We start from the raw sequence: 57671 nt of genomic DNA, 5'->3' as shown, positions 1-57671 counted from the left end.
GAATTAAAAACAAATTTATCAAAAGAAGGGCTCAATAGAAAAGCCGCATTCTGGAAAAGCAATACCAACAGGACACAAATACTGAGAATATTGAGAATTATCGGCAATAGTTTAGTTGTTATCTTCATGTCTATTTTAATCTGCTAAATTTGGTGACAACCATTTTCTCGCTTCCTGGATGCTACAACCTCTTCTTTCTGCATAATCCTTTAGCTGATCTTCTGTAATTTTTCCTAACCCGAAATACTTAGCATGCGGGCTCCCAAAATAATATCCGGAAACGGATGCCGTTGGGAACATTGCTAAGCTTTCCGTAAGGTAAACGCCTATATTTTCTTCTACTTTTAAAAGATCCCAGATTGTTTTCTTTTCTAAGTGGTCCGGGCATGCCGGATAACCTGGTGCAGGGCGAATTCCTTTATATTGTTCGGCAATTAACTCTTCATTGCTTAAACTTTCCTGATTAGCATAGCCCCAATATTCTGTTCTTACCTTTTTGTGTAAAAATTCAGCATAAGCTTCGGCGAAACGGTCTGCCAGGGCTTTTACCATGATGGAGTTATAATCATCATGTGCTTTTTCATATTCGGCGGATAATTCATCCGTTCCGAAACCGGTAGTTACACAAAATGCACCTACATAATCGGTTTTGCCGGAGCTTTGTGGTGCTATGAAATCGCTTAATGCCAGATAGTCTTTTCCTTTTGATCTTTGAGCCTGCTGTCTTAAGGTTAAAAATTTGGCTTGTTCATTATTATTTTCATCAAAAATTAGGATATCATCCGTTTCATTGGCATTGGCTTTAAAAATTCCGAAGATGGCTTTTGCCGTTAAGAGTTTTTCATCTAAAATTCTCTTTAAAATAACCTGAGCATCTTTGAAAAGTTCTTTTGCCTGTACTCCTACTACCTCATCTTCTAAAATATTTGGATATTTCCCGTGGAGATCCCAACTTCTGAAAAACGGTGACCAGTCGATGAAAGGAAGAAGTTCATTCAGATCCTGATTTTCAACTATTGTTATTCCCAAATTATTTGGTGTGAAAATATCTTCGTTTTCCCAATCAATTTTAAAATGGTTTTCTCTTGCTTCCTGAATGGAAACATAGTCTTTATCCACCTGTCTGTTCAGGAATTTCTCCCTGAAGTCCGAATAATCACTCTTCAAGTCGGAAACATATTCTTTATTTCTGTCTCCCAACAATGAGCTTACCACGTTTACAGCTCTGGAAGCATCATTCACGTGAACGACTGCATTTTTATATTTTAAATCAATTTTCACGGCGGTATGTGCTTTTGAAGTTGTTGCACCACCGATTAATAAAGGAAAATTTAAATTTTGTCTTTCTAATTCTGATGCGATGTACACCATTTCATCTAGACTTGGTGTAATCAATCCGCTTAATCCGATCACGTCTACTTTTTCTGCAATGGCTGTCTGAATAATCTTTTCCGCAGGTACCATTACTCCAAGGTCAACAATTTCATAGTTGTTGCAACCCAAAACAACGCTCACAATATTTTTACCGATATCATGAACGTCTCCTTTTACAGTAGCCATTAAGATTTTTCCATTGGCAGGTCTTGTTCCGTCTTTTTCAGCTTCAATGTAAGGCTGTAAATAAGCCACTGCTTTTTTCATTACTCTTGCAGACTTCACTACCTGTGGTAAAAACATTTTTCCACTTCCAAATAAATCTCCTACCACTCCCATTCCAGTCATCAGATTAATTTCTATGACATGAAGTGGTCTTTCTGCCAATTGTCTGGCTTCTTCTACATCTTCTTCGATAAAGCGGTCAATACCTTTTACCAGAGCATAGGTAATTCTTTCCTGTAATGGATTGTTTCTCCATTCGAGGTCTTCAGCCTTTTCTTTTTTGACTGATTTATGTTTTTCAGAATAATCGAGAAGCCTTTCCGTAGCATCTTCCCTTTTATCAAGAATTACATCTTCTACAAGCTCTAAAAGCTCTTTATTAATTTCATCATAAACCTCCAGCATCGCAGGGTTTACAATACCGATATTCATCCCTGCCTGAATGGCATGATAAAGAAATACCGAGTGCATGGCTTCTCTTACCGTATCGTTTCCACGAAATGAGAAAGAAACATTACTTACTCCCCCACTCACAGAGACATAAGGAAGATTCTGTCTTACCCATCGGGTTGCTTCGATAAATTCGATGGCATTTCTTCTATGCTCATCCATACCTGTTGCAACCGGGAAGATATTTAAGTCAAAAATGATATCTTCTGCCGGAAAACCGATTTCGTTGACCAAAATATCATAGGAACGTTTTGAAATTTCTATTCTTCGTTCAAGATTGTCAGCTTGCCCCACCTCATCAAATGCCATTACAATAACTGCAGCTCCATATCTTTTGATTGCTTTTGCATGCTTGATAAATTCTTCTTCTCCTTCTTTTAAACTGATGGAGTTTACCACGCATTTCCCCTGGGCCACCTGAAGACCAGCCTCCAAAATTTCCCATTTGGAAGAGTCTACCATGATAGGAATCCTTGCGATATCCGGTTCTGAGGCAATTAAGTTCAGGAATTTAATCATGGATGCTTTTCCATCAATCAATCCATCATCAAAATTGACATCAAGAATCTGTGCCCCTCCTTCTACCTGATGGCGGGCAATGTCTAATGCTTCAGAGAATTTCTCCTCTTTAATTAGTCTTAAAAACTTTTTGGAACCGGCAACGTTAGTTCTTTCACCAACATTGATGAAATTACTCTCCGGCGTTATGATAAGAGGCTCAAGGCCTGATAATCTTAAATACTTCATCTATTTTATTCTTCTAAAATATAATAGGCATTGTTTGCGTTCTGCCTCAATAAATCCCTGTGCTTACCTAAAGCGGTTAACAACGGAAATCGTTTGTATGCCAAGTGGTGTTCTTTAGCAAATTCTTCTATTTCTTCTGTGATCTCATTGTAATACATATAACTGTAATTGGGAAAAAGATGATGAGCCACATGAAAATTAAAGTTCCCTAATACATTTCTTACCAACCAGTTATTTTCTTTTAAATCATTCGTTACTTCCAATTGATGACGCAGCCAGCTAAATGGAAGCCCATTATCTTTATCCAATTTTGGAAAAGCATTGTCAGGAAGCGGATGCAGAGGCAATAAAACAAACAGTGCAAAAATGCTTGCTGCAATCACCTGTAAAAACCAAGCTCCTAAAACCAAACCAATTGATACTTTAAAGAACAATACAGGAACCACAATCTGATAAAAAAAGTAAAACAGTTTATAACTCACCATTTTTACTTTCTCCATAACAGGTATTCTTCCCTGGGTTTTTAAAATCACTCTTTCCTTGTCAAAGAAGTCTCTAAAGTCTCTTATGAACATCCAGTTGAATAAATACAACGGATATACTAAAAAGAAAAACCTATGCTGATACTTCTGAACTCCTTTTGCCTTTATCCATGGTACTATTAAAAGTAAACCACTCTGCTCAATATCTGTATCCCATCCATCTACATTAGGATAAGCATGGTGGCTTGCGATATGTCTTTTTTTCCAGATATAGGAATTGGCTCCTATAAAATCAAAAATGTGCAATACCAACCCATTCAGCCTTTTGCTTTTATAGATATTGTTATGGGCTGCTTCATGAATTAAGTTTAAATAAATCAAAACCAATGAAATTCCCATTAACACAAAACTCAATATATAAACCCATTGCTTCTCTGCATTAAGAATCGCTACGAAATATAAACCGACATAGATAAGGGGTAAAATCACTGCTTTTATCTGAATATAGATATCCCTGTTTTCAGGAATTGCTTCTACTCGCTGGTTCACCTTCTTTCTCAGTTCATTAAAGAGTTTTATATCATCTGAATCTTTTAAATAAATCGGCTTTTCCATTATAATAGACTTTATGATTTATTTAAAGTTAATATTTATAATTTAGCCCACATTATTGATTTTAATTAAAAAAATCTATCAAATCACACAAATTCTTTCAATTTTCTTGGCGGATAATTTTTCACCAGATCAGCAATCGCTTTGATATGTTCCGGCGTGGTACCACAACAGCCTCCGATAATATTGATTAATCCTTTTTCCACATATTCCTTGATCTGTCTGGCCATGTCTTCCGGAGTTTCATCATATTTTCCGAAAGCATTGGGTAAACCGGCATTTGGATACGCTGAAATATAAAATTCTGAATTATGGGCCAATGTTTCCAGATAAGGTGTCAGCTGATCTGCTCCCAGTGCACAGTTGAATCCAACGCTTAACAAATTCAAGTGGGAAACCGAGATCAGGAAAGCATCTGCTGTCTGACCGCTCAACGTTCTCCCTGAAGCATCGGTAATGGTTCCTGAAACCATGATCGGAATTTTTATTCCTCTTTCTTCCTGTAATTCATCTATTGCAAACAAAGCTGCTTTAGCATTCAATGTATCGAAGATGGTTTCTACTAACAGAATATCTGAACCTCCATCTAATAATGCTTCACATTGTTGTCTGTAGGCAACTCTCAGTTCTTCGAATGTTATGGCTCTATATCCAGGATCATTTACATCCGGGCTTAAGCTTGCCGTTCTGTTTGTAGGCCCGATAGATCCTGCTACGAATCTCGGCTTATCAGGATTTTTGGCTGTATATTCATCACAGGCTTTTCTGGCAATCTTTGCAGACTCGTAGTTCAGTTCATATACCAGATCTTCCATGTGATAATCGGCCATGGCAATTGTAGTTCCGGAGAATGTATTGGTTTCAATGATATCTGCATCTGCTTCCAGATATTTTTTGTGAACTTCTTCAATGGCGTGAGGCTGTGTAAGGGAAAGTAAGTCATTATTTCCCTTTACCGGATGTTCCCAGTCTTTGAAACGCTCACCACGGTAATCTTCTTCCTCAAACTTATATCTCTGAAGCATTGTTCCCATTGCCCCATCGAGAATTAAAATTCTTTCGGATAAAGCTTTATATAATTGTTCTGAATTTTTCATTTTCTGTCTTTTTGTAATAATTTATAAATCCGCTCGTCAATTTTTTAGACAAGTGAATTTTTTTACTGATCATTTCAAAATTCACCTTAGATACATATTTCTGATCTAAAGCGATACAAAATTTAGTTTCCAATTCACAGAGAGACTCTTGAGCAGTATGCAGAAATTGTAATGCATCGTCCTTAGAAGTTCTTCTTTCGTATCCTTCAGCTATATTTAATGGAACTGAAGTCGCAATTCTTCTTACCTGATTGGCTAAACCTGATAATTCTTTCTTAGGAAAGCTTGTGGTCAAAATATAAGCCAGGCTCACCAGCTTTTTCCCTTCCATCCAAGCTTCTAGTTCTGTACAGTCTCTACTCATCATCTATGTATCAATTGTCAACTATAATCTTTCAACTAGTCTAAAGCCTGTTTTAAATCTGCAATGATATCCTCTACATTTTCTAATCCTACAGAGCAACGAACCAATCCTGCTGTAATTCCTACCTCGTTTCTTTCTTCATCTGACAATTTGGAGTGCGTGGTGGATGCGGGATGTGTAACGATCGTTCTTGTATCACCAAGGTTAGCAGAAAGGGAACACATTTTTATCTTATCCAGGAAATTTCTTCCGCCTTCTATTCCGCCTTTAATTTCAAAGGCAACAATATTTCCTCCAAGCTTCATTTGTTTCTTGGCTACTTCATAGCTTGGGTGAGATTTCAGGAATGGATATTTCACCAATTCTACGTTAGGATGGCTTTCTAAAAACTCAGCAACTTTCAAGGCATTTTCACAGTGTTTTTCTACACGGATAGCCAATGTTTCTAAGCTTTTTGATAATACCCATGCATTAAAAGGAGACAACGCAGGTCCTGTATTTCTTGCGAAAAGATAGATCTCTCTGATCAGGTCCTCTTTACCTACTGCTATTCCTCCCAACACTCTTCCCTGTCCGTCAATCAACTTCGTTGCAGAATGCACAACAACATCTGCACCATATTTAATTGGCTGCTGAAGATAAGGTGTTGCAAAACAGTTATCTACAATAAATATCAGGTTATGTTTTTTTGCAATCTGCCCGAAAAACTCTAAATCAAGAATTTCTATAGCCGGATTGGTAGGCGTTTCAAGATATAAGATCTTTGTATTAGGCTTAATATATTTTTCAACATTCTCTGCATCTCCAGCTTTGAAATAGGTAGTTTCAATATTCCATTTCGGGAAATACTTGGTAAACAAAGTATGTGTAGATCCAAAAACTGACTGGCAGCTTACGATATGATCTCCTGCATTCAATAAAGCTGCAAACGTTGAATAGATGGCTGCCATACCTGTAGCAAATGCATATCCTGCTTCTGCACCCTCCATTTTTGCAATTTTATCTGTAAACTCAGTTACATTAGGATTGGAAAAGCGGCTGTATAAGTTCTTAGGTTTTTCTTCAGCAAAGCTGGCTCTCATATCCTCGGCATCCTGAAAAATAAAACTGGATGTAAGATATAATGGTGTAGAGTGCTCATCAAACTGAGATCTTTCAGTCTGGGTTCTTATTGCTGATGTTTCAAAATTTTCCATATAGTTTTAATTAATGTAACAATGTAGCAGTCTAATAATGTAACAATCAGATTCTTCTGAACTGCGTTCGCAGATTTATCATCTGTGCTCAGAATGACAATAACCATTATTGGTAAACTGATACATTGTTATATTGGTACATTATTATTTCGTTTCACTTACTCTTAAAATATCTCCGAATACTCCTCTTGCAGTTACCTGTGCTCCGGCTCCGGCTCCCATAATTACAATTGGGTTTTCCCCATAGCTTTCTGTATAAATCTCAAAGATGGAATCTGAACCTTTCAACTGTCCTAAAGCTGAAGTGGCAGGTACAGAAATCAGTTTTACATCCAGCTCACCTTTGTCTTTCTGTAAGTCACCGTGTAAATCACCAACATATCTCAATACATGATCAGGCTCCTGATTTTCTTTAATTTTTTGATATTCTTCATCCAGTTCTTCAAGCCTGGAAAGGAATTCTGGTTTTGAAACTGAAAGTAAGCTTTCCGGAACCAGATTTTGAATATTGATATCGTCGAATTCGTTGATTAGATCCAGCTCTCTTGCTAAAATCAATAGTTTTCTAGCCACATCATTTCCTGACAAGTCTTCTCTTGGATCCGGTTCTGTATACCCTTTTTCCAGAGCTTCATTGATGATCGTTGAGAATTTATCATTTCTCAAAGAAAAATTATTGAAAACATAACTCAATGTTCCGGAGAATACACCTTTAATTCTTGTGATATTTTCTCCTGAAAGGTGTAATAATTTGATGGTATCAATTAACGGAAGCCCCGCTCCTACATTGGTTTCATACAGATAACGTCTGTTATTTTTGCTTAACGTATATCTTAGTTTTCTATATTCCTCGATAGGAAGTGTGTTGAAGATTTTGTTGGAAGAGACTAAATCAAACCCGTTTTCTGCCAAAGCATGATAGTTCTTAACAAAGTCCTTACTTGCTGTGTTATCCACAACAATCAGGTTTTCCAATTGATTTTCATTAGAGAAATTAATCAACTCCTGAACGCTTGATGGGTGTTCTGCAGTTAAAACCTCTTCTGCCCAGTTAGCATCAAAACCCTTCTTGTTGAAGGCAATTTTCTTAGAGTTAGCTACTGCAACAACCTTTAAATCTATTTTTTTACGTCTTTTAATTTCTTCTGAAGATTCCAGAACCTGTTCTATCAAAGTTTTTCCCACGTTACCATGACCAATGATTGCAAGATGAACGGGCTTTGGTTTTTTGAAGATTTCAGATTCTATGATGTTTTTTGTTTTTTCGTCCTGTGAAGAAGTCACCACAATATTCACTCTGTTTTCTCCTGCTACTTGGTTTAAAAGCAATGGGAAAACGTTGTTTCTGGCCAGTTCAGCAAAAACTTTATTGAAGTCTTCTGCTACAAACCCAATGACAGAAACATTATTAATACTATAGATTTGTGATACTTTTCCTGATTTTCTTTCTGCTTCAAATTCATCTATAAGACAAGCGACTGCTTTTTCTGCGTCATTTTCCTGAACCAAAATAGAAATTCCGTTTTCTATGGCTTGCTGAGAGATTACTCCTACACTGATACGCGCTAAAGTAAGCGCTTTAAAAATTCGTCCGTCAATACCGATTTCTCCCAGGAAATCTTCTCCTTCAAATTTGACGATTGATCTGTTCTTTAAAAATTTTATTTCGTTAGCATTTTTCATTACTCTATAAAATGTTTTTTATGATATTATTTAATTGTTGATATTCCATTAGGAAGGCATCGTGCCCCTGCATAGATTGGATCTCGTGATAAGAAATATTCTCTTTTTTCTTTTTTAAGTTCTCAAAACACATTCGGATTTCAGAAGCAGGAAAGAATAAGTCTGTATCTACGGAGATCATGTGCATTCGTGCTTCTATTTTCTCCAGCGCGGCTTCATCAGCATTAATATTCATCAGCAGATGGTTCATTAGCCTGTATGCTTGTAAACTAAACCTTTCGTTTAATGCATTGCCATGATAAACCAACCAGTCTTCTGATTCTAAGCGTTGCTTTTCCTGATTGTACTTATTTTGAAATCTATCGTTAAGAGATTCTGGAGTTCTATAACACAACATGGCATGAATTCTTGCTTTTTGTAATGGTTCTTCTTTATCATTCAATAAAAATTTCTGAACCAGACATTGCGCATGAAGCCAATCGTGAGTTCTGTAATCGCATGCTATAGGAATAAAGATTTCCGCAAGCTTAGGCTGCTTTGCAAGCATTTCCCATGCAATTCCTCCACCAAGAGAGCCACCAATAATGGCATATAGTTTTTTGATATGTAAAGCTTCCAGCCCTTTCAGAAATATATTGGCTATATCTGATGGGGTGAAGTTTTCATAATCTTCAATTAAAAAATGATCATATCCGTTTCCGGGGATGTTGAAACACAGAACAGTATATTTATTTGTATCAACGATCTGATTTTCTCCTACCAGCTGCTTCCACCATCCTTTCTCTCCGGATACGTTTGAATTTCCGGTTAAGGCATGATTAATTAGAATAACAGGTGCTGTAAACAGGTCTTTCCCGAAAAGCTCATAGCTTAACGAGATATTGTATTCCTTTTGGGAATAGGTTTGATACGAAAGATTAATATAGTTTAGTTCTGTTTTCAATTCTATTATATTATTATTTTAATACAATTGAAAATGCCACAAGAAATGGCTGAAAAGAACTTCAGTAAGTTATCTGTCCAAAATAATTTTGGTAGAACGTAGCACCTTCTTTGCTTGCGCAAAGGGTTGCTAAGGTTTCATAGGGTCTAATCCCTCAACCTTTCTTGATAACATTTTCAATATTTGAATGAACGAATGATGCAAAGGTAGTTCTTTTCTTTTAAAATCAAAAAAAAATTAATTTAATATTTAAAAAAGCCCTTAAACACAAGTCTTTCAAGACCATATTAATAATTATTCAGATGGAGGGAATTGGAATTATTTTGCAAAAAAACTAACTTCGTATGGAAAATGATGATATATGATCGCCGAAAAAGAAAGATTACAAGATACCAAATGGAAAAACTGGGGACCTTATGTAAGCAACCGGCAATGGGGAAATGTACGTGAAGACTACAGCACCAATGGAAATGCATGGAACTATACCAATCATGATAATGCTGAAAGTTATACATACCGTTGGGGAGAAGAAGGTATTGCCGGAATTTCCGATGTAAAGCAATTATTCTGCTTTGCTTTTTCATTCTGGAATAAAAGAGATAAAATTGTAAAGGAGCGTTTCTTTGGATTGAGTAATCCACAGGGAAATCACGGCGAAGATATCAAGGAAATCTTCTATTATTTGGATAATACGCCTACTCATAGCTATATGAAGATGGTTTACAAATATCCTATTAATGAATTTCCGTACGATGATCTAGTTGCCGAAAATGGACGACGCAGTAAACAGGAACCGGAATATGAGATCTTCGATACGGGAATCTTTGACCATGATGAGTATTTTGACATCTTCATTGAATACTGCAAGGCTGATCACAATGATATTCTGGCCAGAGTTACTATTTGCAACCGAAGCCAAAACGACGCTCCCATTGTAGTGGCGCCTACTGCCTGGTTCAGAAATAACTGGAAATGGGGCTATAACACTTATAAAGCACAGATGAATGCTTCCCATGATGGAAGTATTGATATTGGACACGATAGCATTTCCATTAAAAAGTTGTATTCAAGAAATTCAAATGCTCAAAGTATATTTTGTGATAATGAAACCAATACTCCAAAGTTATATGGAACGCCCCAAGCAGAAAACTCCTACTTTAAAGATGGGATCAATGATTTTATTATTCATCAAAGTAATACAGTAAATCCTGAAAAAAGAGGCACCAAGGCGTCTTTTCTGATTGATGAATTTATCGGAGGCGGGCAATCCAAGGTTTTTGAATTCAGATTATGTCCTAATGAAAGTGATGAACCTTTTGAAAATTTTGATGAAATATTCAGAACCAGAATAGCTGAAACTGAAGAGTTTTATAGCGAAGTTCAAAACGATACAACCAATGAAGATGAAAAGAATGTTCAAAGGCAGGCTTTTGCCGGACTTCTTTGGAATAAGCAGTTTTATCACTACAATATCGGGAAGTGGCTGAAAGGTGATCCTAATTTTGAGGCTCCCAGAAACTTTAATGAATATGTAAGAAATACGGAATGGAATCATCTTCACAATAAAGATATTATTTCCATGCCTGATAAGTGGGAATATCCTTGGTACGCAACCTGGGATCTGGCATTCCATTGTGTTCCTTTATCCATCATTGATGCAGAATTTGCCAAAGGACAGCTTTTACTTCTTACCAAGGAATGGTATATGCATCCTAACGGACAACTTCCTGCCTATGAATGGAATATGAGTGATGTGAATCCTCCTGTACATGCATGGTCCTGCTTCAGGGTTTTTAAGATTGATGAGAAAAATAACGGCAAACCCGATTTGTTGTTTTTGGAGAAAGTATTCCAAAAACTTCTTCTGAACTTTACATGGTGGGTGAACAGAAAGGATAAAAACGGAAATAATATTTTCGGTGGTGGTTTCCTTGGGCTGGATAATATTGGTGCCTTTGATAGAAACATGGTTTTACAGGATGGTCAGCATCTTGAGCAGGCAGATGGAACAAGCTGGATGGCCATGTATGCATTAAACATGATGCGTATTGCCATGGAACTTGCTCAATATTATCAGGTGTATGAAGATATGGCCATCAAATTCTTTGAGCACTATCTTTATATCGCTGAGGCAATGGAAAATCTGGGTGAAGGAACAAAAGGGCTATGGAATGAGGAAGATGGTTTCTTCTATGATGTTCTCCAGCTTGGAAACGGAAATAGTGTTTCTTTAAGATTGAGAAGTATTGTTGGATTAATTCCATTGTTTGCAGTAGAAATTGTTGATCACAGACTGCTTGAAAAGATGCCCAACTTCAAAACCAGAATGGAATGGATCTTGAAAAATAAGCCGGAACTCACCAAACTTGTCTCCCACTGGGATGAGGAAGGGCAAGGGAGAAAACACCTGATGAGTATTCTTCGTAAAAATAGACTGACAAAGGTTTTAACCAGAATGCTTGATGAAAAGGAATTTTTAAGTTCTTATGGAATCCGTGCCATGTCTAAGGTATATGAAGAAAACCCGTTTGTATTTTCTGTACATGGGAATGAAAATATGGTTTACTATACTCCTGCAGAAAGCGACAGCCGAATGTTTGGAGGAAACAGCAACTGGCGTGGACCCATCTGGTTCCCTATTAATTTTCTGATTGTAGAAAGTTTACAGCGTTTCCATTATTATTATGGAAACAGTCTGAAAGTAGAACTTCCAACCGGAAGTGGTGAAAAGAAAAACCTTGATGAAGTAGCTCAAAACATAAGCAAAAGACTTTGTTCTATTTTCTTAAAGGATGAACATGGGCAACGTGCTTTTAATGGAGGAAACCCAAAGTTCAATTACGATGAGCATTTTAAGGATTATATTACATTCTTTGAATATTTCCATGGGGATAACGGACGTGGCGTAGGTGCTTCCCACCAGACAGGATGGACTGCCACCGTAGCAAAGTTGATAAAACCCAGACTTACCTTTTAATAAACAATGAATAATAGGTAATGAGTAATAAAAAAGCCGGATAAATTATCCGGCTTTTTCTATTTTTATATCAGAGATTAAATTTTTTCTCCGTTAACGAAGACTTCATATCCTATTTCTACATTAGGCTCTAAAGTTTTTGATACAGAACAATATTTTTCAAAAGACAGTTCTGCTGCCTTTTGAGCTTTTTTAGGATCAATCTCTCCCTCTAAAAGAAATTTTACATTGATTGACTTAAAAGGCTTGGCGTCATCTACCTGTACTCTCTCTCCTTCTACTTCTGCCTGAAAACTTTTAATTTCCTGACGCTGCTTCTTCAGAATAGAAACCACATCTATTCCGCTGCATCCTGCTACTGCCATCAGTACACTCTCCATTGGAGAAACTCCTTTAGCTCCCGGCTGGGAAGTATTATCCAAAAGGATAGAATTTCCTTGAGCGTTTGTACATTCAAATAAAAAGTCGTCGTTTATTCTGTTCAGTGTAATTTTCATTGTACGGATTTATATTTCAGGATTTTTTATATTTTCATTCAAATATAAAAAACTTTGGGGATTAAACCTTGGGGCTAAGACATGATATCAACCATAGCCTGAAAAAGATTATCCGGATTTTCTGCAATTCGGTTACACAGGTACAAATACCATTCATCACCATACACTATATACTGCCGGCATGGGTAACCTTCTTTATACATTTCATTCAACAGATCTTCCTGTATTCCCAGTAACATTTCAAATTCATACTTAGATTTTGGAATATCATATTGTTCAATGAGCTCTTTAACTCTATTTTGAACTATATTATGATGGGTAGCAATAGAACACCTTCTGTTTTTAAGGAAAAGTGTTTCAATATATTTAATGTATAGGTCGTCTAAATGTTTTCCTCTCTCTACAGCATGTCCTGAAGGAACAGCAAAAGCCCCTTTTACAATTCTTATTTTCCCTTGTGTTTCATTCAATATTCGTTCAAGGTCTTTTGGAGTACGGTTTAAATAAGCCTGAAGGGTAATTCCTACATTGGGAAAATCAGGCGATATTTTACAAAAGGTATTAATAATATTATCAGTTCTATCAATTCCCTCTGCGCTAATCACTATTTCAATATCTTTTTTATAAGCTGATTCTGCTAATAACACTAAATTATTATAAGCGAGATCCTTATCAATTGCAAGACCTATATGAGATAAATCCAAAGAAATGATAGAATTAATATTCTCTTCTTTCACTTTATTAATCAAATTAGTGAAATGTTGAGTTACCAATTCTGATTCTTCCACAGAACGGGTACTTTCCCCCATAAACTCTAGTGAAGTTGGAAGTCCTTTAGCATTAATTCTTTTAGCAGTAACAATAGCTTCTTCCATTTTTTCTCCTCCTATATATCTTTTAGCTGCTTTCAGTAAGAGTTTAAAGAGCTCAGGATTGTTAAGAATATATTCTTTTGCCCCTTCATTTAATGCAGCTATTTTCAAAAGTGCACCTGCCTTTTCTTTTAGTTCCATTTTATTTTTTGATTTGTAATTTAAAATATTTTATAAAATTCCTCTCGCTTTTATCTCCAAATACTTATTGATAACATCGATATTCAAATTTTCCGGAAGGGTATATACGGTATAGATTCCATACTTACGAAGCTCCTGAATGATGAGTTTCTTTTCAAATTCAAATTTTTCGGCTACAATTTCATCATAGATTTCCTGCATATTTTCAGGATTCTTGTTAATCATGGTCTGTAATTCTGAGTTCTTGAAAAACACCACTACCAACAGGTGATTCTTTGCAATTCCACGAAGATATTTCAACTGTCGGTTCAATCCGTCCAACGTTTCAAAGTTGGTAAACAGCAGAATCAGACTTCTCTGGTTGAGAGAGTATTTCACATCCTGATACAAACGGTTGAAATCACTTTCAAAGAAATCTGTTTTAATATTATAAAGTGCCTCTGATATTTTTTTCAATTGCCCTGATTTATTCTCCGCTGCAATTTTATTTTCAGCTTTTTTTGAGAATGTCATCATCCCTGCTCTATCTCCTTTTCTTAAAATAATATGAGACAGCGCCATGGTAGCATTGATGGAATAATCCAATAAACTTAATCCGTTAAAAGGCATCTTCATGGTTCGTCCCTTATCAATCAGCATAAAAATACGCTGTGATTTTTCATCCTGAAACTGATTGACCATTAACCGATTAGCCTTGGATGTAGCCTTCCAGTTAATTGTTCTGATGTCGTCTCCGGGAACATATTCCTTAATCTGTTCAAATTCCATCGTATGTCCCAGCTTTCTCACTTTCTTGATTCCGCCTAACAAAAATTCGCTCTGTAAAGCCATCAACTCATATTTTCTGAGATGAACAAAGGATGGATAAGACGCAAGCATTGCATCTTTCTGAAAGTTAAATCTTTTTGAGACAAATCCCAGCGGTGATGAAGCATAAATATTCAGACTTCCGAAATGATATTGTCCTCTTTCCTTAGGTTCCAGCGTATATTGAAAGAAAGTATTTGCTCCTGGGTTAATCTGTTTTTCAATCAGGAAATCTCTTTTCTGAAATTGAAACGGAATTTCATCGATAATTTTAGTGGTGATCTTAAAGCTGTAATTATTTTTAATATCAATCTTTACAAAATTTTCATCACCATTGGACAATTTTTCCGGTAAAATCCTCTGTGCCTGTAAAGCTTTTTTTTGATTAAAAATCAGCAAATAATCTACCATGACGGCAAGAAAACAGAGTAGCAGTACAATATGGGCAACCCATATCAACCCCGGAAAGAAAAATGCAAGAACATACAGTACCCCCACTCCGATAAGTGTAAAGAAGAAACGTGTATTAATGTATAAGTTTTTCATTGTTTAGGTGGTGGGTAGGAGGTTATAGGTTTTAGGTGGCCCCTTATTAACTTTATCTCTTTCATTATTATTGTAAGGAGTTAATTAAACCATTCAACATTTTAGTAATTTCAATAATTCCCTGATTTAATTTTAAATAACTTTCTTCATTTAATAAATTAAGGTTTTTGCAAATGGTCAACTGTGTTTCAATTTCAGCACAACTTCTTCTTGAATTTCCTTCAGCAATATTAGATGGTATGGAAACAGCTGCTCTTCTTATTTGCGAAATCAATCCATAAATTTCACTCTTAGGAAAAAGCTCTGTCGCTCTATAAATGTCAGTAACAAAATCAATAGATTTCTGCCAAACTAAAAGCTCTTTAAAATTTGCCATATGTAATAATTTAAGCATTCACTCTCTATCACCTGCTACCCACCACCTATTATCTACTACCTATCTAGGAATTTCTATTCCTTCTAAAATTTGACGGATAATTTCATCAGCAGTTAGACCTTCCATTTCTCTTTCCGGAGAAACGATTACTCTATGCCTTAACACAGCATAACTTGCTTCCTTGATATCTTCGGGAGTTACAAAATCTCTTCCTCTTAATGCTGCAAAAGCTTTGGAAGCCGTAAGCAGTGCCAAGGATGCTCTTGGTGAAGCCCCCAGATATAAGAATTGATTTTCTCTGGTGTTAATGATAATTTTAGCAATATATTCCATCAACTGAGCCTCTACAATGATTTCTTTTACCAAATGCTGATACCCTTTCAGTTGCTCTGCAGTAATTACTTTGTTTACACCCTCTGTTTTATCTTCTTTTTTGCTTTCGTGCTGGTTCTTAATAATGGTAATTTCCTGTTCAAGATTAGGATACCCTACATTAATTTTGAATAGAAAACGGTCAAGCTGAGCTTCAGGAAGCCTGTATGTTCCCTCATGCTCTATAGGGTTCTGTGTAGCTACAACCAGGAAAGGTTCCTCCATAATGTAACGGGTACCATCCATCGTAATCTGCCTTTCTTCCATTACTTCAAACAATGCAGCCTGTGTTTTCGCCGGTGATCTGTTGATCTCATCAATTAATATAAAATTGGAGAAAATAGGTCCTTTTTTAAATTCAAATTCTGAGTTTTTCACATTGAATATTGAAGTCCCTAAAATATCGGAAGGCATCAGATCCGGTGTAAACTGAATTCTGCTGAAACCTACGTCAATGGTCTTTGCCAATAGCTTAGCTGTAATTGTTTTGGCTACTCCTGGAACTCCTTCAATCAGTACATGGCCATTAGAAAGCAATGCTGCCAACAGATGTTCTATCATGCTTTCCTGTCCTACAATCACCTTGCCTATTTCGGCTTTTACTTTATCCAGACTTGCACGAAGCTCAATCATATCAATACGGGACTGAAACTGATCTTCGTTTTTATTAAGGTTTATAGAAGTTTGATTTTCTATATTTTCGTTATCAAAGTTTTCCATAATTTTTATCTTTGGTTTTTCGATAGAACTCATTCTATCTTTTATTAAATCATCCTGTTAGGATGCTCTTATTTTAATATTTCATCAAGGAGCTTATTCATTCTTACCAGATCTTCTTTCATCACACTGGAATAGGGATCCTGCCCTTTTTTGATAAGATGAATTGCTTCATTAATCATTTCCATTGTTTTTCCGGTCTTTAACTGCAGCTTTTTGGCAAATTCATCATCTAAATTCTGGGTATCAATAAGAAAATCCATTCTTACCTTATTCAGGAAATATTGGGCTTTTTTGGCCATCATATCATGAAAATCTCCTTCCTGAAGATAAAGATTTCCAATGCTTTTTACAAAATCTAACGATGTATTTCGCAATGGTTCTATGACAGGGACAATTCTTTGTTTTCTCTTGGCATTAAAGAAGATGAAAAGGATCAATCCACCCAGAAATACCCACCAGGCGTACTTCAAAGCTGGATTTCCCAGTACAAATCTCATAAAGAAACTTGAAGATTTCGTACTGCTCTCCACAAACCAAAGGGTTTCCCTGTCCTGAAGATAAGAAAATACATCTTGTGTATACTTTACACTTCCGGGTTTCAACAGATAATAATTGGTAAGAAAAAGTGGTTCGCTATGAGCATATATATTCCCCTTTCCAAACTTCACCTTAATAAAGTTGGCTTGATCTGTATTTTTGTCTTCTACCGTTTTCCCGAGTACTTCAACGTTAGGTTTAATGAATGAAAATCCTCTACCAGACGGAAATTTATCCAATTTAATAAAATCATTCTGATATTTTGTATCGGTAAGTTTCAAGACATTCTGTTCTTCAAAGGAAATCTCCGAATCATAAAACCCGATGCTATCTGAAATTTCCTTAGGCATCCGGCTCACAATCAATAATGCATCTGAGCCTTTTGATACCTGATCCAGAATTTTCTTCCAGGATTCACCATCAATATCATTTTCAATAACAACAATATTGTGGTTGTTTTTTTTGTACTGACTGTAGTATTCATAAGGAGCCTGATCAATCTTCTTCAGATTGTTCTTAAAAAGATCCTTGGCTTCATTATTAAAAACAAACAGGCCAAAAGGAGACTTTTCATTGGTGTCAAAATTTTTACGCCAGTTGGTGGTTTCTTTTTTATTAACTTCAAGCAATGCCAAAATAACCATCACAACGATGAAGATTACAGCATATATTCTGAAAGTCTTATTCATGGTGGGTTAGATTATGGTTTAAATGCCTGATACTGATTTTTAAATTTCTGATAGCTCTCTTCTTCAATATTGAATTCTCCATACCAGACATAATCAAAAATGTAGGATAAATCGGAAAATTCATTTTTAAGATTCGGAGCTTTTAATTCTGCCACATAATCCTTATTGGTTTTCTCAGGATTCCAGTTGATTAGTTTCTTATCACTTAATTTTTTGAGAGCGAATAGAAATTGATAACGAACTGCTGAACGATAGTCTCCTGCACGTTCAAAATTTGCAATACTTTCAGGGAAATTAATTTCATGAATGTTTTCATGCAATTCCTCCACATTCAGATTCAGCTTTTTATTCTTTTTACCGAAAATAAAGCTTCCGTCTTTACCAAGAACATACTTAATAATAAAATAAAGTAGAAACCCTACCAAAAGGATGGCAAAAAGACGAACAATTGCAAGTGTAAACTCGGAAGATTTAGCAAAAACGGTCTCCCCGAAAATACCTTGCAAAATACGGTCGATCTTTCTCAATAATTTTTGCCAGAAAGATTCTCTGGGTTTTGATACTGAATAATCAAACTCATTTCCTTTATATCTTGAGGGAATATTTTCCTTAAATTCTTTTGGATACACCGTGTTTTCTGTAACCGGTTGCTTCATCAGTACAGAATCTGCACGAAGCATATTATGGTAATGACCTGTTGTGTAAAGAGAATCACCCAAATAATCATCCGCAGAGCCATCATCCTGAGCCTTAAAAAAACCAAGAGAGAAGAAAAGCAGTATAAAAATTAAAAATCTATTCATTGATTCCAATCGTGTCTATTTCTTCAAGTTCTACTTTCTGGTGAAGATCTGTTCTGCTGTCATAATACATGAATCCTGCGTTTACATACAACAGATTGGAAAGCAAGAATGAAAGCAGCATTGAAATTCCATAAAAGACAAAGAAAACAATTCCTACAGTTCCTGTAAAAGGATTCTGTTCAAAATTTCCATCCGGAGCAGAGGTAAGAACCGATCCATACACAAAGATCATAGGAACATAAGTAAAAATAGAGCTGGCAATGGATATCATGATAAACATAATAAATGCTGCAGCCCAGTATTTCCAATAGGGAGACTTTTCACTCCCATTAGGATAAGAAAACTGTGATCGTATGGAGTAACTCAGGCTTTCCCAAAAACCTCTCCCTGAATTAAAATAATCATACATCAGAAATGTAATCACGTTAAATAGGGTTGGATAAACAAGTACTATTAGGAAAAATCCAATAATAATAAATATCAGAATATAGGAAAAAGCGACAATAAATAATGCCAACGGAATTACAATAAAAGCCATCCCTAGGCATAGCTTGGCAATTCTCCCTAAATTCTTCTTAAAATCATCTAGGATTTCATCCGTTTTTATTTTTTCTGCTCCCTGTGCAATTCTTTTCAGATAGAAAACGGGATATAGGTAATTAACAATTGCCAGAATCATACAAAGCAAAAATGTTAATATTCCTACCCCAATCAGCATTCCTGCATTATTAGAGAAATATTGTTCAAAGTAATAGGAATCACCATCTAAATTTGATCCGAAAATCTGTGAAAAAAGTTCTCTATAACCAAAAATAAAGACAGTAACCATTAAGATCAACAGCAATCCATTGATCAAAAGATAGTTTTTAAAATAATTCTTTCCGTATACCTTGAAAAAGTTGAAGCTGTCACTAATGAAGGCTCCAAAATCTCTTTTTTTATAAAATTGTATCATTGGTGTGTTTATTAGTTTTTTTATTCACAATAGACGGATACACAAGATAGTAAAATATTACAATGGCCAATGAACCGAAAATAATCACAAGGTTTAAAATCAAGGGCATCTTTAAGGCATGTCTTGTTACATACCCCTCGATGATTCCCGCACAGATCGTGAATGGAATGGTGCTTAAAAATATTTTGAAAGAATCTTTAAATCCTTTTTTAAAGGAGTTAAATCTTGACAAAGTTTTTGGAAATAAAATAGAAGCTCCGAGAATCAATCCGCACATCGCTTCTACCACCATGGAAAAGATTTCAAATACCCCATGAAGCCAGATTCCTCTTGCGCTGTCTTTCAATGCACCATAATCATAGAAAAAATATTGAAAGGATCCCACCATTACACTATTGGATAGCAAAGCAAATAGAGTCCCCACACCTCCGGCCACTCCATACATATATAATTTGGCTCCTACTTTAATGTTATTGAAAATAATTCCTATTGTAGTTCCCCATGTAGTTCCACTCTGGTAAACTCCTACTGCATTATTATTTTTAATATTTTCAATGGTTTCGTTTACATAGCTTTCTCCAAGAATGATATTAACAAAGTCCTTATCATACATGGCAGAAAGCACTCCTATCGAAGTAAAAAGGATAAAAAACAAAAAAGCATACAGCAGATATCTTCTGTACTGATATACCAACAACGGAACCTCAGTTTTAAAGAAATAAACCAGTCTGTTCTCCTCTACTCTTTTCGTTTTATAGATTTTTTGAAAGATCTGGGAAGATAAGTGATTCAGATAAACAGTGGTATTACTTTTGGGATAGTAAGTCTGTGCAAAAGAAAGATCATTGATCAGGTTAATATACAGTGAAGACAGGTCATCAGGATTTTTTTTTATTTTCCCATCAATAACCTGTTCTATTCCCAACCATTTTTCTTTATTTTGTTTAATGAAATAAACTTCTCTCATAATTGTAAGGCTAAAATAATAAAAAATATGTCTCAAATTGCGATAAATACCTCACAAAATGTAAATATTAACTTTAATACTGCAAGTGTAGGAGAAAGAATGCTCGCCTTCATTATTGATCTTCTGATAAGGGTTGCCTATGTGATTATAGTGCTTTATCTGTTCTTCAATGTCTTTGATTTGGGGTATCTGCTAAATGGTCTTGATCAATGGTCCGTTATGGCTGTATACATTATTCTTACATTCCCCACCTACATTTATCCTGTTGTTTTGGAAAGCTTAATGGAAGGGCAAACGCCGGGTAAAAAACTAATGAAGATAAGGGTCGTAAAAATTGATGGCTATCAGGCGGGTTTTGGAGATTATTTGATCCGTTGGGTATTCAGGCTGGTAGATGTATCTTTTGCAGGGGTCGTAGGTCTAACTTCAATGATTGTTTCCAAAAACAATCAGCGGTTAGGAGATATCGCTTCCGGAACTGCTGTAATTTCACTTAAGAATAACATCAATATTTCCCACACCATTTTGGAAAATATTCATGAAGATTATATACCATCATTCCCACAGGTTATTGCCCTGAGTGATAATGACATGAGAATTATCAAGGATAACTATACCAAGGCTTTAAAAATAGATGACCGACAAATCATTCGTAAACTTTCTGACAAGATTAAAAGTATTCTGAAGCTGGAAATAGATCCTACAAAAATGACAGAGAAACAGTTTATTAATGTCATTATTAAAGATTACAACTATTACACTGGGAAAGATAATTAATGAATATAAAACGATCAATGGTTAATTTCACTTCTTAAATGAGTAAAAAAGACAACAAAATAAGCCATCATTTATTACTCACAATTTCGTATATTTATTAACAGTAAAGCCTTAAATTATGAATTTTGAAAACAATAGATCCGGAAACGGTGGGTTTCTTACCCTTAATAACGAAGTAAAAGAAGTTGGAAGATTGACCTATACCATTTTTCCAGAAGATCACAAGTTGATTATTTCTTTTGTACTTGTTCACCCTGAGTTTGAAGGCAGAGGAATGGGAAAATACTTAGTGGAAGAAGCCATCAGATTTGCAAGAGAAAACAACTGGAAAGTTTACCCTCACTGTTCTTACGCAAGATCCGTTATGGCGAGAATGAGCGATGTAGAAGATATTTTTTTAAAGAATTAAAACTTCATTCAGCAGAATATCTTCAATGTCATTGGGATAATCCACATCCAAATGATGATCGGAAGCTACCCACTCCATAATTTCCTGCAGATTTAAAACCTTGGAATTTGGAATTCCCATTTTGTCTAAGGCACATGCATTGCATTCCTGTTCATACTGATTATGGATAGGAATTACAAAGAGTTTCTTATCCATGAAAAGGGCTTCAGCGGGAGTCTCAAAACCTGCATTGCACAAAATACCCTCACATCCTTCAAAGTATTTTAAGTACTGTATTTCATCAATAGGAAATACTTCAACATTTTTCACTTTAACCTGTACTTTGCTATATTTTGAGAATACCTTCCACTCCACAGGAATTTTCCTTAGAACCTTAATGATATTTTCATCTGCAAAACTTGGAAGATAAACAAGATAATACCCTTTTTTATAAGGGTTGAGGCTTCTGATCTTTTTGCGGATTACAGGTTTCTTAATCTGTGGATGATAATTTTCAAAGTGAAAACCTATTTTTCTTTCGCTGGGAACATAATATTTCAAAATCATTTCACCCAGAAAATCTTTCTTTTTAGGTTTTGGAGTTTCAGAAAAACTCATTGATGCCTGATGACTTAATTCTATCATCGGAAGCTTTTTCAGCTTAGAAGCCCATCCGGTTAAAGGTTCATAATCATTAATGATCAGATCATATTTTGAAAGTTCAAGATCCTTTATCGTTTTGGCGGCCTCAATAAACTTATTATCAGTAAATGTTTTGCGATAGGATAAACCGCCTGTTTTGTTATACAGAAGAGAAATACCTCTGTGTTGGAAGTTAATGTCGAAATCAGCCTTTAATTGCGATTGATGTCCGCTAATCAGCGTGTCAACCGAAGCATGTTTTTTGAGAATTGGAATAATTTCCTGCGCTCTGGCCACATGGCCATTTCCAGTACCTTGAAATGCATACAAGATCTTCATTTAGGTAAAATTAGTTACTATTTTTAAAAGTGCAGAATTATCCATCTCCGGAATTTCCTCTGTTTCATCATCTTTCAGTAAGTGTTTATGTTCATCATAGTAAAAGATCTTCCATTCCTTATCATTGTATTCCAGCGCAGACAGATTTTCAATCCAGTCTCCGGAATTCAGATAAGTACAAGATCCTTTTTTATTAACAACCTCTCTAATCTGCGGCTGGTGAATATGTCCACAAACAACATAATCATAATGATTGTCTATTGCTAGTTCAGAAGCAGTTAATTCAAAGTCTCCAATATACTTTACCGCTTTCTTCACATTGTTTTTGATTTTTTTTGAAAAAGAGTATTTTTCCTTACCCATTTTTTCCAAAAACCAGTTCACAACATTATTGATGATGATTAAAAGATCATATCCCTTTCCACCAAGCTTGGCAATCCATTTGGAATGCTGAACTGATGCATCGAAAACATCACCATGAAAAATCCAGGTTTTCTTCTGATCAATAGTCAGACAAATTTTATTACAAACCTTAAGCTTCCCAAGTTCAAAATCGGTAAACTTACGAAACATCTCATCGTGGTTACCTGTAATATAGTAAACATCTGTATTCTTGGTAGCAAATGAAAGAATCTTTCTGATCACTTTCAAATGAGGTTTAGGGAAGTAAGACTTTTTGAACTGCCAGATATCGATAATATCGCCATTCAAAACCAAAATTTTGGGCTGAATAGAATTAAGATACCTCAGTAATTCTTTAGCCTTACATCCATAAGTTCCCAAATGAACATCCGATATGACAACTAATTCAACGTTTCTTTTCATCCGTATATTTTCAGCTTTTTTATTTTGCCGAATGAAACGCCTCAATGCTTTTTATGATATAAAAAAGTATGTCAAGGCATTTCATAGTTTTATACAAAGAAACTAATTGAAAGTTAACTGTATATGAATGCTATATTATTTTTTATATAGAGTTCATCAACTCTTCTGTGATTTCCATGTTGTGGTAAACGTTCTGAACATCATCGTCCTCTTCGAAACGCTCAAGCATTTTCATATTTGCTTTGAACTGTTCTTCGTTTACTTCTTTTGTATTGTTTGGAATTCTTTGTAATTCTGCACTCTTTGCCTCAATACCAAGTTCATCTAGCTTATGAGATAATGAACCAAAGTCTTCAAAAGCAGTTGTAATCATTACTTCTTCCTCGTCTTTTTCTACATCCTCTGCACCACCATCAATCATTTCCATTTCAAAGTCATCCCAATCCATTTTGATTTGAGCCAAATCGATTGTGAAAATACCTTTTCTGTCGAAAATAAATGCTAGTTCCCCATTCTTTCCAAGATTACCGTCAAACTTGTTAAAAACAGCTCTTACGTTGGCTACAGTTCTTGTTGTATTATTTGTAGTACATTCTACAAAAAAAGCAACACCACCCTGTCCGTAACCTTCATAGGTAACTTCTTCATAGTTTTCAGCATCAGCACCGCTGGCTTTTTTAATTGCTCTTTCAACATTATCCTTAGGCATATTAGCCCCTTTCGCGTTCTGGATACATCTTCTCAATGCAGGATTGGCTTCAGGATCTACTCCACCAGCTTTTACTGCTAATGCAATATCCTTACCTATTTTAGAGAATGTTTTGGCCATTTTATCCCATCTGGCCATTTTAGAAGCTTTTCTATATTCAAATGCTCTTCCCATTTTATTTTTTAAAATTTTCAACAAAATTACTTAAAAGTCCACAAAAAAAAAATACCTCCAATAAATGGAGGTATTCATTATTTAGAAAAATTAATTATTTTTTCTTTTTAGCAGCAGCTTTTTTCTTAGCTGGAGCTTTTTTAGTTGATTTTTTAACAGCTTTCTTAACTGGAGCATCAGCGTAATCTTTCTTAGCGATTGCATTCCACTCAGCATCGTTTTCAATAGCTTTTACAACTACTTTTCTGTCAACTTGTCTTTCAGCATCTGTAGCTTTAGCAGGAACAGTAGCTTTAGTAGCACCTACACCTACTGATTTAAGAGCGTCAGCATCTACACCTCTTGCATCTAAAGCAGCAACTACAGAAGCAGCTCTTTCTCTAGATAATTTCAAGTTGTAAGCAGCAGCACCTTTAGCATCAGTTCTACCTTCTAATAGATAGTGACCTCCATCTTTCTTAATGATTTCAGCAGCTCTATCTAATGCTCCTTTAGACTCAGCTTTGATTGAAGCTTTGTTGAAGTCAAAGAATACACTCTTGAATGTAGTTTCAACTTCTTCAGCAGTTTTAGTCTTAGGCTTAGGACATCCGTTGTATTCTGGAAGACCTGGAACAGTAGGACAAGCATCATCTTTATCTAAGATACCGTCACCGTCTGTGTCTGGCCAAGGACAACCGTTGTTTTCAGCAGGACCTGCTACTGTAGGACAAGCATCATCTTTATCGATAACACCATCACCATCAGTATCTGGCCAAGGACAACCGTTGTTTTCAACTGGACCAGCTACATCTGGACACTGATCGTCTTTATCTGGAACTCCATCTCCGTCAGTATCAGGACATCCTTGGAATTCTGGTAAACCTGGTGTATCTGGACAAAGGTCATCTTTATCTAAGATACCATCCTTATCTCTATCTCTGTTTCCGAATCTAAATAAGATAGATGCGGAAGCTTGCCAGAAGTTAGCAACTGTAGATTTATCACCTGGAGTTGATACATAGTCACCTTGAATACCAAGACCGAAGTTCTTAGTTACCCAAAAGTTAGCACCAGCACCTGTAGATACAGTAAAGTGATTAGCTTTACCATTCTCGTTACCATCTTTTCCGTTAGGAACAGATTCTCCTTTGTAGTCATTTCTTGGGAAAGCAAGACTAGTGTAATCATGTCTTAAGTAGTTGGCACCAACTCTTAAGTAAGGATCAAACCAAGACTCCTCGTTCCATAAAAGACCTGCAGCTTTCGCCTGGAAACCAATACCTGTCATTAGGAAAAATTCTTTCCCCATGTTGAATCTTTTGTTTTCAACATTACCAACAGAAGTTTGCCAGTCAATAACTAAACCTTTACCAATGTTTCTAGCAACTGTTAACTTAGATAACGGAGGTGTAATAGAGAAGTTGTTCAAATTGAACATTCTCTTCGTTAAATTATTAGCAGAGAACGTGTTACTGAATCCTGTCTGTGCTGCCTTGTGATTTTCCGCATGAGCACCAACTCCGATTAACCACGGGTTGTTGGTAGTCTGGGCAAAGACAGTAGAGGCAACAGTAAGCGCCAATGCTGAAATTCCTAATTTTAGATTTTTCATAGAATTAAATGATTAAATAATTGATAATGCAAAATAAATATAATTTTTCTTTATATACAAAGTTTTTCAAATGATTTTTAACTTTTCTTTAATATTCTGTCCAGGTTCCTTTTATTTTCTCTATCTTTTATGGCCTCCCTTTTATCGAAAAGTTTTTTCCCTCTACCAAGCGCTATCAGCACTTTTGCTTTACCTCTATCCGTGATATATAACTTTAGGGGTATAATAGTGTTCCCTGCATCCTTTAACTTTTTTTCAAGTTTCAGTAATTCTTTTTTGTGCAAGAGCAATTTCCGTTCCCTTTTTGTCTTATGATTGTAAAAAGTTCCTAATTTGTACTCATCAATCATCATATTTATAATGTATAATTCCCCATCAATAAACTGACAGAACGATTCTGTGATGGATGCTTTAGAGGAACGTAAAGATTTTATTTCCGTACCCGTTAAAACCATTCCGGCTTCGTATTCTTCAATAATCTCATATTCAAAGCGGGCCCTTTTATTTAATATACTAACTGTTTTTTCAATCTTCATCATTTTAAAATTTCGTTAATGAAATATATAAAAAATACGATACATTTAAAAACTTGACTATTATAATATTACAAAATACCCAAATTCTTTTCGTATTTTTGCGCCAAATTTACAAAACTATATGTTAACAGTATCTAACTTATCTTTACAATTCGGGAAAAGAGTTCTTTTTGACGAGGTAAATATTATGTTTACCAAAGGAAACTGCTACGGGATTATCGGAGCAAACGGTGCAGGAAAGTCTACATTCCTTAAAATATTAACAGGAAAGCAGGATCCGACAACAGGGCACGTATCTTTGGAACCAGGAAAAAGAATGTCAGTTTTGGAGCAGGATCACTTTGCTTATGATCAGTATACTGTTCTTGAAGCTGTTTTAAGAGGTAACAAAAAATTATTTGAGATAAAGGAGGAAATGGATGCGTTATACGCAAAAGAAGATTTCTCTGATGAAGACGGAATTAAAGCCGGTGAACTAGGTGTAATCTATGATGAAATGGGAGGATGGACTGCTGAATCTGATGCACAAACCATGCTTTCAAATGTAGGTGTTAAAGATGATATGCATTGGCAAATGATGAGTGAACTTGAGAACAAGGACAAAGTAAAGGTTCTTTTGGCTCAGGCTCTTTTCGGAAATCCTGATGTATTGATTCTGGATGAACCTACCAATGACCTTGACATTGATACAATCTCTTGGTTAGAGGATTTCCTTGCTGACTACGAAAACACTGTAATTGTAGTATCTCACGACCGTCACTTCCTTGATACGGTTTGTACTCACATTGGAGATTTAGATTATGCTAAGCTTAATCTTTATACAGGTAACTACTCTTTCTGGTATCAGGCTTCTCAGCTAGCTACAAGACAAAGAGCTCAGGCAAATAAGAAAGCTGAAGAAAAGAAAAAAGAACTTCAGGACTTCATCGCTAGATTTAGTTCCAACGTTGCTAAGGCAAAACAAGCTACAGCAAGAAAGAAAATGATCGACAAATTAAACATTGACGATATTAAACCATCTTCAAGAAGATACCCTGCTATTATTTTCGAAATGGAAAGAGAAGCGGGAGATCAAATCTTGGATGTAAAAGGTCTTGAAAAAACTAAAGACGGTGAACTATTATTTTCTAATATAGATTTAAATCTTAAAAAAGGAGATAAAGTAGCTGTACTTTCCAAAAACTCTTTAGCTATCACTGAGTTTTTTGAAATATTAGCAGGAAATGTTGAAGCAGATAAAGGAAATGTTGCTTGGGGAGTTACTACAAACCAATCTCACATGCCTTTAGACAATACAAAATTCTTCCAGGAAGATCAAAGTTTGGTTGATTGGTTAAGACAATTCACTAAGAATGATGAAGAGCGTCATGAAGAATTTGTAAGAGGATTCTTAGGAAGAATGCTTTTCTCAGGTGATGAAGCGTTGAAATCTTGTACAGTACTTTCCGGAGGTGAAAAAATGAGATGTATGTTCAGTAGAATGATGCTTCAGAAAGCTAACGTTCTTTTATTAGATGAACCTACCAACCACCTAGACCTTGAAAGTATTACGACTTTGAACAACTCGTTGTCTAACTTTAAAGGAAATCTTTTATTGGCATCTCATGACCACGAAATGCTTTCAACTGTCTGTAACAGAATCATTGAACTGACTCCTAGCGGAATCATCGACAGAGAGATGACTTATGACGAATACCTTGCAGATAAAAAGATAAAAGAATTAAGAGAAAAAATGTATTCTTAATCTGATCTGAATACGGAATAAAATAAAAAAACCTCAAAGCAATGCTTTGAGGTTTTTTCTTTTAAACAATAAATAAAATAATTATTTTGTAAGTTTTGCAGTTGGAAGAGCAACAGTTCCCGGATCTTTCCATAATCCGTCTTTTTCAGCTCTTTTCTTGATTGCCTGTGCTCTTTTCTCACTATCCGGGTGAGAGTTGAACATTTTCTCAAAACCTGTCTGTGTACTTCCCTGTGAAAGCAATGCTAGTTTTTTGAAAGCTGTATAAGCTCCTACTACATCATATTTATTAGCCTTCATGAAGTCGTATGAATAAGTATCTGCTTCAGACTCCTGTTTCTTACTGTGAGAAGCATCTAAAAATGCATTGGCCATCTTACCAACCTGGCTATCATTAAGAGTAGCTACTGCGTTGGAAGCCGATGAAGCCGCATCTAATGCCGCTGCTTTTAGATAAGCAGATTTCATGGCATCTTTTGTATCCTCATTTTTTACGTGGCCAATCTCGTGACCGATAACAGCTAACAGCTCATTATCTGTCATAATATCCATTAAGGATGAAAATACACGTACACTTCCGTCTGCACAAGCAAAAGCATTGATATCTTTTACTTTATAAACTTTATAGTTCAGGTTTAGGCCGTCTTGAGATTTGTGTTTTCCAAACAGTTTGTTCAGTCTTACAGTATATGGATCTTTTGGTCCTGCTACTGCATTGTTTTTATCCATCCAATCTACTGATTCTTTGGATAATTTAACGGCATCCTCGTTGGTAAAAGTTAGGGCCTTAGCTCCATTTGAAACTATTCCGGCAGCCTTACCAAGATTAATTTTTTGAGCATTGATCGAATTCACTGCCCCTAAAAGTGAAAGGCATACGATAATTTTTTTCATAGTCATTTAAATTTGGAGGACGAAGATAACCATTTTTCAACAATAATAAGGTTAAAAAAGTACACTCTATTTTTTTAATTTTAGAGGCAAAAATGAAAGCCATTTACCTTTTTACTATATTCTTCTTTTCTTTATTCGCAGGGCAGGAAAAAATAAAATTTAATATGCCTGATTATGAAGATGTAATGATGACCTCTAATACATACAACTTACCCTTTAATGTGAACTTCACCTCATCAACCTATCCAAAAAACTTAAAAAGACTTGAGCAGAAAAGCAATGGTGAATACCTTAACATTTTAGAGTATGATAAAAATGGAAATTTGATTTATAAATATTATCGACAATATGTAAGTGAAAACTGGAGCGGAAAATACTTAACCATTATTGAAAGAAATCTTTACAATGATAAAAACCAGCCAGTCAAAACCCTTATCCTACATTCTAATACCGGAGCCAGTTCAAATGAATATCATTATGACGCTGTAGGAAATATAATCCTTGTAAATAGCACAGGAATTCCAATAACCGGAGGCAATGAAAATGCCTGGAGATATATTGAAAACTTACTAAAAGCTGAAGATTTTGACAAGGATAAAAATATTCTGAAGCTGAATAATAAAAAGAATAAAAGTTCCTATGTTTTTGAATATGATTTTAATAAAAAACTAGTAAAAGCATTCCCTAAGAAACAACCTTCAAGTCATGATTTCCATGTTGTGTATCAATTTAACGACTCAAATCAATTGATGTCAAAGACTGTTTTAGATCAGGGTAAAATCTATTATGACAACTCTTATTTTATTGAGTATAAAGACAATAAAAAGATCGCAAAAGAATATGATGAGGAAAAGAATTTAAAGCAAACCACAACAGAATATCCTGAAAATAAATTCACTATCATCGAAACGGTTAATACTGAATATCAATTTGATCAGAAAAGAAAATATTTTGGAAAAACATTGATTTTTGATGACAGTTTTACCCAGAATAACAATGAAAAGACATTTGAAAAATATGATTTGGATGGGTATAATATTCCTGTAAAGATGACTTTAGAAAAGAACGGAAAAATAGATTCAACCGTTATTTTCACAAATAAGTACGAGTTTTATTAGACTTATTCCTGCTGTTTTTTTAAATCTAATTTGCTGATTTTTAAAGAGGCTTTTAGAACTTTTTTCCTTATTTTTGTGAAATGAGTCAAAAATGGATTTATAAGCCCGAACCCGATGAGGAAATTGTGGACGGACTAAGTTCGTCGCTTGGTTTTGGTACTTTTGAATCTAAAATTCTCGTTCTAAGAGGAATTGACAATTATCAAAAGGCGAGAGAATTTTTCAAACCAAACCTTAACGATATACACAGTCCGTTTTTAATGGCAGATATGCAAAAAGCTGTAGAGCGCATTGCCACTGCAATTGAAAATGGCGAAAAAATATTGATATATGGTGATTATGATGTAGATGGAACTACAGCAGTAGCCTTAATGTACCTTTACCTCAGCAAAATTGTTGAGAAAAAATATTTGGATTATTATATTCCGGACAGAAATTCTGAGGGATATGGGATTTCCACAGAAGGGATTGATTTTGCAAAGGAGAATGGTTTTTCATTAATCATTGCTCTTGACTGTGGAATCAAGGCTCTTGACATGATCAATTATGCCTCCAGTCTTGATATTGACTTTATCATTTGTGATCACCACCTTCCTGGTGACGAGATTCCCAATGCAGCAGCTGTACTTGATCCTAAGAGAAGTGACTGTAGATATCCATTTAAGGAACTTTCCGGATGTGGTGTCGGCTTTAAGCTTTGTCAGGGGTTGAATACTATCTATAAGCTTCCGGATGCTGAATTATTTGAGCTAACGGATCTTTTGGCAATATCCATTGCTGCAGATATTGTTTCGATGACTGGTGAAAACAGGGTTCTTGCTAAAATGGGACTGAAAACCCTTAGAAAGACAAGGAATCTTGGATTAAGACTATTGATTCCAGAGGATAAGCTTTCTCATTTTGAAATTTCAAACATTGTATTTGAAATTGCTCCTAAAATAAACGCTGCAGGAAGAATTTCACATGGTAAAGCCGCTGTGGAACTTATGGTTTCTGATAATCTAAAGCATGCCCACCAAATTGTTCATGACATCATGAACCTTAACGATGAAAGGCGTGAACTGGATATGAACTCCACTCTTTCTGCCTTGAATCAAATTATGGAATCTCAGCAGGAAACAAAGCACTCCACTATTGTTTATCATCCTGAATGGAATAAAGGAGTCATTGGTATTGTAGCTTCAAGGCTTATCGAAACTTATTATAAACCAACGCTGGTCTTTACAGACGGTAATAACGGTGAGATGGTAGCTTCTGCAAGATCGGTTTCAGACTTTGACGTTCATGAAGCTCTAGATATGTGCTCAGAATATTTTCTTAAGTTCGGTGGACATCATGCTGCTGCTGGACTTTCTATGGAGAAAGATAAGTTTGAGGCATTCAAGGAAAAATTTGAAAAAATTGTTTCTGAGAAGATCAAGGAACACCAAAAGGAACCATCCATCACGATTGATTCTGAAATTAAGATTGATGAAATCAACAGGGAATTTATTAATTTTCACAGAAAACTTGCCCCTTTCGGACCTCATAATATGAAACCTATTTTTACATTAACTGATCAAAAATTATCAGGATATGTGAAGACTATGGGAAAAGATAACAACCATATGAAGTTCTATATCAAGCAGGAATCTACGGGACGAAATATTGAATGTGTCGGCTTTAAACTGGGACAATTTGTAGAGGATTTTAAAAATAAAAATTTTGATATTGCTTTTACTCTGGAGGAAAATCACTGGAAAGGCAATGTAACTCATTATCTTAATATAAAGGATGTGAAATTTAGAGAATAAAAGGTTGTAGGATTTAGGTTGCAGGTATATCATAACAAATATGAAATTCCGTAAGCCTAAAAAACCTTATTCTCTGTTTATATTCTAAAGTACTGTTACCTACTACCTAAAAAAATGAAAAAAATCGGTCTATTCTTCGGATCTTTTAATCCAATACACATTGGACATCTTATTTTGGCCAATTATATTCTTGAGAATTCTGATATGGATGAGTTGTGGTTTGTAGTAAGTCCACAAAACCCGTTTAAGGATAAGAAATCTTTATTGAAAGATCATAATAGACTGGATATGGTACAGCTTGCTGTAAAAAACTATCCGAATATGCGTGCTTCCAATGTTGAGTTTTCTCTTCCACAGCCAAGCTATACGATCGATACCCTTACCTATCTTCATGAAAAACATCCTGATTATTCCTTTAGCCTGATTATGGGTGAGGATAATCTAGGAAGTCTTCACAAATGGAAAAATTCTGATACACTTATCAAGAACCATCATATTATTGTTTATCCAAGGGTATTTGATGGGGAAAAGAAAGATTCGGAATATCTTCAGCATGAGAATATATCTCTGATAAAAGCTCCTGTGATAGAACTTTCCGCTACTGAAATCCGTACCATGATTAAAGATGGTAAGAATGTAAGACCTATGCTGCCACCTGAAGTTTTTGAATATTTGGATGGAAGTAATTTTTATAAGTAATTTTGCCAATCAGAAATGAGAGGACAAAACAAAAAGCCAGAGAAAGACTCTTACTTTTAACTCTCACCTCATACCTTAAGAAATGGACTTCATCGAAAAATTTTTCTCAAAATATTCTCAGGAAAAAGTTATCAAATGGTTTAAGCAGATATGTCTTGCAGAAGCTATTTCATGTCTTTTGTTGTACTGTGTTGCGATGATTTGGATCCGCTATGATGAAAATTTATACTCTATTATCTTCATCAGCGTTATTGGTAGTTTACACGGGTTATTTTTCACCCTTTATCTTATACTCTGCCTTCCTTCAAGAAAAATTTATAATTGGGATGATGAAGATTTTGTTTTCGCTTTATTAGCTGCGTTTTTCCCATTTGCAACCATTTGGGTTGATAAAAAACTGGCTAAGTTCGACAGAGAATAATTTATTTTTTCATAAAATTTCATGTTTTGCTGTAACAAAATTATTGTTACAGTTGTCTTATTATACAGAAAGGTCAAACAATCAATAATTTAATTTAAAATTTTACACACTGATAATCAATTAGTTATAGCAATTTAAAAACATTTTTAAGTACTTTGTATTGCATGATACTAAATTTATTACATATCTTTGTAATGTAAAATAACAAACCATACAAGCTATTAACAATTAAAAAATAACAATCATGAAAACTCAAATTCTTATTGCAGCCCTATTTTTCAGTGGATTTGTTACTGCCCAGCAGAAAAAAGACAGTGTAAAAGTGAATGCTATTGATGCAGTAAATATCAAGAAGCAGGTTTTCAAAAAACAAGGTGACCGTTTGGTGTATGATGTGGCATCCTCTCCTATTGCTAAGGGAACTAATACGTTTACTCTGCTAAAGCAAACTCCAATGATCTCTAGTGTAGATGGAAAAACATTGAAGATTTTGGGTAAATCAGATGCTGTTATCTATATCAACAATAAAAAAACGAATATGGATGCTGAAGCATTGATTGAAATGCTAAAGTCTACTCCATCAGAAGATATTCAGAAAATTGAGGTAATTACTGTTCCGGGAAGTGAATTTCAGGTTGAATCTAAGGAAGGAGTTATCAATATTGTTATGAAAAAGAGCAGAAACAATGGCTACAATGGAACTATGAAAATGCAGAATGAACATGGTTATTATAATAATCCCTCGGCTGGGGCATCATTCAACTTCAGACAAGGAAAATGGTCCGGAAACTCAAATGTAAGAATAGGAAGCTGGACGGACAGAGAAAAATACAGATTATCCAACGGAGATCCTACGTTCAGAAATGAGTCTTATGGTTACAATGCTGACCCTAATAATAACTATGGAGGAGGTATTAATCTTGATTATGAGATCAACAAAAAGCAGAGTTTGGGACTATCTTACAATATGAGATACAATAAAAGCTTCAACTCTGTACTAGAGATGATGAACTGGCAAGATGGAGTTTTAACAAACAGAACGATTAATAATGAAAATGCACAAACAAGAAATCATTCTTTTAATTTAAATTATGAAATAAAGACTGACTCTTTGGGAAGTAAACTTACATCCAATGTTTCCTATTTGTGGTTCAACAGGGATAAAGTGAGTTTTAATGAAAGTTTTCCATTGTATGAGGATGAGAACAACAAGTATTCAGCTTTACATCAATCAGTACCACAGATCATTAATAACTATGCTGCCAATATTGATTATTTAAAAAAGACGGCTAAGGGTGCAACATGGCTGATGGGAGTTAGTTACAATCATACCAACACCGATAATGATACCAGACAGGATGTTTTTAATGGAACCAATTTCGTTGATAATCCAGCACAAACCAATCACTTCATTTATAAGGAACAAATTCTGGGAGCCTACATCAATTATGAAAGAAAGCTTACTGAAAAAATTTCCGGAAAAGCAGGACTTCGATATGAAATGACTAAAAGTACGGGAGATATTCTTGGAAAAACAGGATTTGAAAGAAATTACAACAACCTGTTACCTTATCTAAACCTAAACTACGCCATCAGTTCTGATCATAATTTAAGTTATACATTCTCCAGCAGAATCAGAAGACCAAGATTCTGGGAACTGAACCCATCAAGAATGTACTTCACTCCTACCAACTATACGCAGAATAACCCTTTTATATTGGCTTCAAAGTTCTACAATCAGGAGCTTAATTATATGTACAAGAATGCATTTTATGCCAATCTTAGTTTTACAATGATAGACGATGCTTCAAGCCAGCTTCCATTAAGAGGAACTTTAACCCGATCTAAAGTGGATGAAAACGGAAATCCTTTTACAGAAAAAATAAAGTTTCTGCGATATATAAGAACCAACTATGGCAACAGCAGAGAATTAGGATTAACATTAGGAATGAACAAATCCTGGTTTAAAGATATCTGGACCACCAATTACTCTGTCAACCTTGGATATACAACATTCAACGGTAGTGTAACAAAGGATCCTACCTCTATACCGGAGCCTGGGGAAACAGAAGAATTGGAAGCCTATGTTCTTGATATTAAAAACTACAATATGAGCGCTACGCTTAATAATAACATCCGCCTTTCTTCCAAAAAGGATTGGTTCTTGGGAGTTAATTATTTCATAGCCAGTAGAGCTGCCACAGAAGGTGGAATGATGGGAGTAAGACAAAGCCTGGATTTTAGCATAAAAAAAATAGTCGGAGACTGGACCGTGTTGGTAGAACTATATGATGTTTTCAATCAGAATTTCTATAAAATTGAAGGAGTACAACCACACGGAAGTTATAACAACGTAACCAATTTCAATTATCCAAGATTATTTAGCGTTGGGGTAACCTATAATTTTGGAAATCAGAAACTGAAAAAAGCAAGGGAAATGAAATCAGCTAATGATGCTGTAAAATCAAGAACCTAATCTATAAAAACTTATCTCACTTAACCACTCTTAAAAAAACAAACATGAAACGTATACTTTTGTCAATAGCTGTCATATTCGGTACCTGCGCCTTTGCTCAGGAAAAGAAATCAGACACGGCAAAAACTAAAAATATAGAAGGGGTAACCATCACCAAACAGGTATTCAAAAAGCAAAGCGACCGCTTTGTATATGATGTTGCGGCTTCTCCTGTAGCAAAGGGAAATACTACTTTTGATCTTCTGAAACAAACACCATTATTATCTTCCACTGATGATAAAACATTAAAAATTGCGGGGAAAAACAATGTATTAATTTACATCAACGGAAGAAAATCTAATATGGATGCTGAATCACTGGCACAATTCCTTAAAAATACTCCGGCAGAGAACATTCAGAAAATTGAGGTAATTACCGTTCCGGGAAGTGAGTTTCAGGTGGAATCTTCTGATGGAATCATCAACATTGTTTTAAAGAAAAAAATGAGTGATGGCCTTAACGGGAACATGAGGTTCTCCAATACTCAAAGTAAATATAACGCCAGCCAGGCAAGTTTCTCTGCCAACTATAGAAAAGATAAGCTGGGAATTAGTGCTAACCTCAGCGGCGGGGAAAATATTCAGGCGCAAACCTATACTTTAAGAAACAGTAGTGATAGCGCTTCGAATGAATCAACCGGTGATATCAATGATCCAAACAAAAATATTGGTGGTTATCTGAACATTGATTACCAGTTGAATGACAACAGCAACTTAGCTTTATCCTGGAATACCTGGGCTAACAAGAGCTATAATTCTACAGTAAGCCTTTTTAATACAATTATTAATAAAGATGGGACTAATTATACATGGTCTAAAAACAAAGAGGATTCTAGAAGCTATAATAACTCTCTTAACTTAAACTATGAATTAAAAACAGACTCATTGGGAAGTAAACTGAATGTAAATGCAGCTTATCTGAATTATAAAAGATTTCAGTTTACAGACAATATCACCTATAAATCTGATATCAACAGAAATTTAGGAGCAAAATCTATTCAGATGTTTCAGGACCTTCCGCAGATCATTAACAATTTCTCCGGAATGGTAGATTACATCCAGAAATTTAAAAATGACCTTACTATTTCTGTAGGTGGAAATTATAACAAAACCAAAACGGATAATGATACTAAAAGTGACACTTATTTTATTGATCCTGAAAAAGCCCCAAAATTAGCACCTAACCACTTTATTTATGATGAGAACATTTATGGTTTTTATGTAACTGCTGAAAAGAAGTTTTCAGATAAATTTTCAGGGAAAATTGGGGCGAGATATGAGATTACCAATAGCTTAGGTACTTCAGACAACCCACCAACAGAAACGCTTAAAAGGATTGAAAGAAACTATAATAATCTCCTTCCCTATATGAGTCTTAATTATGCTATCAACGATAAAAACAATATCTCCTATTCCTTTTCAAGCAGAATGAAAAGACCTAGTTTCTGGGAAATAAATCCGGTAGTAAATAAGCTGACTGATGACAATTATACTCAAAACAACCCTTTTGTAAAGGCTTCGTCTACTTACAATCAGGAACTGACTTATATGTATAAAAACTCTTATTTTGTAGTTTTAAACCATTCTTATATTAAAGATGCCATCACTCAGGTTCCGTTACAAGGCTATCCCGAGAAGCCTAATGGAGAGCTAGGAGAAAATCTTGCCTTAAGATACATCAGAACCAATTTTGGAGATAAGCAGGAAATGTCTGCCATGGTAGGAATCCAGAAATCATTCTTCAAACAATACTGGACTACAAATTTCAGTATCGGAGTTCAACATAACAGAAACAATGGAAGTCTGGATATGGATCCCACTACCGGGGACCGTTTTAGAAATGAGAAAGGAGAATTTGTAACCTACATCAATAAGACAAACTCTACCAGTATTTTGATCCAAACTAACAATACGATCCGTCTTGATAAAGCGAAAACATGGTTCTTTGGGGTTAACTTTTTCTACATAGACAAGCAACAGATAGAACTGGGTATGCTACGAGGTTTATCAAGCTTAGATCTTAGCATCAAGAAAAACTGGAACGACTGGACTTTTGCAGTGAATGTAAATGATGTCTTAAGAACCAATATTGTAGTCATTGATGATATCCAAGACAATGGAAACAAAAATTATATTCACCAGAATCAATACCCAAGAAGCTTAACGGTAAGTCTTACTTACAACTTCGGAAACAAAAAACTGAAAAAGGTAAGAGACATTGAGGGGGCTTCCGATTCTATCAAGAGCAGAACAAAGTAAAACAACCTTTCTTCATATTCAACTCAATTATATTCCACGGAAACCTGTTGATCTTTCAACAGGTTTTCTATCTTTATAGGTATGAAAAGAAAGTCAGCCTTTATTCTTTTAAGTCTTTGCTTATACTTTCTATTGGCCAGTTGCAAGGAAAAAAAGATCACAATAGGGAATAGCATCACCTTTGATAAAGAGGAAAACATTCATTATGGGAATGATTCTGAGCAAGTAATGGATCTTTATATCCCTCATAAAAAATCTACGGAGAAAAGAGATGTCTTTATTATCATTCATGGAGGCGGTTGGCGTAGTGGAGACAAGTCTCAACTTACTTTCTTTACCCTCTCTATGATGCAAAAGTTTCCTGATCATATTTTTGCTAACATTAATTATCGAAACGCTTCTCAAACACAATATGGCATTCCTAATCAAACTGATGATATTAAAAATGTAATTAATTTTTTAAAAAGAAAACTGAAGAATAACCCAAGGATAATCCTCATGGGAAATAGTGCCGGTGGACATCTATCCATGCTGTATGCTTATAAATTTGATTCTGGTAAAGATGTAAAGGCTGTGATTAACATCGTAGGACCGACCGATTTATCTGATCCAGGTTTTAAAACATATCAAGAATATTCCTTTGTAGAGCAACATTTAGTAGATCCCAAAATCCTTACAAAAGGTATCTCAGCCGTTCATTTTGCCAGTCCGGTTCATTGGATAAAGAATACATCTGCCCCTACTCTTTCTTATTATGGAAAAACGGACCGTGTCATTCCTATGACTCAAAAGAAGATTCTGGATTCAGTTTTAAATAAACATAATATCATCAATGAGTCCTATGAATTCAATGGTGGACATTTGGATTGGGATAAATCACCAAACAATACTTTTCTTATTGATAAGATTGAAGCTTTTCTTAAAAAGACAGACAAAAAATAACACGTTCTGATTTTTCAAAACGTGTTATTATTTATCTTTTAATTTAATTTACTCGGATTTTGCGACTGCTGTTCTTTCTGAAACACCATTGGAGTTGAATGCTTCAATCTGGAAGTAGTAAGAATCTGTTCTGTCTGCTCCTGTAAAGAAATATTCATTCTTTCCGTATACCATAATGCTTCCATACATTTTATCAGGAGATTTCCCCCAATAGATTACATAGCCATCCGCCTCAGGATTCTGCTGCCATTTCATCCAGACACTTCTTCTTTCTCCATACTTTTTTGGATCAGCTCTTAAAGGCACAAAACCTTCCACTTTTGCAGGCTGTTTCCCAGCTCCTTTTCCAAACACTCTGAAGCCACTTAATGCAAATTTTCCTGTGGGCATTGTAAGATTTTCCATTTTAAGGAAACGGGCTTTTGCAGGCTGCTCAAGCTCAACATAATCGTGAGGAACATCTTTTGTATTCTTGCTTTTATCCACAATCACATTCCACTTCTTGCCATCATTAGAGCCATAGATTTTATATTGATGCATTTTCCCTAAGGTTTTCCCCATGAACTCTGCATCCTGATCTGCATAATTGATCTGAATGGCATTGATTGTGGAAACTTCACCCAAATCCGTTTGGAACCATTCTCCGGAATTTCCTGTTTTGGCACTCCAATAGGACTTGATATCTTCATCTACAGCATAATTGGGCTGATATCCCCCTAAAGTAGATGAAACCTGAACCGGTTTATTATAATTCAATAACATCCATCCGGCAAAAAGACCTTTTGTAAAGTCTTTCCCTTGTGCATACTGCGGAAGGTAAGTAGGATAATCACCATAAGCCGTATTACAATACATCACATCATCTTTATCAAAACCTGCCGGCCAGATGCCCAGCCTTCTTTCAAAATTATTTTTGGTAGAAATAAATATCGTGGAAACGTGCCACCAGTTTTTATAATTGTCTTCAAAAGTTGCTCCATGACCGGCTCCCCTTGCAAAACCTCCCGGTTTATAAGAGAATGGATTATGCTGCTGATATTCGAAACCCTCCAAAGGACTTTTGCTTACGTATACTCCATCGGAATATCCGCTGAATTCTGTTGCCGGAGCACCATACTGCATATAGTATTTCCCGTTATGTTTTGTCATCCACGCTCCTTCTACAAAAGGCTGGAGAAAAACATTATCATTGTATTCTCCGAAACGCTCCCATCCGTGGTCTTCAGGTTTTAGTTTTAGAATTGGTTTTACGAAACCTTCAGACTGAAGATTTTTCACTTTCACTTCTGTTCCCAGCAAAGGCCATTCATTACTTGAACCCCAATATAGATATAATTTATTCTTATCTTCATCATAGTGGAATGCCGGATCCCATGCGCCTACTTTTAAAGTATCTACTGCAATTTTCCAGTCATCTTTAGTTGGATTTGTACTTTTCCAGATTGGAAAATCCTGTTCCCAGGTAGAACCATAAACATATAGAGTATCTTTCATAGCCCAGACAGCCGGGGCATTAAGATCATGAATATATTTATTATCTCTGAGAAATTTTCTTTTTACAAACTTCCAGTCCAACATATCATCACTGTACCAATATCCTTCCTGGTTTGTAGAAAAAAGAAACAGCTTATTTTTAAAATTAACAATCACCGGATCTGCTGTAGCACGGTGTTTCCCTTGTTTTGAAAAAACTTCAAAAGGAGTATACCCATAATCTATGTTGATCGGATTACAAAATGTTTTCTGCTGAGCTCCTACAATTATTCCAAGAAAAATTGCTAATGACAGAATATATTGTCTCATTTTTAGATTTTAAAGATTCCAACAAAGTTAGCTAACTTTTTTTGGTTTTCTCCAAATAAAGCCATCCAAAAGATAATGAGTTAGCTGTGGAACCACTAGCAATGGAACTAAAAATTGTAATGTATTTTCTGGAATACTAAAGTCCATTGAAAAGTGCTCATTCCAAACCAAGGTTTCCCACAGAAATTCCTCAAGAAAGGCAAAACCTAAAATTACCCCTACAAATAAAAATATTCCCCAGGCCGATTTAAAGATTAGCATCCAGTTCAGCTGATGATTATCCTTTTGCTTTATTTCACGAATATAGATGAGAGCAATATAAGGGATCCCATGGGATACAACATTCAGGAAAGTAAAAATCAGATCATTATTAAAATAGACAATCCCGAAATACCAGGAAAGATAGGTTCCGATGATGAGAGCTGTTTTAGGAATGTTGATACTCTTTGTTTTTATGGCTTCAAAAATGGTTTTTCCAAGCCAGATTATTACTATCCCTACATACAGAACAGTAATAAAATCAATATAATCGGGCAAGTTGTTAAGCCAGTCAAATTCATTATTAACAAACCAGGTAAATGCACGAGGTGTTTTGAACCAATACAACATTGGGAAAATTGTAGCAGCATATACGGCCACCTCATCTATTTTCTTCTGCCAGTTATTAGGCTCAAAGCGGGCATAGATTCTCATAAACCCATATTGCTGGCGGATAAAATGAAAGACGGCAATCAAAGCCAGTACCGACCAAAATGTAAGGCTTCCAAACTGGAATAAAGCAATTCCCAGACACCAGCTTATCACGGGAATCCCGAAATACAGCAACTTCCTTTTCTGAACCTCATCTTTTACAAAATAGGTCTTAAATAAGGTTGAATATACATGGGCAACATCTACAAAAACAATCAAAAGAAGCCATGTGTAAAAGGAATAGCTATTTTCTAATCCCTGAATTTGTTTCTGGAAAAGAAAAATAATCAACAATACCACAAAAGGTGGGGATAGAATAAACCACCAATCTATTTTTGCATTATGAATCCAAGGCTGTTTCATATCATTTGCTTTGCTGTTCTTATTCCCTGATAAAAGGCTTCTTCAAAAATAGATATTCCTGAAAGATCAGAATGGGCAAAGAAGATCTTTCCATCAATAGATTCCTTGGTAAGTCTGGTATTTTCACCGAAAATTTGATTGGGAACCGGAGCTATCATCGCGTGTCCGATTTTATGAAACTGCATTTCAAGAATAAAGTCCTCTATAAGCGGATGTGCTTTCTTCAGATCTTCTAAAACTAAAGTTTTAAGTTCAGGTTCTTTCATTGAATATAACTTCTTTCTGGCCTTTTTACAATCATTTGTAGAGAAGCTTTTGTAATACGTAATCACCTTTTCTCCCAAAACCTGATTAATATTCTGATGCTGGTCATAAATATATCCTAGCCCGGAAGAACCATAAATCACGTTATCCCATGCAAGCTCTTCATCTCCTCCAAATTCGTTCTTCAAGGTAATGGTTGTCAAAAGCCACGGAACATATTGAAATGATTTTACATTCCTATTATTTAAAATTCTTTCGTTGACAAATTGAGGTGTGGCAAACAAAACCTTTTCTGCAATAATTGTTTTTGTTTTCTTTTGAGAATTATCAAAGCACTGTACCTCAACCTTATCATTTATTTTAACATCAAAAACTAAATGCTTAGTTAAAGATTTTTCTTTAATATATTTTGAAAAATGCTGAGTGAGTCTTGCATTACCCTCTGGCCAGGTAAATACCTGATCCTTATATTTTGTACTCCAGTTATTTTTTCTTCCCGCGAAATAATGAATTCCCGCCCAGGCTGAAACATAGTCTATCCCCAAGCCGTAATCATCCCTGCAGGAATAATCCAATAACCACAAAAGTTCTTCTGACTGAAAATGATGTTCATGAAGCCAATCTTTAAAAAGAGTTTTTTCAAGCTTTATAACCTCATCTTCTCTACTGGAATCATGAACAGGAATGGCAAACCAATAATTTCCAAGAGTGTCTTTTTTTTGACGGAAATCGTTCATCATGGTAAAAAAACGGTTCAGCTCATTTTGTATTTCTACTGATATTCCTTTTTGTGGAACAACATCATTCTGCCACGAGTTTTTATAGAACAATCTTTCCTGCTGTGGAAAAGTCATCTGATATTCGTCCAGAATAGGTTCTCCATTGTCTTCTATTCCCTGGCAGATTCCACATTCTTTCAGAAACTCGATAATCTCAGTATTTTCTTTATTCGGTAAAGGCAGATAATGTGCTCCCAATGGAAATTTTGAAAATGCATTCTGCCCGTTTGAAGAGTTTCCTCCCAAATGATCCTCCATTTCCAGAAGAAGATAATCATGTTCATTATTTTGACTAAAAAACCTGCATGCAGAAAGCCCAGAGATCCCACCACCCACAATAAGATATTGGGTGTGGATAACTTCTGTAGATTGTGGAAAATCCTTAGCCCATAATCTATGCCCCAAAATATGATTGGTTCCCGTAATCTTCAGCAACAGAGTTTTTACTTTCTTTCCACAATATTGCAGAAAAGGAAGCATCATACTCCCTAACATTACTGTCTTTAGAAAATCCTTTCTACTGAACTTTTCCCCACTCTTCATCAAAATAACGGACTAGTATCTGGTTATCCAGACGGTTAATTTCTACATCTTTTACTTTCATATCCTTGTTAAAGTAGGACATTTGTGAAAAATCATAATCGTAGTATCTTAAATTGGGAAGCTGCCTGTAGATCTTATTATTTATCGGTTCAAATGAAGCCATTGAAAATCCCCATTCTCCAAACGAAGGAACATAGGTATGATATGCCGATGTAAAGGGAAAAATCTGATTGATTGTTTTCTCAATACACCAGAAAGACTTTGGTGCAAAATAAGGAGAAGTAGTCTGTACTACAATTTTCGTGTCCGGAGTGGTTAATCTTTCAAGTTCTTTGTAAAATTGCAGAGAATAAAGTTTCCCCAAACTATAATTCGATGGATCCGGAAAGTCTATGATAATGACGTCAAATTTCTTTTTATTCTCCTTTACCCAAATATAAGCATCCTTGTTAATAACTTCTACTTTAGAACTGGATAAGGAATTTTGGTTCAGCTTTCGCATGGTCTCATTGGTTTTGAAAAACTGTGTCATTTCACCATCAAGATCTACAAGGGTAACTTTCTTCACCTCCTTATATTTCAATACTTCACGAACAGCAAAACCATCACCTCCACCCAAAATCAGAACGTTATCAATGTTTTTGGCCATAGACATTGCCGGATGAACCAATGCTTCATGATAACGGTATTCATCTGTGGAAGAGAACTGCAAGTTGTTATTTAAATACAGCCTGAATTCACGGTTATTTCTTGTTAAAACAATCCTTTGATAGGGAGAACTTTTTGTATAGACAATATTTTCACCGTACAGCTTTTCTTCTGAGTATGATAAAATCTTATCTGAAAAAATGAAAAGCCCCAAAAGAAATACAAATGCTCCAATTGATTTTACCTTTAGGGAAATGGGTTTTGAAAGTTCTTTTGTGAGATAAAAACATAGGAATATTGCAATGGAAATATTGATTAGCCCAAAGAATAATGGAGTTTTTACAATTCCAAGGTTGGGAATTAACACCAAAGGAAAAAGAATGGATGCCAGTAAAGCCCCGATATAATCGAAGGCAAAAACATTGGATACTAAATCTTTAAACTGAACCCTGTCTTTTAAAATATTCATTAAAAGCGGAATTTCTACTCCTACCAAAGATCCTGTAAAAAAGACAAAGAGATACAGAACTGCTTCAAAATGGGCCAGCGTATTGAAAAGTATGAATAATACCACAGAACTTATTCCTCCTACAATTCCTACCAGAATTTCAATTTCCACAAACTTATCAATCAAGTTTCCTTTGATAAATTTTGCAAAATAGGAACCTACTCCCATTGAAAATAGATACACGCCGATGATGAAAGAAAACTGCTTTACAGAGTCTCCTAAAAGATAGCTCGCCAAGGCTCCGGCCACCAATTCATAAATCAATCCACATGTAGCAATGACAAATACTGAAAACAATAAAAGCAGCTCAAGAGGAATCCTCTTCTTATCCATGAATTGCAGCGCTTATAATCATTGAAATACCGATAATAAAGGCTCCAAAAACAATAGCCAGTGCTATATTTTTATTTTGAGCGATCTCATGCCATGTTTTCTCGGGAGTTAATTTCTCGATGATAAAATAACATAACAATAAAATAGCAATTCCTAAGAATGAATAAAGAACTGAATTGAATATAGGTAATACATTAATGTTGTCCATAGTTATATATTTTTTATTTGTGATAATATCTGTAAAATCCTGCTCTGGAATGGCTTCTCGTGGTTCCGTCGCGGTAGTTTTCCGTTTTGGCACAGTCACAAAACTGATTCCCTGTAAAAGTCATATAAACAAACCAGCCCAGGAATAGGCTTCCGATGGCAAACAATTGCCAATTATTTCTGATATAATTGATTATTCTTTCCATGCTTAATTAATAGGATAAGGTGAATTGGAACTGTTACTCCATTTGCTTCCCTCAAAGATACGTCGGGCCAAATAGCTCAATCCTGCAAATAGCAATAGGCAAAAAAGTACAATCCCGAAGTTCCAGAAAGAAACAGGCAGCCAGGTAGCTTTGATCTTTACGTTCGCATTTTGTTCACTATTGCCTGGGTAGCCATAATTAGGGACCATATTAACAAGGATAGAATCCAGCTTACCGAGCTCTTTTACATTGTTTTGAAGACCGATTTTTAATATGATGTCATTTTCAAGTGCTACTCTGTCTGTATAAGTGCTAATGCTTTTATCTTTATCATTTTGCATAAAGAAAGCTCCGGTTTCATTTTGAATAATTGAGAAATCCCCATTCTCAGGTCGGTAACCTGATTTGAAAGGATCTGTTATTCCCCCCTCTTTTTCCGCTGAGATCAAAAAATGGTATGTTCCCTGAGGAATACCGCACATATTGAAGTCCTCTGTCTGGCTTCCCTCACTCCAGCTTTCTCCTCCTTCAAAGCCTGAATATTGTTCAATATCCTTGGTAGCGTAGGTCACTTCATTGGTTTTCTCATTAACAAGACCTATTCCTACATTCGCCCAGGAGTTATTCACATCTGAAAAAAGATGTATTTTTAAGGGTGCAGAACCGCCTGAAAAGCTGAAGCTTTTACTCACCAGCTCTTTATCATTTACATCAGCAAAGTTTATATTTTGTTCAAAAACGGTCTGATTGCTTCTGGAAGTTACCACATACAATTGCAGCAGACATATCAGCAATGCCGTAATCGCCATAATATTGGTGCATTGTCTTACATTATAAGGAAAAGGCTGAACAATCCCTATTCCGCTTTTATAGGGCATGTTTTTTATTCCAAATGCTTTTCTTACTGTAGATCTTGAAATATGATTTCCCTTAAAGAACTGTGATGATTTTCCGTACTGCTCCCGAGAGATCATTTCTGTACCATTTACATATTCTTTATAGTTGGCCAGGCCAAAATTCAGTTTATCTTCAAAATACCCAGCAGCAGCATATGTTGTACATGGTGTGGTTTCGTACCATCTGTATTTACGTCCGTCCAATTCAGCATGGAACTTAGATTCTTTAAAGGCGACTTCTAATTGACGAAGAAAAACCCAATGTCCGTCGCTTTCACTTAGATAAACATTATTACCGGCTTTATCTTTCAGCGCATATTCCCGCCAGAAAGTATCCGAACCGTATTTTTTGATGACAATATTAATCACCCAATAGTCTGTACCATAGAGCGTACCTTTACGCCCTACTTCCAAAACAACGTTCTCTACAGGCTTTTTAATATCTTTCTTTTGGGTAATATTTTTTACTCCAACAAGGGTATTACAATGGCTGCAGATAAATTCTTCAATGGCAAACTCAATTGCCATATCATTATTATTGGTTCGGCAAATGGGACAAATGTGATCCATTTTTATCTGTAAATTTTGTGTTTTTGAATGGTATTAGCTTTAAAATATTGAACCACCTCATCAGCAATTTGTTCTACCTTTTCTGTATTGTCCTGTGTATAGTTACATAAGAATACATCAAAAGTAAGTTGCTTAAACTCTGGCCACGTATGAATACAAAGATGTGACTCTTTAAGACAAACTGCCGAAGTGAAGCTTTGATTCTCAAAAATATGGTTGGTAATCCCTACAATTTCTACTTCTTTTGTTTTCAGAATATCTTCTGTGAATGCAAGAAATCTCTTGCTGTCCAATAACAAATCTTCTGACTCTGTTTCCAAAGTCAGAAGAATATGTAAACCTTTATTTGATAATGGGTTCAATTAATTTTTTCGTAAATATATTATTTTTTTGGAAGAAAAACCTCGGCAAGCATACATCTTGCACTTCCGCCTCCATTTACCTCTATGGTATTAAGATCTGAGTAAATAATCTCACAGTATTTTTCAATAGCGGCAATATGTTCATGAGTTAGAGACTGGTAAGCGGTCTGGCTCATCACTAAAAATCTTTCACCATCTTTGTTCTGAACCTGAAGCATATTTCCTGCAAACTGCTGCATCTGCTCTTCTGAAATTTCAATGACTTCTTTCCCGGAATTTTTAATGGTTTCAATTACCTTTTCTCTTTCCAGCTCATCATCAATACAATCAAGACAGATAACAACAAATTGATCTGCCACACACATCATTACATTGGTATGATAGATAGGAAGTCTTTCTTTACCCACTGTCTGATACGAGTGGAAAACTATTGGTGTAAAACCATATTTTTCGCAGAATTCTCTGAACAGATTTTCATCTAACCTCAAAGAGACAGAACCATAAGCTATCTTATTATCGTGGTCGAAAATCATACTTCCTGTTCCTTCCAGAAAATGTCCTTGTGTTTCAGAAAACGACCAATCATCAATTTCAGCAACTTCAAATCCCTGATTCTTGATGCTTTCAATAATGTCATCCCTTCTTTCTACTCTTCTGTTAGAAGCAAACATCGGGTATAAAACTACTTTTCCATCTTTATGAAAGCTTACCCAGTTATTTGGAAAAATAGAATCCGGTGTATGTGGATCTAGTGTATCTTTTATAGTAATTACATTAATTCCTTTACCTCTAAGTTTTCCAACGAAGGTATTGAACTCGGCCAGTGCCTTTGACTGAATATCGGAACCTGTTTGTTCTACCTGAAAGTAATTATTTTTCGCAGTTTCTGCGTTGTAACCGAATGCAATCGGCTCTATCATTAATACGGTATCTGTTGTCTGCATGCTTTTTTTAGTTTGAGGGTGTTTGTGTATAAGTGTTTGGGAGTACATCAATGAGGTTATCCATTTTTGTCCTCTTTATTGAGTGATGAAAATGAACACCATTTTTCTGACTGACTCATCATATTGATTAACATCCCTATTATTTGGTTATACTGATTGTGCAAATTATTATACTGATCTTCATTTATATAGCTGCAAGCATAAGCAAATTGAAGCCATGTTTGGGTTTCTCTTGCTTCTCCCTCGGAGTCTGTAAGCTTAGCAATAAAGGATTTTTCATATCTCCTTTTTCCCAAGCTTCACTGATGTTTGCAGTTACAGATCTTGATGATCTTCTTATTTGGTCTGTAAGAGAATAAAGCTCTTCTTTTGGAAAAGACTTTGAGAGTTCATAAATATGTTGTGCCGTCTGAAAAGATTTCTGAAAAACTTTTAAATCCTGATGAAATTTAATCGTTGACATTGCTCAATTATTTGAGGTTAAAAAAAATCACTCCTTTCCTTCAACTTTACTACCTACTCTCCCACTCTATTACTCTATTACTCTATTACTCTATTACTCTATTACTCTACAACTTAATTATTCTCTCACAAGCGGCATTGTAGAACATCTCAACAAACCTCCCATTTTAGAGATTTCTCTGTAAGGGATTTCTTCTACAGTCATTCCCCATTCGTTTCTTAGATGGTTGTTCATTCTTGTAAATGTTTTGTCCGAAACCACTATTTCAGGAGAAATAGAAAAGATATTCGGGAACATTTCAAACATTTCTTCATCATTGATATGGAAGCAGTTTTCCTCTCCGAAAATATCGATGATTAAGCGGTAATCACTTTCATCAACGAATCCGTTTTTATAAATGATGCATTTATCTTCTCCTATTGGATTGAAAGTACAGTCCAAATGTAGAATTCCTTCGAATGGAATTTTGTCATTTTTCTTTAATTCAAGATCAATGATTCTTTTCTTCGGAAAATATTCTTTTAAGATTTCAATGGCATATTCGTTGGTTCTTGCCGTTTTATAGTTTCTATAATCTTCACTGAAGCAAGTTCCGATGAAGAGGAAGTCATTCCATACAATTACGTCCCCTCCCTCAATATGGGCAGTTTCCGGAAGGTTGATTATCTTTCTCCAAGCTACTTTTTCAAAAACACTTTTATAAGCTTCCTGCTCATCTGCTCTATCTGCAATTACATTAGAAATAATCATCTTGTCATCAATAACAAAAGCTACATCTCTTGAAAAAACCTGATTGTAGTCTTCGATGATGCTAGGACGCAGTACTTCTACATCATACTTTTTTAAGACCGCTTCAAAAGCGTTCATTTCATTGATAATATCCTGTTCTTTAGGATATATATTGTGTTCGATTGAGTAATATGACTTGGCGTCATAACTTTCCTCTAGCGTGGGAACCGGTCCCAATGAATTAGGCTGGCCTAGAACTACTGACTTCAGCCTACCCGTTTCGTTTTTAATGTTTAGTCTCATAAAGATTTATGCAATACTACAAATATAAGTAAAGGTCTCTACCTATAAAACTTTTGGATTATTTTATGCGCTAAATTCGATTTCCAAAATCATCCCTCCTCAACAAAATTTCCTTGTCTGTTCAGCCAACTGTAGTGAATAGCTCCAAAAATGTCTACAACTTACTATTTTCCATCTACATAAGAACAAAAAAACAGATAATCATATTATTTAATTTCCTATATTAGTGATATAATTTTCGCGAAATTATAGATATTAAAACTTAACTATTAACATCAAAAAACAAAGTCATGAACAAGAACAATCCAGTGCTGAAAAACGCACAAAAACTAGGAAGAGATCAACAAAAATCTGTTATGGGAGGAGCAATAGCCGGCAGAAGATGCTGCGAATGGGATGACGTAACAGGAAAATGTTTCATCTGGACGTGTGACAGATGTATGTGCCCATAAAATGAAATAACCTGCTTTTTTAAGCAGGTTTTTTTATCTTGTTCTGTTCTCTTCTTCGGTCTTCTGAATTTCTTTTGCCTGATATTTTGAACTTCCAAAATTATAGCTCAATGAAATTATCAGCCTACTGCTATCCCACCAGTGTGTAAGTCTATTATCCATAATCTGTTTATGCCTGAATTCTAAACGCTGATCGTAGGAATCAAAAATATTATTATATCCAAGCTTTGTATTCAGTTTATTGTCAAACCATGACTTCTGAACAGACAGATCTACAGTGTAACGCGGCTTGATAATATAGAGACTGTTTCCTGTTTTAGATTCATAATTTGTAAACAGATTAAGAGTAAATCCTTTGGGTAAAGTAAAGACCTGGTTTACTCTTATTTCATAATTATAAATCTTCAATGCAAAAATTTCATCAAGATAAGGCCTGAATTCATAATTGTAGTATCCTGCAAATTGACTGGTGATATTCCACCATTTTGTTACTTTTAAAGGGAAACTTGTCTCAAGGGAAGCAAAATTTCGATAAGGAAGATTTGTCCCAAGATATTCAAGGACATTGGTTTCAGGATTGTACAGAGGATAGCGGGTCATAACATCTTTTTCTTTTCCGATAGTGAAGCTTGTGATCCAGTTTTTATACCGGTAGGTTGTTTTGAACTGAGTGGTAAAAGAGGGTAACAAATACGGATTTCCTATCCAGTAATTCAAAGGACTGAAATAAAAGCGAAAAGGATTAAGTTGTGAGAAAACGGGTCTTGTTATTTTTCTGCTATAGGAAAAAGACAATTCATTAGATTTATTAAAAGAATAGCTTGCACTAAAAGATGGCAGCCATTCAAGATAATTTCTTGAAACAGCAGAGCTCACTGCATCTGAAATACTCTGTGTATTTTCAACTCTTATCCCTGCATTGATCTGAAGTTTTTCAAATTTTTGCCTGTACGCCAGATAACCCGCCATTATTTTCTCTTTGTAGGTGAAAACATTACTTCTTGTAGGGTCAAATATAAACTGGTTCTTTACAGACAAGGTATCATATCTGATATTATTATTGGTAATCGAATGACTGTATTTAAAGCCGGCTTCTATATCTGCGCTTCCAATTTTCTGAGAGGCATCTATCTGACCTGTATAAATATCAATTTTGTTGAAGAGATCGGACTTCCAGTAGGACAATAATTCAGAAGAAGGTTTATCCCTGTTAATAAAATCATCCTGCTGCTTATTTTTTACGGAAAGATAATTCCCTAAAAAGCTCAATTTAAAGTTTTTATTTTGAAAAGAATAGTCACCCGTAATGCCATAATTATTCTGTGAATAATCTATTGGGTTTTCGCTTTCTGTATTAAAAACAAGCTGGGTTTCATTTTTATCCGTAGTATATAATGACCCTGAGCGCAAACGGTTGTTTTCCCTGAAATTACCTCTTAGATTTAATCCTACCCTATTTTCATCATTCAGTCTGAAGTCTGCCCCCGCCTGAATACTAAAGACAGTTCCGTAATCTTTCTGCTGGATAGCCGTTCGCATGACATTGGTATTGGCTAACCTTTGTAATGCATTATAACGATACGTTGAAATGCCATCATTATATCCTGTTTGTAAGGTGTAGGCAATCTTTTCTGTATTATGTGTTAGGTTCAAAGAATTTTCCCGCGAACTAAACTTATTTACATACAGATTTCCATTATAGTTTCCATTCCAGCCAAGGTTGGTATTTTTTTTAAACTTAATATCAATAATTCCTTTAAATTCTGCATCATACTTTGAAGACGGATTGGTATTAACTTCTATTGATTCTACCATCTCAGGTGGTAATGATCGCAAATAAGCCTGTAATTCCTGAGTGCTCATCACAATCGGTTTCCCGTTGATGAATATTGCCGGCGCCACTCTTCCCCCAATAAAAATCCCGTCTTCCTGGTCTATGGTAACTCCGGGTGTTCTTCGAAGGACATCGAGAAGATTGGTTGATGTTTTGAAATCTTTATTACCGGAAACAGTCATCACCATATTTCCGTCATTCAACTTTAGGTTCCTAGGTACAGCCTGAATAACCACTTCTGAAATAGTGGTAGTTTTAGAGGTTGGTACAATTAAAGAATCTGATGTTTTTTCTTTTACAACGTTCTGAGCTTTTCCAAAAAATGAAATAAATAGCAGCAACAAAAGTAGCCATAGTTTGATGGTCATAAATTTTATATTTTATGAAACCAAAAGTATTAGCTTACTAAAGAAAAAAGGTTTTGAAGTTAAAATTCCGCAGTACGAAATTATAAATTAGAACTCTGAAAACTATTCTCAGACAGCGCTTGAGATTGTCTGTACAAAAGCGGTGTGGTATTTTTTATTTTTTTGAATGTTGAGAAAAATGTAGACTTAGAATTAAAGCCTACCTCGTAACCAATCTCTTCGATCTTTAAATAAGAGCCTCTATCTATTTTCTCGCACGCTTCATGGATTCTGTATTCATTAATGTAGGTAGAAAAACTTTTCCCTAAATTATCATTCAACAATTGAGAAAGCTGATGCGCAGACATATTCATTTTAAAAGCAAGATCACTCAACTTTAGGTTGGGATTCTTATAGAGTTCTTCGGAATCCATTAACTTCTCCAGCTTAGTTACAAAACTATTGGCCTGCTCTCCTGAGATTTTTTTATTTGAATATTTGTGAGCTTCTTTTACTGATTCTGTCTGATACTTTTTATTGAATAAAGTCAAAAAATTAGCATAGAGTACAAATGAAAATACCAGGCTTCCTCCTGCACAATAGATCTGTACCCAGCCCGTAGAAATTAATTGATAGGTTAAAAAGATAATCACATTACTTATCAAAACAGGAAGAAGAAACTTATTGAAGCTTTTCTGGCCTTGCTTTAATAGAATATAATATTGATAAACCGTAAGAAATATAAATATCGACCAGACTGTGTAAATAAAGGTTCCAAAATATTGATCCCATGTAAGGGGAAAGAATAAATACAATAATCCCACAGCTCCCAAAATAAGCGTCAGTATTCCAAATACCCTCCGGCAGTTCTTAAAATCAAAATGATTATTCTGAAAGGAAGTCTTTACATAGTAATAAAGCGCAGGACCTGTAAAAAATAATGCTGAGAGTCCTAAGTGTGGAATAATTCTCGGTACATCCGGATAAAAATAAATACACACAGAAATTCCTACTCGTAAGCTTAGCATAAGGAGAAGAATCCCCAGAAAAAAATCGGGAATGTTTTTCAGTTTCTTGATAAATAACAGATAAATCCCAAGCAAAAGCCCATTGAAAGCTCCCACTGCACTGAAGAAAAATAGCATCTGTTGCCCAAAAGTCATTGTCTGTTATTTTTTATATTAAACCAAAAGTTATACGAATAGCTGCAAAATCACGTTGATGCATGATTTTTAGCAAAGGCCTTTAGGTTCTTTCATTAATAAACACCGATCATCTGGCATTACCGAAAACCTATACTCTACAAAAGTAAATTTAATAATTTATTTAATATCAGACATATGCAGATTTTATCAAAAAAAATGTTGGATAAACAACAAAAAATCCCAAAGCACGCTTTGGGATTTTGTTATGATAAAAGCAAATGTTATCTGCTTGCAATATCGATATAGTTTCTTTCTTGAGCACCTTGGTAAACCTGTCTTGGTCTTCCGATTGGGTCTCCTTTTAATCTCATTTCTTTCCACTGAGAAATCCATCCTGGAAGTCTTCCTAATGCAAACATTACTGTAAACATTTCTGTAGGAATTCCTAATGCTCTGTAGATAATACCTGAATAGAAGTCTACGTTTGGATATAATTTTCTTTCAATGAAGTACTCATCCTCAAGTGCTACTCTTTCTAGCTGCATTGCAATGTCAAGAGCTTTATCCTGAATACCAAGTGCAGTAAGGATATCGTCAGCAGCTTTCTTGATGATTTTTGCTCTTGGATCGAAGTTTTTGTAAACTCTGTGTCCGAATCCCATTAGACGGAAGCTATCGTTTTTATCTTTAGCCTTAGCAACATATTTAGATACATCACCACCATCTTTTTCAATTAATTCAAGCATTTCGATTACAGCCTGGTTAGCTCCACCGTGAAGTGGTCCCCAAAGTGCAGATACCCCAGCAGAGATTGAAGCGAAAAGACCAGTATGAGCAGAACCTACCATTCTTACTGTAGAAGTAGAACAGTTTTGCTCGTGGTCAGCATGAAGAATTAATAATTTATCTAAAGCACCTACTACTACCGGATCGATTTCGAAATCAGCGTTTGGTAATCTGAATGCCATTTTGTAGAAGTTTTCTACGTAGTTTAGGTTGTTATCTCCGTGGTTTAATGGTAAACCTTGAGTTTTTCTGTAAGTCCAAGCACAAAGGTGAGAGAACTTAGCGATCATTAGCTCAGCAGCATGATCCATTTCTTCTTTAGAATTTACGTTAACTGCTTTCGGGTTGAAAGCTGTCAAAGCAGAAGTCATAGAAGACAAAACTCCCATAGGGTGAGCAGAACGAGGAAAAACATCAATGATCTTTTTCATCTCATCTGCGATGAAGTTATATTTTTTAATGTTGTTGTCGAAAGAAGTAAATTGATCCTGAGTAGGTAATTCTCCATGTAATAAAAGATACATTACTTCCGTGAAGTTAGATTTCTCAGCAATCTGCTCGATTGGATAACCTCTGTAGAATAATTCTCCTTTATCTCCGTCTAAGTAAGTGATGTCGCTAATAGTAGCTCCCGTATTTTTGTAACCTAAATCCAGAGTGATTAAACCTGTCTGGTCTCTTAATTTTGAAATATCAATCCCTCTGTCTCCGATAGTACTATCCACGATAGGATATTCATATGAATTACCGTCGTAATTCAATATTACTTTGTTGTCTGACATTATTTATTTTTTTTTAAATATACTACTTTCCATAAAATACGGCAAACAAAAATTATCGCTTGCCGTTATTTATAAATTCAATTATCTTTTAATTTTAAATGCTTCTAAACCTGGGAAAATTGCAGTTTCACCTAGTGCTTCTTCAATTCTCAACAACTGGTTGTATTTCGCCATTCTGTCTGATCTTGAAGCAGAACCTGTTTTGATTTGTCCACAGTTCATAGCTACTGCTAAATCAGCAATGGTAGCATCTTCAGTTTCTCCTGATCTGTGAGACATTACTGAAGTGAATTTATTGTTCTGAGCCATTTGTACTGCTGCCATTGTTTCAGAAAGAGAACCAATTTGGTTTACTTTTACAAGGATTGAATTAGCAATACCTTCTTTTACTCCTCTTGATAATCTGTCAACATTAGTCACAAATAAATCATCACCTACCAATTGTACTCTGTCACCGATTTTATCAGTTAACATTTTCCAACCTTCCCAGTCGTCTTCCTGCATACCGTCTTCAATAGAGATGATAGGATATTTAGCAGCCAATTCTGCAAGGTAAGAAACCTGCTCTTCTCTTGATCTGTGAGCTCCTTTATCACCCTCAAATTTTCTGTAATCGTAAGTTCCGTCTTTATAGAATTCTGAAGCAGCACAATCTAACGCCAACATGATATCATCACCTGGCTTATAACCTGCCTTTTCAATTGCCTGAAGTAAAGTATCCAAAGCATCTTCAGTTCCGTTGAATGTTGGAGCAAAACCTCCCTCATCTCCTACCGCTGTAGAAAGACCTCTTCCTTTAAGGATTGATTTTAGGTTGTGGAAAATTTCAGTACCTTTTCTTAAAGCATGAGAGAAAGAATCTGCCTTTACCGGCATAATCATAAATTCCTGGAATGCAATAGGCGCGTCAGAGTGAGAACCACCATTAATTACATTCATCATAGGAACAGGAAGTGTATTTGCATTTACACCACCTACATATTTATATAATGGCATTCCCAATTCTGCAGCTGCAGCTTTTGCTACTGCTAAAGAAACACCAAGAATTGCATTAGCACCAAGATTTCCTTTGTTAGCCGTTCCATCAAGATCAATCATAATCTGATCGATATAGTTTTGTTCAAAAACCGGCTGTCCAACTAAATTTTCAGCAATTATTTCTTTTACATTTTCAACAGCCTTCAGAACTCCCTTTCCTTGGTATTCTGAACCACCGTCACGTAGTTCTACAGCTTCGTGTTCTCCGGTAGATGCTCCTGAAGGTACAGCTGCACGCCCCATTGCTCCACTTTCTGTAAATACATCTACTTCAATGGTAGGATTACCTCTGGAATCTAAAATTTGTCTTGCTTCTATGTAAGAAATTGCACTCATTTTTTATTTTTTTTAGTTTACACAAATTTAATCAAAATTAAACTTTAAAGGGGCATTTCGCATCGATCTTTTCGGACAAATTCAGAGTTAAATTTTAGTTAATTTTGTAAATTCTAATCGCGTAAAGATTCAATATAAAAAATTACAGTTATCCTTTCATTTTCATGTAATTTTTAAATGTAAAATCAACACTGTTGGTTTACTTTTTGATTTCATTAAAATAATTAAATTCTTCATCTTAGGAAGAAAAACTTATATTCGGTACATAAAAAAATAACCATTATGAAAAAAGGACTTTTAATAGCAGTTTCAGCTTCTGCCTTACTACTTACAAGCTGTAAAAAAAGTGAAAGCGGAAACAAAAGTGTGATCAAAACAGACAGTTCGGAAACACTGGTTACTGATAACAATGGAAAAATTGATTCTGTAACCCAAAGCTCATCTACAGTAGATGTAAACGGGAAGAAAATTGAAAAAACGGATTTTGTCTATAAAGCTACAGACGGAACCTTGGTAAAGGTAGTATTCAAAAATGATCCAAAAGAAAGTACAGTAGCTATTACCAGCAACAAAAAAACATTTACTCTTCCTAAAACTGAAACTAAAGGAGAGGAAACCATCTACAAGAAGGATGACATGACTGCAAGAGTAAAAGGAGATAGCCTTCATCTTGAGCAAGGAAATAATATTATTGAACTGAAAAGAACGAAAATATAAAAAGCTAGTTATATCTAAAAACAAAAAACCATCCAGAATCTGGATGGTTTTCATTTTATATCTGAATGAATATTATTCTTCAGTTTTTTCTTCAGTAGTGTCAGCTTTAGCTTCTTCTACTTTTTCTTCTACTACAGGAGCATCAGCAACAACTGCTGCTTTAGCTGGCGTAGATCTTCTGCTTCTTCTTGTAGCTTTTTTCTCTTCAGCATTAGGGTTGTAAAGCTCGTTGAAATCTACTAATTCGATAAGAGCAGTATCAGCAGCATCACCTGGTCTGAAACCTGTCTTAATGATTCTTGTATAACCACCGTTTCTTTCAGCGATTTTTGGAGCTACAGTTCTGAATAATTCAGCAACCGCAAATTTATTTTGAAGGTAAGAGAATACTACTCTTCTGTTATGTGTAGTATCTTCTTTTGCTTTTGTTAATAGAGGCTCAACATATACTCTTAAAGCTTTAGCTTTAGCTACAGTAGTGTTGATTCTTTTATGCTCAATTAGAGAACAAGCCATATTAGAAAGTAAAGCACTTCTGTGAGAAGCTGTTCTTCCTAAGTGATTGAATTTTTTACCGTGTCTCATTATTAATTATTTATCAGCGTCTAACTTATATTTTGCAACGTCGAAACCGAAGTTAAGACCTTTTGAATGCACTAATTCTTCTAGTTCTGTCAAAGATTTTTTACCAAAATTTCTGAATTTCATCAAATCAGACTTACTGTAAGAAACAAGCTCTCCAAGAGTTTCTACTTCAGCCGCTTTTAGACAGTTAAGGGCTCTTACTGAAAGATCCATATCTGCTAATTTAGACTTAAGAAGT

Annotated in this window: 54 protein-coding genes and 1 riboswitch (2 of these 55 running past the window's edge); of the genes, 13 read left to right on the top strand and 41 right to left on the bottom strand. The window is 35.2% G+C overall.

Annotated elements, in window-relative coordinates:
• The 8 genes from EG359_RS17075 to EG359_RS17040 all read right to left on the bottom strand — a co-directional run.
• Positions 1–128, bottom strand: partial view of a hypothetical protein gene (locus tag EG359_RS17075; RefSeq protein ID WP_123867430.1) — the beginning only. 1039 nt of this gene lie to the left of the window's left edge; 128 of the gene's 1167 nt are visible here — the first part of the coding sequence; its start codon is at positions 126–128; its stop codon lies off the left edge, out of view.
• A gap of 7 nt (positions 129–135) precedes the next feature.
• Positions 136–2796: a methionine synthase gene (gene metH / locus EG359_RS17070; RefSeq protein ID WP_076353315.1), complete on the bottom strand. Its 2661-nt coding sequence runs from the start codon at positions 2794–2796 to the stop codon at positions 136–138.
• A 5-nt stretch (positions 2797–2801) separates the two neighbouring features.
• Positions 2802–3893 carry a fatty acid desaturase family protein gene (locus EG359_RS17065; RefSeq protein ID WP_076353314.1) on the bottom strand — a complete coding sequence of 364 codons (1092 nt, stop codon included), beginning with the start codon at positions 3891–3893 and terminating at the stop codon, positions 2802–2804.
• An 83-nt stretch (positions 3894–3976) separates the two neighbouring features.
• On the bottom strand, positions 3977–4987 hold the full coding sequence (locus tag EG359_RS17060) for a homocysteine S-methyltransferase family protein (RefSeq protein WP_076353313.1): 1011 nt from the start codon (positions 4985–4987) through the stop codon (positions 3977–3979).
• Positions 4962–5354: a four helix bundle protein gene (locus EG359_RS17055; RefSeq protein WP_228435005.1), complete on the bottom strand. Its 393-nt coding sequence runs from the start codon at positions 5352–5354 to the stop codon at positions 4962–4964. Before EG359_RS17055 ends, EG359_RS17060 begins: the two co-directional genes overlap by 26 nt.
• Before the next feature lie 32 nt (positions 5355–5386).
• Positions 5387–6547, bottom strand: a complete 1161-nt coding sequence (locus EG359_RS17050) for an O-succinylhomoserine sulfhydrylase (RefSeq protein WP_076353311.1) — start codon at positions 6545–6547, stop codon at positions 5387–5389.
• A 144-nt stretch (positions 6548–6691) separates the two neighbouring features.
• Entirely contained in the window at positions 6692–8230 is a 1539-nt protein-coding gene (locus tag EG359_RS17045) for an ACT domain-containing protein (protein ID WP_076353310.1), read from the bottom strand.
• Between the two features lie 4 nt (positions 8231–8234).
• Positions 8235–9173, bottom strand: coding sequence for an alpha/beta fold hydrolase (locus EG359_RS17040; protein WP_076353309.1), 939 nt, complete (start codon positions 9171–9173; stop codon positions 8235–8237).
• Positions 9174–9239: 66 nt separating this feature from the next.
• Positions 9240–9347, bottom strand: a riboswitch (SAM riboswitch).
• Between the two features lie 187 nt (positions 9348–9534).
• Between EG359_RS17040 and EG359_RS17035 the strand changes: the two genes are divergently transcribed.
• The gene (locus EG359_RS17035) at positions 9535–12150 is read left to right on the top strand and encodes an MGH1-like glycoside hydrolase domain-containing protein (RefSeq protein WP_076353308.1); all 2616 of its coding nucleotides are present in this window, start codon (positions 9535–9537) and stop codon (positions 12148–12150) included.
• Between the two features lie 77 nt (positions 12151–12227).
• On the opposite strand, the gene EG359_RS17030 is transcribed toward EG359_RS17035, so the two are convergent.
• From EG359_RS17030 to EG359_RS16990, 9 genes are all read right to left on the bottom strand, one after another.
• Entirely contained in the window at positions 12228–12647 is a 420-nt protein-coding gene (locus tag EG359_RS17030) for an OsmC family protein (protein ID WP_076353307.1), read from the bottom strand.
• A gap of 74 nt (positions 12648–12721) precedes the next feature.
• Positions 12722–13660 carry a proline dehydrogenase family protein gene (locus tag EG359_RS17025; RefSeq protein ID WP_076353306.1) on the bottom strand — a complete coding sequence of 313 codons (939 nt, stop codon included), beginning with the start codon at positions 13658–13660 and terminating at the stop codon, positions 12722–12724.
• 30 nt (positions 13661–13690) lie between these two features.
• On the bottom strand, positions 13691–15013 hold the full coding sequence (locus tag EG359_RS17020) for a DUF58 domain-containing protein (RefSeq protein ID WP_076353305.1): 1323 nt from the start codon (positions 15011–15013) through the stop codon (positions 13691–13693).
• Between the two features lie 67 nt (positions 15014–15080).
• Positions 15081–15389 carry a four helix bundle protein gene (locus tag EG359_RS17015; protein ID WP_076353304.1) on the bottom strand — a complete coding sequence of 103 codons (309 nt, stop codon included), beginning with the start codon at positions 15387–15389 and terminating at the stop codon, positions 15081–15083.
• Positions 15390–15449: 60 nt separating this feature from the next.
• The gene (locus EG359_RS17010; RefSeq protein ID WP_076353465.1) at positions 15450–16481 is read right to left on the bottom strand and encodes an AAA family ATPase; all 1032 of its coding nucleotides are present in this window, start codon (positions 16479–16481) and stop codon (positions 15450–15452) included.
• Between the two features lie 68 nt (positions 16482–16549).
• Positions 16550–17707 (bottom strand): hypothetical protein, encoded by a 1158-nt coding sequence (locus EG359_RS17005; protein WP_076353303.1) that lies wholly within the window; start codon positions 17705–17707, stop codon positions 16550–16552.
• An 11-nt stretch (positions 17708–17718) separates the two neighbouring features.
• Entirely contained in the window at positions 17719–18510 is a 792-nt protein-coding gene (locus EG359_RS17000) for a DUF4129 domain-containing protein (RefSeq protein WP_076353302.1), read from the bottom strand.
• Positions 18503–19465: a DUF4013 domain-containing protein gene (locus tag EG359_RS16995; protein ID WP_076353301.1), complete on the bottom strand. Its 963-nt coding sequence runs from the start codon at positions 19463–19465 to the stop codon at positions 18503–18505. Before EG359_RS16995 ends, EG359_RS17000 begins: the two co-directional genes overlap by 8 nt.
• Complete coding sequence (locus EG359_RS16990) at positions 19449–20432, bottom strand: stage II sporulation protein M (RefSeq protein WP_076353300.1); 984 nt, start codon at positions 20430–20432, stop codon at positions 19449–19451. Before EG359_RS16990 ends, EG359_RS16995 begins: the two co-directional genes overlap by 17 nt.
• Before the next feature lie 27 nt (positions 20433–20459).
• Between EG359_RS16990 and EG359_RS16985 the strand changes: the two genes are divergently transcribed.
• Positions 20460–21209, top strand: a complete 750-nt coding sequence (locus EG359_RS16985; RefSeq protein ID WP_076353299.1) for an RDD family protein — start codon at positions 20460–20462, stop codon at positions 21207–21209.
• A gap of 118 nt (positions 21210–21327) precedes the next feature.
• Positions 21328–21618 carry a GNAT family N-acetyltransferase gene (locus tag EG359_RS16980; protein ID WP_076353298.1) on the top strand — a complete coding sequence of 97 codons (291 nt, stop codon included), beginning with the start codon at positions 21328–21330 and terminating at the stop codon, positions 21616–21618.
• Here the strand turns inward: EG359_RS16980 and EG359_RS16975 are convergent.
• From EG359_RS16975 to smpB, 5 genes are all read right to left on the bottom strand, one after another.
• Complete coding sequence (locus tag EG359_RS16975) at positions 21607–22578, bottom strand: glycosyltransferase family protein (RefSeq protein ID WP_076353297.1); 972 nt, start codon at positions 22576–22578, stop codon at positions 21607–21609. The two genes, EG359_RS16980 and EG359_RS16975, sit on opposite strands and share 12 nt — an antisense overlap.
• Positions 22579–23403, bottom strand: coding sequence for a UDP-2,3-diacylglucosamine diphosphatase (locus EG359_RS16970; RefSeq protein ID WP_076353296.1), 825 nt, complete (start codon positions 23401–23403; stop codon positions 22579–22581). It lies immediately after the preceding gene.
• A 142-nt stretch (positions 23404–23545) separates the two neighbouring features.
• Positions 23546–24286 carry a YebC/PmpR family DNA-binding transcriptional regulator gene (locus EG359_RS16965; RefSeq protein WP_076353295.1) on the bottom strand — a complete coding sequence of 247 codons (741 nt, stop codon included), beginning with the start codon at positions 24284–24286 and terminating at the stop codon, positions 23546–23548.
• Between the two features lie 94 nt (positions 24287–24380).
• Positions 24381–25880 carry an OmpA family protein gene (locus EG359_RS16960; RefSeq protein WP_076353294.1) on the bottom strand — a complete coding sequence of 500 codons (1500 nt, stop codon included), beginning with the start codon at positions 25878–25880 and terminating at the stop codon, positions 24381–24383.
• Positions 25881–25957: 77 nt separating this feature from the next.
• Positions 25958–26416 (bottom strand): SsrA-binding protein SmpB, encoded by a 459-nt coding sequence (gene smpB, locus EG359_RS16955; RefSeq protein ID WP_076353463.1) that lies wholly within the window; start codon positions 26414–26416, stop codon positions 25958–25960.
• A gap of 121 nt (positions 26417–26537) precedes the next feature.
• On the opposite strand from smpB, the gene EG359_RS16950 reads away from it, so the two are divergent.
• A complete protein-coding gene (locus tag EG359_RS16950) occupies positions 26538–28160 on the top strand; it encodes an ABC-F family ATP-binding cassette domain-containing protein (RefSeq protein WP_076353293.1) in 1623 nt (540 codons plus the stop codon).
• Between the two features lie 81 nt (positions 28161–28241).
• On the opposite strand, the gene EG359_RS16945 is transcribed toward EG359_RS16950, so the two are convergent.
• Positions 28242–29054, bottom strand: coding sequence for a M48 family metallopeptidase (locus EG359_RS16945; RefSeq protein WP_076353461.1), 813 nt, complete (start codon positions 29052–29054; stop codon positions 28242–28244).
• A 92-nt stretch (positions 29055–29146) separates the two neighbouring features.
• On the opposite strand from EG359_RS16945, the gene EG359_RS16940 reads away from it, so the two are divergent.
• From EG359_RS16940 to EG359_RS16910, 7 genes are all read left to right on the top strand, one after another.
• Complete coding sequence (locus tag EG359_RS16940) at positions 29147–30172, top strand: hypothetical protein (RefSeq protein WP_076353292.1); 1026 nt, start codon at positions 29147–29149, stop codon at positions 30170–30172.
• A gap of 80 nt (positions 30173–30252) precedes the next feature.
• On the top strand, positions 30253–31965 hold the full coding sequence (gene recJ, locus EG359_RS16935; protein WP_076353291.1) for a single-stranded-DNA-specific exonuclease RecJ: 1713 nt from the start codon (positions 30253–30255) through the stop codon (positions 31963–31965).
• A 114-nt stretch (positions 31966–32079) separates the two neighbouring features.
• Positions 32080–32664 carry a nicotinate (nicotinamide) nucleotide adenylyltransferase gene (gene nadD, locus EG359_RS16930; protein ID WP_076353290.1) on the top strand — a complete coding sequence of 195 codons (585 nt, stop codon included), beginning with the start codon at positions 32080–32082 and terminating at the stop codon, positions 32662–32664.
• Between the two features lie 82 nt (positions 32665–32746).
• Complete coding sequence (locus EG359_RS16925; protein ID WP_076353289.1) at positions 32747–33085, top strand: DUF3817 domain-containing protein; 339 nt, start codon at positions 32747–32749, stop codon at positions 33083–33085.
• A 244-nt stretch (positions 33086–33329) separates the two neighbouring features.
• Positions 33330–35561, top strand: a complete 2232-nt coding sequence (locus EG359_RS16920; protein WP_076353288.1) for an outer membrane beta-barrel family protein — start codon at positions 33330–33332, stop codon at positions 35559–35561.
• A gap of 44 nt (positions 35562–35605) precedes the next feature.
• Positions 35606–37858: a TonB-dependent receptor domain-containing protein gene (locus EG359_RS16915; protein ID WP_076353287.1), complete on the top strand. Its 2253-nt coding sequence runs from the start codon at positions 35606–35608 to the stop codon at positions 37856–37858.
• Positions 37859–37939: 81 nt separating this feature from the next.
• On the top strand, positions 37940–38800 hold the full coding sequence (locus EG359_RS16910; protein WP_076353286.1) for an alpha/beta hydrolase: 861 nt from the start codon (positions 37940–37942) through the stop codon (positions 38798–38800).
• A 48-nt stretch (positions 38801–38848) separates the two neighbouring features.
• Here EG359_RS16910 and EG359_RS16905 read toward each other — a convergent pair whose 3' ends face one another.
• The 12 genes from EG359_RS16905 to EG359_RS16855 all read right to left on the bottom strand — a co-directional run bounded on the left by EG359_RS16905 (position 38849) and on the right by EG359_RS16855 (position 49411).
• The gene (locus EG359_RS16905) at positions 38849–40603 is read right to left on the bottom strand and encodes a discoidin domain-containing protein (protein WP_076353285.1); all 1755 of its coding nucleotides are present in this window, start codon (positions 40601–40603) and stop codon (positions 38849–38851) included.
• A 27-nt stretch (positions 40604–40630) separates the two neighbouring features.
• The gene (locus EG359_RS16900) at positions 40631–41656 is read right to left on the bottom strand and encodes a hypothetical protein (protein WP_076353284.1); all 1026 of its coding nucleotides are present in this window, start codon (positions 41654–41656) and stop codon (positions 40631–40633) included.
• A complete protein-coding gene (locus EG359_RS16895; protein ID WP_174567017.1) occupies positions 41653–43242 on the bottom strand; it encodes an NAD(P)/FAD-dependent oxidoreductase in 1590 nt (529 codons plus the stop codon). The genes EG359_RS16900 and EG359_RS16895 overlap by 4 nt, the downstream gene beginning before the upstream one ends.
• Positions 43217–44731 carry a polyamine aminopropyltransferase gene (locus EG359_RS16890; RefSeq protein WP_076353282.1) on the bottom strand — a complete coding sequence of 505 codons (1515 nt, stop codon included), beginning with the start codon at positions 44729–44731 and terminating at the stop codon, positions 43217–43219. Before EG359_RS16890 ends, EG359_RS16895 begins: the two co-directional genes overlap by 26 nt.
• Positions 44724–44939, bottom strand: coding sequence for a DUF350 domain-containing protein (locus EG359_RS16885; protein WP_076353281.1), 216 nt, complete (start codon positions 44937–44939; stop codon positions 44724–44726). Before EG359_RS16885 ends, EG359_RS16890 begins: the two co-directional genes overlap by 8 nt.
• A 13-nt stretch (positions 44940–44952) precedes the next feature.
• A complete protein-coding gene (locus EG359_RS16880; protein ID WP_076353280.1) occupies positions 44953–45144 on the bottom strand; it encodes a hypothetical protein in 192 nt (63 codons plus the stop codon).
• Positions 45145–45146: 2 nt separating this feature from the next.
• Entirely contained in the window at positions 45147–46568 is a 1422-nt protein-coding gene (locus EG359_RS16875; protein WP_228435003.1) for a DUF4178 domain-containing protein, read from the bottom strand.
• 44 nt (positions 46569–46612) lie between these two features.
• Entirely contained in the window at positions 46613–46930 is a 318-nt protein-coding gene (locus EG359_RS16870) for an S-adenosylmethionine decarboxylase family protein (protein WP_228450474.1), read from the bottom strand.
• Positions 46931–46992: 62 nt separating this feature from the next.
• Positions 46993–47916 (bottom strand): citrulline utilization hydrolase CtlX, encoded by a 924-nt coding sequence (ctlX, locus tag EG359_RS16865; protein ID WP_076353277.1) that lies wholly within the window; start codon positions 47914–47916, stop codon positions 46993–46995.
• A 56-nt stretch (positions 47917–47972) separates the two neighbouring features.
• The gene (locus EG359_RS22905) at positions 47973–48212 is read right to left on the bottom strand and encodes a four helix bundle protein (protein ID WP_317043348.1); all 240 of its coding nucleotides are present in this window, start codon (positions 48210–48212) and stop codon (positions 47973–47975) included.
• Positions 48101–48379: a four helix bundle protein gene (locus EG359_RS16860; RefSeq protein ID WP_317043347.1), complete on the bottom strand. Its 279-nt coding sequence runs from the start codon at positions 48377–48379 to the stop codon at positions 48101–48103. Before EG359_RS16860 ends, EG359_RS22905 begins: the two co-directional genes overlap by 112 nt.
• A 117-nt stretch (positions 48380–48496) precedes the next feature.
• A complete protein-coding gene (locus EG359_RS16855) occupies positions 48497–49411 on the bottom strand; it encodes a dimethylarginine dimethylaminohydrolase family protein (protein ID WP_076353276.1) in 915 nt (304 codons plus the stop codon).
• Between the two features lie 290 nt (positions 49412–49701).
• Here EG359_RS16855 and EG359_RS22515 point away from each other — a divergent pair, with 290 nt between their 5' ends.
• Positions 49702–49863, top strand: a complete 162-nt coding sequence (locus tag EG359_RS22515; protein ID WP_164463074.1) for a hypothetical protein — start codon at positions 49702–49704, stop codon at positions 49861–49863.
• Between the two features lie 33 nt (positions 49864–49896).
• On the opposite strand, the gene EG359_RS16850 is transcribed toward EG359_RS22515, so the two are convergent.
• From EG359_RS16850 to eno, 4 genes are all read right to left on the bottom strand, one after another.
• A complete protein-coding gene (locus tag EG359_RS16850; protein ID WP_076353275.1) occupies positions 49897–52065 on the bottom strand; it encodes an outer membrane beta-barrel family protein in 2169 nt (722 codons plus the stop codon).
• Between the two features lie 80 nt (positions 52066–52145).
• The gene (locus EG359_RS16845) at positions 52146–53207 is read right to left on the bottom strand and encodes a helix-turn-helix domain-containing protein (protein ID WP_076353274.1); all 1062 of its coding nucleotides are present in this window, start codon (positions 53205–53207) and stop codon (positions 52146–52148) included.
• A 263-nt stretch (positions 53208–53470) separates the two neighbouring features.
• The gene (locus tag EG359_RS16840) at positions 53471–54757 is read right to left on the bottom strand and encodes a citrate synthase (RefSeq protein ID WP_076353273.1); all 1287 of its coding nucleotides are present in this window, start codon (positions 54755–54757) and stop codon (positions 53471–53473) included.
• 81 nt (positions 54758–54838) lie between these two features.
• Positions 54839–56131 carry a phosphopyruvate hydratase gene (gene eno / locus EG359_RS16835; RefSeq protein WP_076353272.1) on the bottom strand — a complete coding sequence of 431 codons (1293 nt, stop codon included), beginning with the start codon at positions 56129–56131 and terminating at the stop codon, positions 54839–54841.
• A 282-nt stretch (positions 56132–56413) separates the two neighbouring features.
• Between eno and EG359_RS16830 the strand changes: the two genes are divergently transcribed.
• Positions 56414–56848 carry a hypothetical protein gene (locus EG359_RS16830; protein ID WP_076353271.1) on the top strand — a complete coding sequence of 145 codons (435 nt, stop codon included), beginning with the start codon at positions 56414–56416 and terminating at the stop codon, positions 56846–56848.
• Between the two features lie 72 nt (positions 56849–56920).
• Here EG359_RS16830 and rplQ read toward each other — a convergent pair whose 3' ends face one another.
• Both rplQ and EG359_RS16820 read right to left on the bottom strand, forming a co-directional pair.
• Positions 56921–57433 (bottom strand): 50S ribosomal protein L17, encoded by a 513-nt coding sequence (rplQ, locus tag EG359_RS16825; protein WP_034694700.1) that lies wholly within the window; start codon positions 57431–57433, stop codon positions 56921–56923.
• 6 nt (positions 57434–57439) lie between these two features.
• Positions 57440–57671 carry the end of a DNA-directed RNA polymerase subunit alpha gene (locus EG359_RS16820; protein ID WP_076353270.1) on the bottom strand. It continues 764 nt past the right edge of the window, so the window shows 232 of its 996 coding nt (coding positions 765–996); its start codon lies beyond the right edge, outside the window; it ends in the stop codon at positions 57440–57442.

It is taken from the genome of Chryseobacterium joostei (genome assembly GCF_003815775.1).
GTDB lineage: Bacteria > Bacteroidota > Bacteroidia > Flavobacteriales > Weeksellaceae > Chryseobacterium > Chryseobacterium joostei.
Note: the sequence above shows the minus strand (reverse complement) of the source record. Positions and strands in the feature narration are given on the sequence as shown.

Coding starts and splice junctions, on each gene's coding strand:
- EG359_RS17035 (WP_076353308.1), top strand. CDS start 9,535: ATGATCGCCGAAAAAGAAAGATTACAAGATACCAAATGGAAAAACTGG.
- EG359_RS16960 (WP_076353294.1), bottom strand. CDS start 25,880: ATGAAAAATCTAAAATTAGGAATTTCAGCATTGGCGCTTACTGTTGCC.
- EG359_RS16990 (WP_076353300.1), bottom strand. CDS start 20,432: ATGAGAGAAGTTTATTTCATTAAACAAAATAAAGAAAAATGGTTGGGA.
- EG359_RS16910 (WP_076353286.1), top strand. CDS start 37,940: ATGAAAAGAAAGTCAGCCTTTATTCTTTTAAGTCTTTGCTTATACTTT.
- EG359_RS16840 (WP_076353273.1), bottom strand. CDS start 54,757: ATGTCAGACAACAAAGTAATATTGAATTACGACGGTAATTCATATGAA.
- EG359_RS17050 (WP_076353311.1), bottom strand. CDS start 6,547: ATGGAAAATTTTGAAACATCAGCAATAAGAACCCAGACTGAAAGATCT.
- EG359_RS16855 (WP_076353276.1), bottom strand. CDS start 49,411: ATGAGACTAAACATTAAAAACGAAACGGGTAGGCTGAAGTCAGTAGTT.
- EG359_RS16890 (WP_076353282.1), bottom strand. CDS start 44,731: ATGGATAAGAAGAGGATTCCTCTTGAGCTGCTTTTATTGTTTTCAGTA.
- EG359_RS17015 (WP_076353304.1), bottom strand. CDS start 15,389: ATGGCAAATTTTAAAGAGCTTTTAGTTTGGCAGAAATCTATTGATTTT.
- EG359_RS17020 (WP_076353305.1), bottom strand. CDS start 15,013: ATGAAAAACTTATACATTAATACACGTTTCTTCTTTACACTTATCGGA.
- EG359_RS16860 (WP_317043347.1), bottom strand. CDS start 48,379: ATGTCAACGATTAAATTTCATCAGGATTTAAAAGTTTTTCAGAAATCT.
- EG359_RS17030 (WP_076353307.1), bottom strand. CDS start 12,647: ATGAAAATTACACTGAACAGAATAAACGACGACTTTTTATTTGAATGT.
- EG359_RS22515 (WP_164463074.1), top strand. CDS start 49,702: ATGAACAAGAACAATCCAGTGCTGAAAAACGCACAAAAACTAGGAAGA.
- EG359_RS16945 (WP_076353461.1), bottom strand. CDS start 29,054: ATGAAAAAAATTATCGTATGCCTTTCACTTTTAGGGGCAGTGAATTCG.
- EG359_RS16975 (WP_076353297.1), bottom strand. CDS start 22,578: ATGAAGATCTTGTATGCATTTCAAGGTACTGGAAATGGCCATGTGGCC.
- recJ (WP_076353291.1), top strand. CDS start 30,253: ATGAGTCAAAAATGGATTTATAAGCCCGAACCCGATGAGGAAATTGTG.
- smpB (WP_076353463.1), bottom strand. CDS start 26,416: ATGAAGATTGAAAAAACAGTTAGTATATTAAATAAAAGGGCCCGCTTT.
- EG359_RS17000 (WP_076353302.1), bottom strand. CDS start 18,510: ATGAATAGATTTTTAATTTTTATACTGCTTTTCTTCTCTCTTGGTTTT.
- EG359_RS17025 (WP_076353306.1), bottom strand. CDS start 13,660: ATGGAACTAAAAGAAAAGGCAGGTGCACTTTTGAAAATAGCTGCATTA.
- EG359_RS17010 (WP_076353465.1), bottom strand. CDS start 16,481: ATGGAAAACTTTGATAACGAAAATATAGAAAATCAAACTTCTATAAAC.
- EG359_RS17055 (WP_228435005.1), bottom strand. CDS start 5,354: ATGATGAGTAGAGACTGTACAGAACTAGAAGCTTGGATGGAAGGGAAA.
- ctlX (WP_076353277.1), bottom strand. CDS start 47,916: ATGCAGACAACAGATACCGTATTAATGATAGAGCCGATTGCATTCGGT.
- EG359_RS16950 (WP_076353293.1), top strand. CDS start 26,538: ATGTTAACAGTATCTAACTTATCTTTACAATTCGGGAAAAGAGTTCTT.
- EG359_RS16850 (WP_076353275.1), bottom strand. CDS start 52,065: ATGACCATCAAACTATGGCTACTTTTGTTGCTGCTATTTATTTCATTT.
- EG359_RS16985 (WP_076353299.1), top strand. CDS start 20,460: ATGTCTCAAATTGCGATAAATACCTCACAAAATGTAAATATTAACTTT.
- nadD (WP_076353290.1), top strand. CDS start 32,080: ATGAAAAAAATCGGTCTATTCTTCGGATCTTTTAATCCAATACACATT.
- EG359_RS16970 (WP_076353296.1), bottom strand. CDS start 23,403: ATGAAAAGAAACGTTGAATTAGTTGTCATATCGGATGTTCATTTGGGA.
- EG359_RS16895 (WP_174567017.1), bottom strand. CDS start 43,242: ATGAAGAGTGGGGAAAAGTTCAGTAGAAAGGATTTTCTAAAGACAGTA.
- EG359_RS16995 (WP_076353301.1), bottom strand. CDS start 19,465: ATGATACAATTTTATAAAAAAAGAGATTTTGGAGCCTTCATTAGTGAC.
- metH (WP_076353315.1), bottom strand. CDS start 2,796: ATGAAGTATTTAAGATTATCAGGCCTTGAGCCTCTTATCATAACGCCG.
- EG359_RS16900 (WP_076353284.1), bottom strand. CDS start 41,656: ATGAAACAGCCTTGGATTCATAATGCAAAAATAGATTGGTGGTTTATT.
- EG359_RS16980 (WP_076353298.1), top strand. CDS start 21,328: ATGAATTTTGAAAACAATAGATCCGGAAACGGTGGGTTTCTTACCCTT.
- EG359_RS17065 (WP_076353314.1), bottom strand. CDS start 3,893: ATGGAAAAGCCGATTTATTTAAAAGATTCAGATGATATAAAACTCTTT.
- eno (WP_076353272.1), bottom strand. CDS start 56,131: ATGAGTGCAATTTCTTACATAGAAGCAAGACAAATTTTAGATTCCAGA.
- EG359_RS16965 (WP_076353295.1), bottom strand. CDS start 24,286: ATGGGAAGAGCATTTGAATATAGAAAAGCTTCTAAAATGGCCAGATGG.
- EG359_RS16875 (WP_228435003.1), bottom strand. CDS start 46,568: ATGGCAATTGAGTTTGCCATTGAAGAATTTATCTGCAGCCATTGTAAT.
- EG359_RS16845 (WP_076353274.1), bottom strand. CDS start 53,207: ATGACTTTTGGGCAACAGATGCTATTTTTCTTCAGTGCAGTGGGAGCT.
- EG359_RS17005 (WP_076353303.1), bottom strand. CDS start 17,707: ATGAATAAGACTTTCAGAATATATGCTGTAATCTTCATCGTTGTGATG.
- rplQ (WP_034694700.1), bottom strand. CDS start 57,433: ATGAGACACGGTAAAAAATTCAATCACTTAGGAAGAACAGCTTCTCAC.
- EG359_RS17060 (WP_076353313.1), bottom strand. CDS start 4,987: ATGAAAAATTCAGAACAATTATATAAAGCTTTATCCGAAAGAATTTTA.
- EG359_RS16915 (WP_076353287.1), top strand. CDS start 35,606: ATGAAACGTATACTTTTGTCAATAGCTGTCATATTCGGTACCTGCGCC.
- EG359_RS16885 (WP_076353281.1), bottom strand. CDS start 44,939: ATGGACAACATTAATGTATTACCTATATTCAATTCAGTTCTTTATTCA.
- EG359_RS16905 (WP_076353285.1), bottom strand. CDS start 40,603: ATGAGACAATATATTCTGTCATTAGCAATTTTTCTTGGAATAATTGTA.
- EG359_RS16925 (WP_076353289.1), top strand. CDS start 32,747: ATGGACTTCATCGAAAAATTTTTCTCAAAATATTCTCAGGAAAAAGTT.
- EG359_RS17045 (WP_076353310.1), bottom strand. CDS start 8,230: ATGAAAAATGCTAACGAAATAAAATTTTTAAAGAACAGATCAATCGTC.
- EG359_RS16880 (WP_076353280.1), bottom strand. CDS start 45,144: ATGGAAAGAATAATCAATTATATCAGAAATAATTGGCAATTGTTTGCC.
- EG359_RS16940 (WP_076353292.1), top strand. CDS start 29,147: ATGAAAGCCATTTACCTTTTTACTATATTCTTCTTTTCTTTATTCGCA.
- EG359_RS16920 (WP_076353288.1), top strand. CDS start 33,330: ATGAAAACTCAAATTCTTATTGCAGCCCTATTTTTCAGTGGATTTGTT.
- EG359_RS16830 (WP_076353271.1), top strand. CDS start 56,414: ATGAAAAAAGGACTTTTAATAGCAGTTTCAGCTTCTGCCTTACTACTT.